The sequence below is a fragment of the Providencia rettgeri genome (assembly GCF_013702265.1).
Lineage (GTDB): Bacteria > Pseudomonadota > Gammaproteobacteria > Enterobacterales > Enterobacteriaceae > Providencia > Providencia zhijiangensis.
On record NZ_CP059348.1, the window covers coordinates 1499457 to 1557127 of the forward strand.

40 protein-coding genes and 1 tRNA gene (2 of these 41 cut by a window edge) are annotated in these 57671 nt (G+C 41.0%); 23 read left to right on the top strand and 18 right to left on the bottom strand.

The window, feature by feature from the left end; genetic code table 11:
• The 8 genes from mukF to H0913_RS06875 all read left to right on the top strand — a co-directional run.
• A protein-coding gene (mukF, locus tag H0913_RS06840) for a chromosome partition protein MukF (protein ID WP_132494492.1) crosses the window boundary here: on the top strand, window positions 1-798 show its 3' portion. 528 nt of this gene lie to the left of the window's left edge; 798 of the gene's 1326 nt are visible here — the last part of the coding sequence; its start codon lies off the left edge, out of view; its stop codon occupies window positions 796-798.
• Window positions 779-1507 carry a chromosome partition protein MukE gene (gene mukE, locus H0913_RS06845; RefSeq protein WP_154639097.1) on the top strand — a complete coding sequence of 243 codons (729 nt, stop codon included), beginning with the start codon at window positions 779-781 and terminating at the stop codon, window positions 1505-1507. The genes mukF and mukE overlap by 20 nt, the downstream gene beginning before the upstream one ends.
• Window positions 1504-5943, top strand: coding sequence for a chromosome partition protein MukB (gene mukB / locus H0913_RS06850; RefSeq protein WP_154639098.1), 4440 nt, complete (start codon window positions 1504-1506; stop codon window positions 5941-5943). Before mukE ends, mukB begins: the two co-directional genes overlap by 4 nt.
• Window positions 5944-6160: 217 nt before the next feature.
• A complete protein-coding gene (gene aphA / locus H0913_RS06855) occupies window positions 6161-6874 on the top strand; it encodes an acid phosphatase AphA (protein WP_154604241.1) in 714 nt (237 codons plus the stop codon).
• Window positions 6875-7240: 366 nt separating this feature from the next.
• Entirely contained in the window at window positions 7241-8968 is a 1728-nt protein-coding gene (ldtD, locus tag H0913_RS06860; RefSeq protein WP_154639099.1) for a L,D-transpeptidase, read from the top strand.
• A gap of 314 nt (window positions 8969-9282) precedes the next feature.
• Window positions 9283-9831 (top strand): YcbK family protein, encoded by a 549-nt coding sequence (locus H0913_RS06865; protein ID WP_154604239.1) that lies wholly within the window; start codon window positions 9283-9285, stop codon window positions 9829-9831.
• Between the two features lie 39 nt (window positions 9832-9870).
• Window positions 9871-10518, top strand: a complete 648-nt coding sequence (locus H0913_RS06870) for an MBL fold metallo-hydrolase (RefSeq protein WP_154639100.1) — start codon at window positions 9871-9873, stop codon at window positions 10516-10518.
• 223 nt (window positions 10519-10741) lie between these two features.
• Window positions 10742-20965 (top strand): anthrax toxin-like adenylyl cyclase domain-containing protein, encoded by a 10224-nt coding sequence (locus H0913_RS06875; protein WP_181478295.1) that lies wholly within the window; start codon window positions 10742-10744, stop codon window positions 20963-20965.
• 67 nt (window positions 20966-21032) lie between these two features.
• On the opposite strand, the gene H0913_RS06880 is transcribed toward H0913_RS06875, so the two are convergent.
• From H0913_RS06880 to pncB, 4 genes are all read right to left on the bottom strand, one after another.
• Window positions 21033-22223, bottom strand: a complete 1191-nt coding sequence (locus tag H0913_RS06880) for an amino acid aminotransferase (protein WP_154604236.1) — start codon at window positions 22221-22223, stop codon at window positions 21033-21035.
• A 326-nt stretch (window positions 22224-22549) separates the two neighbouring features.
• A complete protein-coding gene (locus H0913_RS06885; protein WP_269749705.1) occupies window positions 22550-23635 on the bottom strand; it encodes a porin in 1086 nt (361 codons plus the stop codon).
• 555 nt (window positions 23636-24190) lie between these two features.
• Entirely contained in the window at window positions 24191-25591 is a 1401-nt protein-coding gene (gene asnS, locus H0913_RS06890; protein ID WP_154639102.1) for an asparagine--tRNA ligase, read from the bottom strand.
• 234 nt (window positions 25592-25825) lie between these two features.
• On the bottom strand, window positions 25826-27040 hold the full coding sequence (gene pncB, locus H0913_RS06895) for a nicotinate phosphoribosyltransferase (protein ID WP_154639103.1): 1215 nt from the start codon (window positions 27038-27040) through the stop codon (window positions 25826-25828).
• A 456-nt stretch (window positions 27041-27496) separates the two neighbouring features.
• Here pncB and pepN point away from each other — a divergent pair, with 456 nt between their 5' ends.
• The 3 genes from pepN (at window position 27497) to H0913_RS06910 (ending at window position 32278) form a co-directional block, all read left to right on the top strand.
• Complete coding sequence (pepN, locus tag H0913_RS06900; RefSeq protein ID WP_181478297.1) at window positions 27497-30115, top strand: aminopeptidase N; 2619 nt, start codon at window positions 27497-27499, stop codon at window positions 30113-30115.
• Between the two features lie 305 nt (window positions 30116-30420).
• On the top strand, window positions 30421-31431 hold the full coding sequence (pyrD, locus tag H0913_RS06905; RefSeq protein ID WP_181478299.1) for a quinone-dependent dihydroorotate dehydrogenase: 1011 nt from the start codon (window positions 30421-30423) through the stop codon (window positions 31429-31431).
• A 301-nt stretch (window positions 31432-31732) separates the two neighbouring features.
• Window positions 31733-32278 carry a cell division protein ZapC gene (locus H0913_RS06910; protein ID WP_154604232.1) on the top strand — a complete coding sequence of 182 codons (546 nt, stop codon included), beginning with the start codon at window positions 31733-31735 and terminating at the stop codon, window positions 32276-32278.
• A gap of 196 nt (window positions 32279-32474) precedes the next feature.
• On the opposite strand, the gene H0913_RS06915 is transcribed toward H0913_RS06910, so the two are convergent.
• Window positions 32475-33596 carry a YcbX family protein gene (locus tag H0913_RS06915; protein WP_154604231.1) on the bottom strand — a complete coding sequence of 374 codons (1122 nt, stop codon included), beginning with the start codon at window positions 33594-33596 and terminating at the stop codon, window positions 32475-32477.
• A gap of 98 nt (window positions 33597-33694) precedes the next feature.
• On the opposite strand from H0913_RS06915, the gene rlmKL reads away from it, so the two are divergent.
• The 6 genes from rlmKL (at window position 33695) to rmf (ending at window position 41713) form a co-directional block, all read left to right on the top strand.
• Complete coding sequence (gene rlmKL / locus H0913_RS06920) at window positions 33695-35803, top strand: bifunctional 23S rRNA (guanine(2069)-N(7))-methyltransferase RlmK/23S rRNA (guanine(2445)-N(2))-methyltransferase RlmL (RefSeq protein ID WP_181478301.1); 2109 nt, start codon at window positions 33695-33697, stop codon at window positions 35801-35803.
• Window positions 35804-35815: 12 nt separating this feature from the next.
• Entirely contained in the window at window positions 35816-37723 is a 1908-nt protein-coding gene (locus H0913_RS06925) for an ABC transporter ATP-binding protein (protein ID WP_181478303.1), read from the top strand.
• 34 nt (window positions 37724-37757) lie between these two features.
• Entirely contained in the window at window positions 37758-39032 is a 1275-nt protein-coding gene (gene pqiA, locus H0913_RS06930; protein WP_154604228.1) for a membrane integrity-associated transporter subunit PqiA, read from the top strand.
• Window positions 39029-40678, top strand: coding sequence for an intermembrane transport protein PqiB (gene pqiB, locus H0913_RS06935; protein WP_181478305.1), 1650 nt, complete (start codon window positions 39029-39031; stop codon window positions 40676-40678). The genes pqiA and pqiB overlap by 4 nt, the downstream gene beginning before the upstream one ends.
• On the top strand, window positions 40678-41232 hold the full coding sequence (gene pqiC / locus H0913_RS06940) for a membrane integrity-associated transporter subunit PqiC (RefSeq protein ID WP_154639106.1): 555 nt from the start codon (window positions 40678-40680) through the stop codon (window positions 41230-41232). Before pqiB ends, pqiC begins: the two co-directional genes overlap by 1 nt.
• A 310-nt stretch (window positions 41233-41542) precedes the next feature.
• A complete protein-coding gene (gene rmf / locus H0913_RS06945) occupies window positions 41543-41713 on the top strand; it encodes a ribosome modulation factor (protein WP_036951696.1) in 171 nt (56 codons plus the stop codon).
• Between the two features lie 123 nt (window positions 41714-41836).
• Here rmf and fabA read toward each other — a convergent pair whose 3' ends face one another.
• The 3 genes from fabA to H0913_RS06960 all read right to left on the bottom strand — a co-directional run bounded on the left by fabA (window position 41837) and on the right by H0913_RS06960 (window position 44562).
• Complete coding sequence (gene fabA / locus H0913_RS06950) at window positions 41837-42355, bottom strand: bifunctional 3-hydroxydecanoyl-ACP dehydratase/trans-2-decenoyl-ACP isomerase (protein ID WP_036951692.1); 519 nt, start codon at window positions 42353-42355, stop codon at window positions 41837-41839.
• A gap of 96 nt (window positions 42356-42451) precedes the next feature.
• Window positions 42452-44188: an AAA family ATPase gene (locus H0913_RS06955; RefSeq protein WP_181478307.1), complete on the bottom strand. Its 1737-nt coding sequence runs from the start codon at window positions 44186-44188 to the stop codon at window positions 42452-42454.
• Window positions 44189-44385: 197 nt separating this feature from the next.
• The gene (locus tag H0913_RS06960; protein ID WP_071992149.1) at window positions 44386-44562 is read right to left on the bottom strand and encodes a GhoT/OrtT family toxin; all 177 of its coding nucleotides are present in this window, start codon (window positions 44560-44562) and stop codon (window positions 44386-44388) included.
• A gap of 172 nt (window positions 44563-44734) precedes the next feature.
• Between H0913_RS06960 and matP the strand changes: the two genes are divergently transcribed.
• Window positions 44735-45196, top strand: coding sequence for a macrodomain Ter protein MatP (gene matP, locus H0913_RS06965; protein ID WP_154604226.1), 462 nt, complete (start codon window positions 44735-44737; stop codon window positions 45194-45196).
• 117 nt (window positions 45197-45313) lie between these two features.
• Here the strand turns inward: matP and ompA are convergent, their stop codons facing one another.
• The gene (gene ompA, locus H0913_RS06970) at window positions 45314-46375 is read right to left on the bottom strand and encodes a porin OmpA (RefSeq protein ID WP_154639107.1); all 1062 of its coding nucleotides are present in this window, start codon (window positions 46373-46375) and stop codon (window positions 45314-45316) included.
• A 355-nt stretch (window positions 46376-46730) separates the two neighbouring features.
• Window positions 46731-47297, bottom strand: coding sequence for an SOS-induced cell division inhibitor SulA (gene sulA, locus H0913_RS06975; protein ID WP_181478309.1), 567 nt, complete (start codon window positions 47295-47297; stop codon window positions 46731-46733).
• 268 nt (window positions 47298-47565) lie between these two features.
• On the opposite strand from sulA, the gene H0913_RS06980 reads away from it, so the two are divergent.
• On the top strand, window positions 47566-48168 hold the full coding sequence (locus H0913_RS06980; protein ID WP_181478311.1) for a TfoX/Sxy family DNA transformation protein: 603 nt from the start codon (window positions 47566-47568) through the stop codon (window positions 48166-48168).
• 67 nt (window positions 48169-48235) lie between these two features.
• Here H0913_RS06980 and yccS read toward each other — a convergent pair whose 3' ends face one another.
• Window positions 48236-50386 carry a YccS family putative transporter gene (gene yccS, locus H0913_RS06985; RefSeq protein WP_181478313.1) on the bottom strand — a complete coding sequence of 717 codons (2151 nt, stop codon included), beginning with the start codon at window positions 50384-50386 and terminating at the stop codon, window positions 48236-48238.
• A gap of 123 nt (window positions 50387-50509) precedes the next feature.
• Here yccS and helD point away from each other — a divergent pair, with 123 nt between their 5' ends.
• The gene (gene helD, locus H0913_RS06990) at window positions 50510-52564 is read left to right on the top strand and encodes a DNA helicase IV (protein ID WP_181478315.1); all 2055 of its coding nucleotides are present in this window, start codon (window positions 50510-50512) and stop codon (window positions 52562-52564) included.
• A gap of 103 nt (window positions 52565-52667) precedes the next feature.
• On the opposite strand, the gene H0913_RS06995 is transcribed toward helD, so the two are convergent.
• Window positions 52668-53126: a methylglyoxal synthase gene (locus H0913_RS06995; RefSeq protein WP_132494534.1), complete on the bottom strand. Its 459-nt coding sequence runs from the start codon at window positions 53124-53126 to the stop codon at window positions 52668-52670.
• Window positions 53127-53256: 130 nt separating this feature from the next.
• Here H0913_RS06995 and H0913_RS07000 point away from each other — a divergent pair, with 130 nt between their 5' ends.
• Entirely contained in the window at window positions 53257-53670 is a 414-nt protein-coding gene (locus H0913_RS07000) for a CoA-binding protein (protein ID WP_181478317.1), read from the top strand.
• 75 nt (window positions 53671-53745) lie between these two features.
• Here the strand turns inward: H0913_RS07000 and hspQ are convergent, their stop codons facing one another.
• On the bottom strand, window positions 53746-54066 hold the full coding sequence (gene hspQ / locus H0913_RS07005; protein ID WP_006813539.1) for a heat shock protein HspQ: 321 nt from the start codon (window positions 54064-54066) through the stop codon (window positions 53746-53748).
• 217 nt (window positions 54067-54283) lie between these two features.
• Here hspQ and H0913_RS07010 point away from each other — a divergent pair, with 217 nt between their 5' ends.
• Window positions 54284-54562, top strand: a complete 279-nt coding sequence (locus tag H0913_RS07010; protein WP_230086713.1) for an acylphosphatase — start codon at window positions 54284-54286, stop codon at window positions 54560-54562.
• 7 nt (window positions 54563-54569) lie between these two features.
• On the opposite strand, the gene H0913_RS07015 is transcribed toward H0913_RS07010, so the two are convergent.
• Entirely contained in the window at window positions 54570-54899 is a 330-nt protein-coding gene (locus H0913_RS07015) for a TusE/DsrC/DsvC family sulfur relay protein (RefSeq protein ID WP_036951672.1), read from the bottom strand.
• Between the two features lie 194 nt (window positions 54900-55093).
• Here H0913_RS07015 and H0913_RS07020 point away from each other — a divergent pair.
• Window positions 55094-55181, top strand: a tRNA-Ser gene (locus H0913_RS07020).
• Window positions 55182-55388: 207 nt separating this feature from the next.
• On the opposite strand, the gene H0913_RS07025 is transcribed toward H0913_RS07020, so the two are convergent.
• The 4 genes from H0913_RS07025 to H0913_RS07040 form a co-directional block, all read right to left on the bottom strand.
• A complete protein-coding gene (locus H0913_RS07025; RefSeq protein ID WP_166268050.1) occupies window positions 55389-55751 on the bottom strand; it encodes a hypothetical protein in 363 nt (120 codons plus the stop codon).
• Complete coding sequence (locus H0913_RS07030) at window positions 55748-56140, bottom strand: hypothetical protein (protein ID WP_036967295.1); 393 nt, start codon at window positions 56138-56140, stop codon at window positions 55748-55750. The genes H0913_RS07025 and H0913_RS07030 overlap by 4 nt, the downstream gene beginning before the upstream one ends.
• Window positions 56133-56996 (bottom strand): hypothetical protein, encoded by an 864-nt coding sequence (locus H0913_RS07035; RefSeq protein WP_154639978.1) that lies wholly within the window; start codon window positions 56994-56996, stop codon window positions 56133-56135. The genes H0913_RS07030 and H0913_RS07035 overlap by 8 nt, the downstream gene beginning before the upstream one ends.
• A 143-nt stretch (window positions 56997-57139) precedes the next feature.
• Window positions 57140-57671, bottom strand: partial view of an outer membrane protein gene (locus H0913_RS07040; protein ID WP_166268048.1) — the 3' portion only. Its footprint extends 203 nt past the window's final position; only the last 532 of its 735 coding nucleotides appear in the window; the start codon falls outside the window, past its right edge; its stop codon occupies window positions 57140-57142.

Here is a 57671-nt window from a genome sequence, read left to right on the forward strand (position 1 = left end):
ATTATGGATGAGCAACAAAACAGCGTTAAAGATGATATTGCTGCACTGTTAAACCAAGACTGGCAGGCGGCAATTGCTAACTGTGAGCAGCTACTTTCTGAAACGTCCGGCACATTAAGAGAATTGCAAGATACTTTAGAAGCGGCTGGCGATAAGCTACAGGCAAACTTACTACGTATTCAAGAAGCTAACATGAATGCGCCGCAGTTCTCGGAAATGGTCGACCGACTAATCTTTGATTTGCAAAACAAGCTAGACCGTATTGTGAGCTGGGGGCAGCAGTCCATTGATTTATGGATTGGTTACGACCGACATGTTCACAAATTTATCCGTACAGCAATTGATATGGATAAAAACCGTATATTTTCTCAACGTTTACGTCAATCTGTACAGCAGTACCTCGATAGCCCTTGGGCACTCACCTATGCCAATGCGGATAGGCTTTTTGATATGCGTGATGAGGAGCTGGCACTTCATGATCAAGAGGTGATGGGGGAACTTCCACCTGATCTAGAATTTGAAGAGTTCAGTGAACTTAATGACCAATTAGCGGCGTTAATCGAAGCGCAACTTGCGTTCTATAAAACGGATAACAAACCGCTGGATGTCGGTCACGTATTACAGAGTTATCTGACGCAATACCCGCAGAAACGCCATTTTGACGTTGCGCGTATTATTATCGATCAGGCTGTAAAACTAGGTATCGCAGAGGCTGATCTGGCGGGATTACCGGCAGAATGGCGCGCTATTAATGATCACGGAGCCAAGGTACAGGCACATGTCATCGACAAATATTGAACAATTTATGCCAGTTAAACTGGTTCAAGCACTAGCTAACCCCATTTTTCCTGAGCTCGACAGCCAACTGCGTGCAGGTCGCCATATCAGTATTGATGACCTTGATAATCATGCATTTTTAATGGATTTTCAGGAACCGTTAGAGCAATTTTATGCTCGCTATAATGTTGAGTTGATCCGGGCACCAGAAGGCTTCTTCTATTTGCGTCCCCGTTCTAGCACCTTAATTCCTCGTTCTGTTTTGTCTGAATTGGACATGATGGTGGGTAAAATTCTGTGCTACCTCTATTTGAGTCCTGAGCGTCTAACCAACCAAGGGGTCTTTACCTCTCAAGAGCTGTTTGAAGAATTATTGTCGCTGGCCGACGAAAGCAAATTACTGAAATTTGTTAACCAACGCTCCACAGGTTCAGACCTCGATAAACAAAAATTACAGGAAAAACTAAGAACCTCCTTAAACCGTTTACGTCGTTTAGGTATGGTCTATTTCCTGCAAAATGACTCCAGCAAATTTATTATTAATGAGTCTGTATTCCGCTTTGGTGCGGATGTGCGTAGTGGTGATAATCCACAAGAAGCACAATTACGCATGATCCGTGATGGTGAAGCGGTCTCTCTTGAAGGGGAATTATCGCTAAGAGACAGCGATGAAGACGAAACGGATGAGAGTCAAGATCTGGCTGACAGTGAAGAGGATGAACAAGAATGATTGAACGCGGAAAATTTCGCTCACTGACGCTGGTGAACTGGAACGGCTTTTTTGCTCGTACTTTTGACCTTGATGAATTAGTCACCACCCTGTCTGGGGGTAATGGTGCGGGTAAATCCACCACCATGGCGGCCTTTATTACCGCCATGATCCCTGACTTAACATTACTGCATTTCCGTAATACCACAGAAGCTGGGGCCACTTCAGGCTCCCGTGATAAAGGTCTACACGGAAAATTGCGTCCCGGTGTCTGTTATGCCGTGCTGGATGTCTTAAACTCTAAACATCAACGCGTTATGGTCGGTGTTCGCTTACAGCAAGTAGCGGGACGCGATAAAAAAGTCGATATCAAACCGTTTATGATCCAAGGCGTGCCATTAGCAACAGTACCAACGGAAGTATTAACGGAAGTGTTTGAAGGGCGCCAAGCTAAGGTTATTCCGTTGAATGACCTGAAAGAGCGCGTAGAAAAACAGGAAGGCATCCAATTTAAGCAATTTAACTCGATCACTGATTACCATTCAGTATTATTCGAATTGGGTGTGCTGCCAAAACGTTTACGTTCAGCAGGGGATCGTAGTAAATATTACCGTTTGATTGAAGCTTCCTTATATGGTGGTATTTCCAGTGCGATCACCCGCTCACTGCGTGACTATTTATTACCAGAAAACAGCGGCGTACGTAAAGCATTCCAAGATATGGAAGCGGCATTACGTGAAAACCGTTTAACACTGGAAGCCATCCGCGTTACACAATCTGACCGTGATTTATTCAAACATTTGATCAGCGAAGCCACAGATTATGTATCTGCGGACTATATGCGCCACTCAAATGAACGCCGAATTCACTTAGATGCAGCATTAGCCGCCCGTAACGAACTGTACAGTAATCGCAAACAACTGCGCGTTGAACAAGTTCGTAGTGTGGAAATGGCGCGTGAATTAAATGAACAAAACGAAGCGTCGACAGAAATCGAAGCGGACTACCAAGCGGCAAGTGACCATTTAAATCTGGTGCAAGCTGCATTACGTCATCAAGAAAAAATTGACCGCTACCAAGCCGATATTGAAGAGCTCACTTATCGCCTTGAAGAACAGAGCGAAGTCGTCGCGGAAGCCACAGAAAAACACGAAGAGCTTGATGCTCGTGCGCAAGCCGCTGAATTTGAGGTGGATGAGCTGAAAAACCAGCTGGCAGATTACCAGCAAGCGCTTGATGTACAGCAAACTCGTGCGATTCAATATCAACAAGCACTTCATGCCTTAAACCGTGCTCGCGAGCTCTGCCAACTGCCTGATCTTACCATTGAAAATGTCGATGAATGGCTGGAGACCTTTGAGGCCAAAGAGCAGCAAGCTACTGAAGCCTTACTCGCATTAGAGCAAAAAATGAGCGTGGCGGATGCAGCTCATAGCCAGTTTGAGCAAGCGTATCAGCTAGTTAAAACTATGTTAGGCGACGTAAGCCGTGGGGATGCGTATACACAAGCGCGTTCGTTACTGCGTGACTGGTCATCGCAACAACATTTAGCTGAGCGTGTTCAGCCACTGCGTATGCAATTATCTGAATTGCAACAGCGTTTAGATAGCCAGCGTAATGCCGAAAAATTACTGAGCGAATTCTGTAAACGTTATGGTCAAAGTGTTGAGCCCGATGAGCTTGACGCCTTGATGGCCGAGTTAGAAATTCTGCAAGAAGAGTTAAGTACTGGCGTTAATGAAAGCGGCGAAAAACGCATGCAAATGCGCCAAGAGTTGGAACAAATTCGTCTGCGTATCAGCCAGCTTTCCGCGAAAGCGCCTGCGTGGATTATGGCACAAGAAGCACTAACTCAGCTTAACGAACAATCGGGTGAAACTTTCGAAAATAGCACTGAAGTGACTGAGTTTATGCAGCAACTTCTGGAGCAAGAAAGGGAAATTACGGTTGAGCGTGATGAAGTTGCAGCGCAGCGCCGTGATCTTGATAAGCAAATCGAACGTTTAAGTCAACCAAGTGGTGCCGAAGATGGGCGCATGCTGGCACTGGCGGAGCGTTTTAATGGCGTGCTGTTATCTGAAATCTACGACGATATTACTATTGAAGATGCGGCGTATTTCTCGGCGCTTTATGGCCCAGCCCGTCACGGTATCGTGGTACAAGACTTGGCCGTGGTTCGCGAGCAGCTAGAAAATTTACAAGATTGCCCTGATGATGTGTATTTTATCGAGGGGGATCCATCCTCATTTGATGACAGTGTTTTTGATGCTCAAGAGTTTGAAAATGCAGTATTAGTCCGTTCATCAGAGCGTCAGTGGCGTTATTCTCGCTACCCAGAATTACCGTTATTTGGTCGAGCTGCCCGTGAAAGCCATTTAGAGTCACTGAGTGCTGAGCGTGATGAATTGGCGGAGCGTTATGCGACCTTGTCATTTGACGTGCAAAAAATTCAGCGTGCTCATCAAGCATTTAGCCGATTTATTGGTCAGCATATTTCAGTGGCATTTGAAGCGGATCCTGAAGCTGAAATTCGTACATTAAATCAAAAACGTACTGAATTAGAGCGTGGACTGAACCAATTTGAAGAGCAGACCCAGCAACAGCGCCAACAGTTCGCTCAAGGCAAAGAAAACTTACTGGCATTAAACCGTTTATTGCCGCAAGTGAATTTGTTGATGGATGAAACGCTGGTGGATCGCGTTGAAGAGATCCGCGAAGAACTTTCAGAAGCTGAAGAAGCGGCACATTTCATCAATAAACACGGTAATAATCTGGCGAAGTTAGAGCCGATTGTGACGGTATTACTCAGTGATCCTGAGCAACATGATCAGCTGCGTAAAGAATATGAATTGGCGAAACATACCCAGCAAAATGCGAAGCAACAAGCATTTGCCTTGGTGGAAGTGGCTCAACGTCGCGCGCACTTTAGCTACAGTGATTCGACGGGGATGGTCAATGAAAATGCGGACTTGAATGAAAAACTGCGCCAGCGTTTAGAACATGCAGAAGCAGATAGAACTCGTGCCCGTGAGCTATTACGTCAGCAACAAGCGCAAAGTACTCAATATCATCAAGTTCTGGCATCGCTGCGCAGTTCATTCGACACCAAGCAAGAGATGTTGAAAGAACTTGAAGAAGAAATGCAGGAAATGGGTGTGAAAGCGGATCCTGATGCGCAAGAGCGTGCCAGCATTCGTCGTGATGAATTACATCAATCTGTTATGGCAAACCGTAGCCGCATTAACCAGTTAGAAAAACAACTGACGTTATGTGAAGCGGAAATGGATAACTTGCAAAAACGCCTGCGTAAGCTGGAAAAAGATTATTACCAAATCCGTGAGCAAGTTGTGATGGCGAAAGCGGGTTGGTGTGCGGTGATGCGCTTGGTAAAAGATAATGGCGTTGAGCGTCGTCTGCATCGTCGCGAATTGGCTTATACCGATGGTGATAGTCTACGTTCGATGTCGGATAAGGCGTTAGGAGCGCTGCGTTTAGCGGTGGCAGATAACGAACATCTTCGTGATGTACTGCGTATGTCCGAAGATCCTAAACATCCTGAACGTAAAATTCAGTTCTTTATCGCAGTTTACCAACATCTGCGTGAGCGTATTCGCCAAGATATTATTCGTACCGATGACCCAATCGATGCGATTGAGCAGATGGAAATTGAGTTAGCGCGTCTGACTGAAGAGTTAACTGCCCGTGAGCAAAAACTGGCAATTAGCTCGAAGAGTGTGGCGAATATCATTCGTAAAACTATCCAGCGTGAGCAAAACCGTATTCGTATGCTGAACCAAGGCTTACAGGCGGTGGCATTTGGTCAGGTTAAAGGGGTTAGACTGAATGTGAATATTCGCGAAAGCCACGCCTTATTGTTGAGCGTGTTATCAGAAGAGAGCGAATTACACCAAGACTTGTTTACTAGCCAACGTTTAACCTTCTCTGAAGCGATGGCGAAACTGTATCAACGCCTGAACCCACAGATGGATATGGGGCAGCGCTTGCCGCAAACCATTGGTGAAGAACTGTTGGATTACCGTAACTACTTAGAGTTAGAGGTTGAAGTTAACCGTGGCTCTGATGGTTGGTTAAAAGCGGAAAGCGGTGCGTTGTCAACAGGTGAAGCGATTGGTACGGGGATGTCTATCTTAGTGATGGTTGTTCAGAGCTGGGAAGAAGAAGCCCGCCGACTGCGTGCGAAAGATATCATTCCATGTCGCTTACTGTTCTTGGATGAAGCGGCGCGTTTGGATGCGAAGTCTATCGCCACGTTATTTGAGTTATGTGACAGACTGGAAATGCAGCTTATTATCGCTGCGCCGGAAAACATTAGCCCAGAGAAAGGAACCACCTATAAACTGGTGCGTAAAGTGACCGGCAATACGGAACACGTTCATGTTGTTGGGTTAAAAGGTTTTGGTCAGGATAATCCGGCTCCACAAGCCCTGCCTCAATAATTGATTTTCTAGATAATAAAACCGACATGGGGAACTGTGTCGGTTTTTTATTATTTTTGTGTTTTTAACTTCTTTGTTTTAATTATCTTCATTTCCCTTTAAATCATTAATAGATGACTGCAATGAGATTTGAATCTCATTTTTATGTAATGAAAACTTTTATCATTGCAGCCCGTGAGGAGTTAATCACGAAATAAAACTATTATAAGGATCGAACATGAAGAAAATCACACTAACGTTAAGTGCAATTGCATTAGCGCTGAGCTTTACGGCAACATCTCAAGCCAAAATTCCAATGCCAGAAACAGTCAGTACTGGAGTCACTGTTGCGGAATTAGCGGCACAACAACCAGTTCATTGGGTCTCTGTTGAACAAATTAAACAGAGTTTAGAAGGCAAAGCGCCAATGGCGGTCGGCTTTGATATCGATGATACCGTTTTATTCTCAAGCCCTGGTTTCTACCGTGGAAAACTTGAATTCTCCCCAAATGATTTTAGTTATCTGAAAAACCCTCAATTCTGGGAAAAAATGAATAATGAGTGGGACAAATTCAGTATGCCAAAACAAGTGGGCATCGATTTAGTTAAAATGCACTTAGAGCGTGGTGATAAAGTTTACTTTATTACAGGCCGTACACAGACTAAAACTGAAACTGTGACTCAATATGTGCAAGAAGGCTTAAGAATTCCTGCAGATAAAATGAATCCAGTCATTTTTGCTGGTGATGAACCCGGCAAAAATAATAAAGTAAGCTGGATGCGTGACCATAAATTAACTATCTATTATGGTGATGCAGATGCGGATATTGCTGCGGCTCATGAGTTGGATATTCGTGGGATTCGTATTCTCCGTGCATCAAATTCCTCTTACCAACCGTTGCCAAAAGCGGGTCGCTTTGGTGAGGAAGTGGTTATCAACTCAGAATATTAATATTCGATAACAAGTTAGTTAAAGGCGATTATTCGCCTTTAACTAACAAAATAGTGTTTATTTCTTGATGACGCATTTCAGCGATTTAATATAACTTATATTAAATTAACTCTATTGAAAGAATAAAAACGTCAATATTTGATATGTTATATCGTTTAGCTTTGGTGAAAAACGCAAACAATTCTATTTCTCATACTGTCTTATAAATAGCACTTATTTCGGATCACCTACCTCAATAACTTTTTTCATCAATAAAGACAAAATTAGTCAATTCCTATAACATTCTTCTCAGAGTTAAATATAATCAAATAGTGTCACTATAATAAAAAAATAATGTTATCCATGTAGTAACTTTAAGGTGGATGTATGGCAAAGAGAAGAGTGAAAGCTCTGCAGATCTCAGTATTATGTGGGCTGATGGCGATGCAATTCCCGGCATTTTCCGCAGCAGAAAATACGCAGCAAAGCAGTATGGAAATTCAACAACCTCAATCAGTTGTCGCTGAAGAAGTGAGTAAAGTTACGACAAAAGAGAGCTTGGAAAAGCTTAACGCTTCTTTACCATCAGAAACTAAACTGGTGTTTGCGGAGCAGTTGGCGAAAATTTATGCCGACAGGCAAATGCAATTGTTATGGCAAGATGAAACAGCAATTAGCCAGTTTCAACAGCAATTAGCTGAGCTTGCTTTAGCAGGTTTCCAACCTCAATTTAGCGAATGGTTAGTTTCATTGGAAAATAGCCAGCTGAGCGAAATGGGGCGAGATGCTATTTTATCCGACGCTATGTTGGGTTATTTACAATATCTGTCTTCCGTTGAGTCGACGGGGCAATATTGGCTATACACCAGCCGCCCTTACAAAATTATCGCACCGACCGCGGCACAAATGAAACCATGGTTAGAGGCTGAATCTGAACATCGTTTGGGTGAGTGGGTGAAGGCTCAAGCACCGAAACACGCGATGTATCAACCGATGCGCAAAGAGATGCTAAAACAGCTCGCGTTACCAGAAGATACGTTAGAAATTACGGGTACGAAAGCATTAAAACCGGGTCAAGCCAGCGATGATGTCATTACGCTCCGTGAGATTTTAGTGCGTGATGGATTGTTGGAAGCTGCTGCGGTCGGTGAGGCCGTTGATGCATCAGCTCCGCCTGAAGAAATCAATAAAGTCACCGCTAATGCCCGTGTGTATAGCGATGACTTAGTGGACGCAGTGAAAAAATTTCAGCTTCAATATGGTTTAGAAGCCGATGGTGTGATTGGTAAAGGTACGCGCGTTTGGCTCAATATGCAGCCAAAGCAAAAAGCAGGGCTGATGGCACTGAATATTCAGCGTTTACGGATTGTTCCTGAAAGTAGCGGTACAGGAATCTTGGTGAATATCCCTGCGTACACATTGGATTTTTATCTTAATAACGACATCATTTTGGATTCGAAAGTGATTGTTGGGCGTGCAGATCGTAAAACACCAATTATGAGCAGTGCATTGAATAATGTGGTGATTAACCCACCTTGGAGTGTGCCAACCAGTTTGGCGCGCAAGGATATTGCACCGAAAGGTAAAATGGATCCCAGCTACTTTAGCCGTAAAGGCTATACGGTTTATTCTGGCTGGGGGCAAGATGCCTATGAGATTGACCCTTATTCAATCGACTGGGAAAATATTACACCTGCAAATTTCCCTTATCGCATTCGCCAAGCGCCAGGCTCAAGTAACTCTTTAGGGCGTTATAAGTTTAATATGCCGAGTTCAGACGCGATTTATCTCCATGACACACCAAACCATAGCCTGTTTAATAAAAATGCGCGGGCCATTAGTTCTGGTTGTGTTCGTGTGAATAAAGCGAGCGAGTTAGCAACGATTTTATTAGGTGATGCAGGTTGGGCACAGACTCGTATTGATGGGGCATTAAAAGAAGGTTCAACGCGTTATGTGAATATTCCTGACCGTATTCCTGTATATCTATACTATCAAACCGCGTGGGTTGATAAAGATCAGCAACCGCAATATCGGGCGGATATTTATCAATATGATGGCAGTATTGATAACGCTGAAAAATATCTCCCTGCAATCAAAGCGATTTTAAAATAGTGATTATTAATCGAGGGGCTTAGGCTCCTCGATGCTATTTTCTGCATTAATTCCCAAATCTTCCTAATAATTCCGTTTTAGTTCATTTGTACATCGAATGCATTGTGCTTATATATAATCATCGGCAATGAGTTGGGGCCGTCTTAAGTCGGTGCGTATAAGTGATTTCACTCACCTTTTTGCATAAAAGTGATGAATTTTCCTTAATTTACGCAATTCTTTACATAATTATACATTAAAGCTAAATATCCTTTGCTAGACTGATGAAGTTGAAATGTATATTTACTGAATAATTAATACCTGAGTTATCACCTATGGATATGATTGATCAAAACCGCAGAAAGTGGTTGGGAATTGGTGCAGCCGCAATCGGTCTGGGACTATTACCTAATCATGTATTCGCTGCAATGAGTACGCCACGCCCAAGAATTTTACGTTTTCAGAATTTAAATACGGGTGAATTTTTAAAGACCGAATTTTTCGATGGTCGCCGTTATAATAAATCTGAATTAGCTCGCTTAAATCACCTTTTCCGTGATTATCGCTGCGATAAAGTGAAAACCATTGATCCTAAATTATTTGACCAAATTTATTTGCTGCAGATGATGATGGGAACCAATAAACCTGTTCAGCTGATTTCGGGTTACCGTTCATTAGAAACCAATAATGAATTACGTCGTAAAAGTTCCGGTGTAGCGAAACAGAGCTATCATACCCGTGGGCAAGCGATGGATTTCCATATTGAAGGTTTGCAGCTAAGTAACGTCCGTAAAGCGGCATTAAAAATGAGTGCTGGCGGTGTGGGCTATTATCCGAAAAGCAATTTCATTCATATCGATACAGGTCCAGTGAGAACATGGTAATCTGTGCATAGGTGACACAGATTATGGAGTGATTGTTCGATGAAATATACTATTATCCCAGTAACCCCGTTTATGCAAAACTGCCAGGTTATCTGGGATGAAACCTCAATGAATGCAGTGATTGTTGATCCCGGTGGTGAGGCTGAAAAGCTGATTACCGCTATTGAAAGCCGCGGATTAACATTAACGAAAATCCTGCTTACCCACGGTCATTCTGACCATATTGGCGCCTCAGCCCCCCTTGCAAAACATTTCGGTGTACCGATTTATGGTCCGCAGAAAGAAGATGCTTTCTGGATTGAAAATCTCGCTGAGCAAAATGCGATGTTTTATATCGGTGATTGCCCTGATTTCACACCAGATCATTGGTTAGAAGAGGGGGATAGCATCACGTGTGGAAATATTCAATTTGATGTGCTGCATTGCCCTGGCCATACACCCGGTCACATTGTTTTTGTGAACCATGCTGACAAACTCATCTCTATGGGCGATGTGTTATTTAAAGGTGGTGTCGGGCGCAGTGATTTCCCTCGAGGCAACCATCAAGATCTTATCTCATCGATTAAAAACAAGTTGCTGCCTCTCGGTGACGATTACCACTTTATTCCGGGACACGGTCCGATGTCCACACTAGGCCATGAACGGATTTCTAACCCTTTCTTACAGGATGAATTACCAGTTTGGTGATTATTCCATAGAGGCTTATATTATTTTTTAATAAGGAAACCCCGATAAGGGGTTTTTTTATGTCTATAAAATAGCGTTAATATAAATTGATATTAAAGTCTGTCTTAATTCTATTTATTTCATCTGGTTAATTCTGATGTATTTGATATTTTTAATATGATTTCAATTTTAATAGAAATCATATTATTTAGTAGATAGTTTTTTTATTTCAATAAGGTTAATCATGAAAAAAAATCTCCTTTCGGTTAAATTTATTCAAAAAAATTTTATAGAACATATAAAAGATAATAGAGGTATATGGTCAAAATTCATTTCTAAAAGAAATGATTTAAAAGATTTAAATAAAATGACTACGGTAAATGGAATTAATTATGCTAATTCAGGGGGGTATTGTTATGGGTTTTCTTATGCTTTTCTTACTTATAGTACGATAGATGAAAGCGAACGATATTTTCATCAAATGAATGATTTGTTATCTGTTATCAATAGTGGTTATGAAGGTGAAAATCCGATAAGTAAGGTGAAAAATAAAGCCTTAAAGATGCACTCAATATTATTATTTAACGAATTAATGAGGGATGTCATCTTGACACAAGGTATTGAGATGAACTCAGGAATCGAGGGGGATTTATTGAGTAAAGAATTTTATTATCCTATCGAGAGAGAGTCGTTTTTAGATTACATGAGTAAATCGATAGGAAAAAATAAAATAGCGTATGGAGTTTTTTATCATAAAAATGAAGTCGCTAAAAAGTATATTAATTATATGTATGAGCTGCAAAAAATAAAAATTAATGATTTCTATAATGCACTTAATAAAGAACCTGTATTTTTTGAGAGCGGTAAAGGCGCAGAGCTATTGTCAGATCCTTGGTTTATGTCATTTTATAGAAAATTTCATAGTAAAAAAGATGTGATAGTAAATGACTTTACACTTGATGATGCCAATTTTTTTAGAGAAATGGTGTCTAAGAGTATTCAGTGGGAGAACTATCATCAACAAGAACGATTCAATTCAAATCATGGGATACAGCTTAATAGTTATCATCATAGTTACTTTGATAGATCTAAAGCTAGAACAGAAATAACCGTCACTAAATTTATAGATAAAATAAAAAATCATACTAAGATGAGTAGAGAACAACTATTATTTGAGTTCTCTAGTCCTAATCACACAATGGCAATATCCATTAAATATAATAAGAAAACTCGGTCATGGGATTATATGTTCTTCGATCCTAATATGGGGATAATAAAAAATTATAACCAGAAAAATTTTGGCGAATTTCTTCATCAATATGTTAGTGAAAGAGCAAGATTTTACTTATTTAAAAGTGAAAGTGACGATTTTTTGATTGAATTTAGCCAGTTCGACAATGTTAAATCTATAAAAAAACCCTTAAAAGGAATTAACATTAATGACCTTCATATGACGGAAACTTTACTCCTCACTGAGAATGGGGGGGCGATTTATTTGGATGAAAATAGAGAGAATAAATTAAAATATAAAAAATTATTTTTTGATAGTGAATTTGTTAAGGTTAAACTGAATCTAAAAAATAAATCAAAATATATTTATACCGATATACTTGATGTGACAGAGTTAACTTCAATTATCAATAAAAATTTGGATTCACTATCAGCATTGTCGGGGGATATCGTGATTTCACAAAGTGGTAGTAAAGTTTACTCTGTCGGTGAAAATTTTGATGTAAATAGGTTAAACAGTATTTCACAAAAAGAAAATCATGTAGATTTAGTTAATAAAGACTATGACAGTGTTAATTTACATTTAAAGCCACTTGCAGATACGAAACCTTCGATTATTTCTGGTATTCCCGTATCTCATCAACACTTTATTAATCAAGTTGCGAATGACGAAAATATTATTATTGGTATTCGTCCTGTCGATCTTAAATCAACAAATTTAATTGAATCAGGAAATTACAGTAGCAAAGGTTTAGCTATCAAAGGAAAAAGTTCTGATTGGGGACCTCATTCAGGGTTTATTCCCATCTCTCAACAGTTTGCTAAGAAATCAGCGAGGGAGGATGTTGATAAATACAATCAATATATTCAAAAATCACTTAATAAGGGTGATGCAATTTCGGTTATTCTTGAAATTTCTTCAGATCGAGTGAATGAGCTTTTACAGCATAATGCTATCTCTCTTTCCAGAGAAAACAGCGAATCTGGATACAGTAAAGTCGTCTCCTTACTTGATGGAGAGGAGGTTGTTTTTTATCTGAAAAAATCGGCTTTCGGTGATAAGGATACTTGGCTAGTTTATCATCAAGAAGAGGGAGGAATTAAACCATTCTATGTTGTTGGTGATCCGAAAACCGGAAAAGCGATGACGGCTGATTATGATCTTTTTAGTATTATTTTTCCAATATCAGAACTAGAGCATTATGCCAAAGTGACGGAAATGCCAAGCTGGGCAGAATGGAAAAACAGCGTTAATTATGATGAGCTAACGGTACATCAGAAAGCGTTATACGCAAATGAAGTGGAATATAATAAGCATGAGGGCCGAGATAATGGCATCACAAATAGCAAAATTAAAGAAATAAAAAATAAGCTAAATCGAAAGCTTGGTCGTACAGATGGAATGGAGTTAATTCATCATGGTGCAGATGATGCAAACCCTGCAAGTGTGATGCAAGATAACTTTCCTATTACTTTTTTCCTTCCTGAAAAATTAAAAGGTAGAAACGTATTAACAGGGACATCAGAATCTATTTCTACTTATTTTCAGATGAATGAGCAAGGCGCTATTATCATCAATAATGCAGAGCAACTATCTAATTTTCAACAACTGTTAATCAATCAAGGTTATCGAGTACCTTTAAATAAAAAATGGAGTGAAGGTGATAATGGGCAGTATTTTGATCCTAAAAGAAAAATATCAGAAAGTTTTATTGAGGGGCGCATTGAGATTGCGAGAAAGAAAAGCCTGAATGATAGTTTTGAGGATGGAGGCGTTCGAAAAAGTGACCGCAATTATGATAACGCAATGGAAAATATTCTCGGTAAACCCATCGCTCAACTAGATGAGGGATTCGATGATATCTATTTTGCTGAACTAAAACAGCATAGTGCGTCTTTATTAGCAGGGGAGTCATCTCTAGCCACTGACTCAATTGATACATGGTTAGACCCAATGTTGAAATATCGTCTTACTAGAGCTCAAGATGCTGAAACAACAAGAACCATAAAGCCAACTGAATATAGTTACAATGTGATCATCCAGCTTGAAGGGGATAATGCATCGACAAATGCGACGGCAAATGCATTTTCGAAACACCCAGATGACTCGATGGTTATTCAATTCAATTTGAAAACGAAACAATACAAGATTTTGCACGGTGATGTTTCCAAATTAGATTCTGGGAAAGTGAGATGGATAACGGTGGGTCATGGCGATTATTTTGGGAGTAACCAGCCAACATTATATGCCAAAGTGAATGCGAGGCAGTTTTCTGATTCGATTCATTACTTACAAAAGAAAGTGCTCAATAATACTAAGCCATCCAAACTGGTATTAATGGGGTGTAATTTAGGGCGTGGTGGAATTAATGAAAATTTCGCATTAAGCGCAGCCTCAGCATTATCTGAACATAATTTGAATATGCCAATTACTGCCTATAATCGACTACTTAAAAACATCTATTTAGGAAATAAGTTTGTTAAAGTTGATGGGGATAGTAATGATTCTGTCAGCACGAAAGAGTATAAATTTATTTATCAGTTTAATACTGATACCCAGCAAGTCAGAATAAATAAGAACTCATCAACTTTGTATTTCATCAATGAATTACGTCGTGGCGAAATTACATTATCACAATTGAATAATAATCTTGATCTTGATCCGCTAGGTGCATTTAGAGATGCGGATACACGACAGCTTGATTTTGATTTGATTAAGAAAGTGGCATATAACCCAAAGGCCTATGAGTTATTTGTTAGCGAATTGAAACAGCATCAAGGTGTTTTACCTGACAGCTTTCATCGTCATTTTTCTAAGCGACTCAATGAACTTGGGATGAAATCTATTCCAATATGGAAAATGGTGAATACGACCAAGATACAGCAAATTGCAGCGACTCATGTCGTCACTGAAGATGCTCCATTATCTGTTGTTATTCGTGTAGTCGGTGATCCTAAAGGGCGACAAATAGCAGAACAAATAGCCGCAAAAAATGAGAAAAATACCATTATTTTTCAGATGGATGTCGATAATAAAAAGTGGACTATTGAATATGGTGAGTCAGAGATACCTTCGTTAATTGAAAGCCAAAAGCCCGTAAAATGGACGGTTATAGGTGATGCTGAGGTTATTAGAAAGCCAACACAAAATTTATTAGCAGGGTTGGTTGCGGTAAAACAAAAATACCCAGTGATGTCACCGGAAAGTATTTTCTTCCATTCTATTGGTCCTCACATGCTCACAACAAGTGCTGAACACCATCAGTTTGCAGCAGATTTATCTGCTCATTTAAAGCAGCATGGCGTGAATGCTTCGGTCATAACCCAGTTTACCCGTGAAACCGTTGTCCCAACTAATAATCAGCCCTTTATCAATTCGGATAGCTCAGTGCTTAGCCAAACGAACCATCAAAAGGTGCAATCTTTACTCGAGCGCATTGCGTTAAAAGAAATTGATGTGAATAGAATTCAACTCACTGAGCATCCTTATATGGCGGTGTATTTTGGGGACGAGGCTGGAGGGATAGATGCCAATAAAATTAAAATTGCGATTAATGATCCATTACTCAATGTGCAGATAAATCGTTATCTTTCCCATGAGTTAACAGAGAACAAAGTGGATTTTGATGCGTTATTTTATTGGCCTACGGTCACGACATTGCAGAGGCAAGCCGCTGAACTAAGAATCATTTTGCAAAGTTTACGTCATGATCCAACCATGATTAATCATCTCAGCGAGCGCTCTCTTGTGCAATTGAAAGCGTTGTATCCATCAATATATGGACCTAATCGTAGTGAAATAATGGCATTAGTGACAAACACCAATGCCTACACACGGCTTAATGATGAACTATTAGCGCTCAGTAATCTTCAGGTTGATAACCTTGATAAGGGCGGTTTAAAGAATTTATCCCTCGAGCAGGTATTACAACTTTATCGAGATGGTCAACGGCAAAAACATCAACAATTTAGTAAGCTTATTAATCAAAGAAACCTTCATCCGGATGGAGGACAAATTAATCTAATTAATCATGGATGGATAAGATACGGAGATTATTCTTCTGCATTCGATCAAAAGATAGGACTTATTTTAGGCATAGAACACCAGATATTGGGTGTTGAGCACGCTCGAGATTTAGTTGAGCTACGAGCTGAGCTATTACAAAAACAGCATCAAGGAACGCTTTCTAACAAGGAAACGGAAGCATTACATCAGATTCAGAATTATATTGCTGAAGTCGGAGATCGTTACTCAAATAAAGGTATTTCATTATCGGATCAATCTATTGTAGATACGCTATCAATAAGTAATAACTATTATCATAATGATAGTGATGGGCTGTTGTTTATCAAAGGGAAAAGTACCACGTTTACAATTAGCCAAGTCACAAAAAATGGTATGAAACAGTACAGCCTATTTGACCCTAATGGTTTACAGATCAGCGTGTCACTGAGCGACTCATACGCAGCGAGGAAAAATTTCTTTAAGTTGGTAGGCGATTATTTCAATGAAGATATTATGCTGGCTGACGGTAAGAAAATAACACGTGGGCAGCATGCAGGGTTTAATCAAGATGAGCGAGGCCACTTTAGAGCGGATATAGAGCATGTTGATATTGGTGACAGGAAACTGTTTGGTGATCTATCAGCTCAGAGAAATATCATAGCTCAGCATATTGATACAGCTTTATCATCAAATGGTTGGGTGACGTTCTATGGTGAAAAAATTGCATTAGCAAGGCTACAAAGCTTAGGAGTAACAGTTAATGGTGAACCGATTACTTTAGTACATACTAAACAAACTGGCTGGGAAGCTGATGCTCGGTTTAATGGTAACAAATTATCATTTGAATTGACGACTCTTGAGGGCAGTGAGTCAGACCATTCGTTATTAAAAATAGTTCATCGAGCCAAGCAGGAACATCATCCTCTCATTGATAATGAGATGGATTTTACGACGAGTGGTAGTTACAAAAAACAAATTAAAGTCATTGAGGGTGCACCTGATATTAATAATCCGCAGAGGCTACCTACGCTTATCGTTGATTTAAATAAAGCGGGGCAAAAATTATCCTTATTTCAGCATATCGGATCTCGTGCGGGTCAAGTAATGGGAGCTGCTGGAATGACTCAAGCGTTAATCAGTATCTCCAGCCTATTGAATAAACTCAACAACCCTGATTTAACGGCAGAAGAGTATGCTGAATTAGAAAAACAGCTTTATATCACCTGTGGCTCCGCATTTTTCAATTATGGCGATATGATTTTACAGCCTATTTTACTAAAAATAGCGGGCAATAATGGTGCTTCCGCATTAACTAGAAGTCGAATTGCTTCAGGGGTCGTGGTTGTATTCAACCTAGTTGGTATGGGGATTGATGCTTATCAAGCATATGATAACTTGTCCAAACTCGAGAGTGTGACCGATCCAAAGCAGCGCCAAGATTTGATTGTGAATGCCTCTTTCTCTATTGCGAGTTTTGTTATCAATGGGGTGACTGTTGTTGGTGTGCTGGTCTCTTCATCGACGATTCCTGTTGTTGGTTCGGTGATTGGTGGGCTTTTAATTGTAGGCGGTTGGATTTATAACGGGCGCCGTGCGGTTGAAAATATTAAGGCAGAAATTGATATTAGTTGGGACCGAGAGTTGGAAGAGGGGATTCGAGGGGCATTTGGTTTAGACCCGACTCAGCGAACTCAGCAAGAAATCATTATTAAGCGATACATTGATTCATTTAAGCATGCTGACTGGGAGATGGATCTAAATCATTTTGAGCAATCATTACAGCCAGCAGGTTTTGATCATCATCTTAGTGTTATTGACAAGCCTACTTATGAAAAAATGGATCGTTATTATTTAGTGGATAATGAGGGTAATTATTTCGGAGGAAAACGAGGTTATATAAAAATCGATTTATTTACTAGGAAAGCACACTATACCAAACGAGGGGCTCCATCATATACATTACAAGATGCTAACCTACTATTGAATTCCTATGTATTAACTTATGATGGAATGGCAAGGCGTAAAATAGGGCGTGGACATATTCCTTTGTTTAAAAAGGAACTAAAAGAAACTTTCGAGCTAAAACGTATTGGTAGCGAATCTTCAGATGAGCGATACTCGTTCAATCCCAACTACTCAGATCCATTATTGGCACAATTTAAAAATAGACATCAAATTCAAGATTCAGACCTAATGTTGCCAATAGAAGCGCAATTAGGGACTTCTCATCCTGAACAATTAAGTTTTTTCTCTAAAAAAACTAAATTTGGGCCTTTAGGGCAATCGATCATTTCGGGTAATTATCAGCGCTACAGTGAACACTTAGTGGATGATAAACAAAAAATCAGCTGGTATTTGAATGATAGGGAAAGTCGCGGGAGTAGTTTTAATAGTGCCACAGGAAATGACCTTATTATTGGTTTCCAAAATCGTAAAAATGCATTTCTGATTTTATCAGGAGAAAAATATTTTGCGGGTGGTGATCGCGATGATTATTTTTATTTGAAGGATAACAGTCTTGTATCTTTGCGGTCTCGAGGAAATGAACCCACAAAGCTTTTAGATGGGCTACAAGGTAATGATACGTTAATTATTGATAACGTGCCGGATGAGTATCGTGCCAAGGTTAATTTAAATGAAAGCCGGGTGAGTTATCAACGAGAGGATCACCAAGATATTATTCATGTTGCTCACTTAAAAAGTATTGAGCATGTCGTGGTTCGTGGTAAGACGAATGATGAGATACACGGTGATGAAAACCATAATATTTTGGATGGTGGATTAGGTACAGATACTCTCTATGGTTATGACGGCGATGATAAACTCATTTTAACTCAAGGTTACGCCAATGGTGGGAATGGTAGCGACAGTTATCGAATTAGGCGTTTTGCCTGGTTTCAGCATATTGATGATTTAAATTATAAAAAACATCGCTTTAACTATGAAACAAAAGCCATTGATAAGCGGGATGAGGTAAGACCTAAGTATTTAAAAAATGAGAAACATTTTAACGCGGTGATCACAATTGATGAAACGACGGATTCATCCAGTATTGTGAGTTTAGATTATGCACTAAAAGAGATACATGATGTATATGTTGAAGGAAATCATTTATATATAAAGATCCAATTACCAGCAGAAACGATAGATGGGCATGTTTTCTCGAATATTCACAGTCAGGTGACGCTGGAATTAAAAAATGTTTACCGCTCAACATCAAAGGGCAGAGAGGCGCGACATAATTATCACTTACGCACACATGATGGGTTTATTCTAACGAGTGAATTGCCTCAATTATCCGTAGACACTTCATCTGTTTATCGCGACAAGCTATTCAATATCCATTATTTACAAGTTAATGACCAACTTCACCGTTCCGATAACAAAACTCTTTTGATTGATGAGGTCAAAGGCGAATTAGTTATTGATGGAAAGCATACCTATGTTTCCTCTACATGGGGAACGTTATTACCCTTGGGTGCGGCAAAAAATTTAACTTATAGGGGTAATGAAAAAAATAACATTGTTTCTCATGTTAAGTCGGGTAGCCAAATAAAAGTGAGTCTGGGGCAAGATGCCTATCAAATTAGCCAATTAGACTACGAGCATGGGGATATTATTTTTGATTTCTCAGAAGTTAATCATCAATACACCGATCAGGATAAAGTTATTTTATTGTTGCCGGTTGTGAATGGCTATCAATTAAAAATGGAAGGCTCTCGGTTGGTATTAAAAGATAGATTTTTGCAGACACAACTGGCTATTCAATTTAAGCAGTTTAATGAAAAAACAAGCAATGCAGTTTTAATACAAGATAAACATGGTCATTTATTTACTGTTAATTTATATGATGGGCAGGGAACCATTACACCATTAATAACGGTAGCTGAATCCACTGACGACAATGACAAAATTATTGTCCCTCATGGTTATATTTCTGAACAAAGAGTGATAGACGGTCAGGATGGGGATGATGTGATTATTGACAATAGTGCAATGAGCCATGTCCTGCTGGGTGGTGATGGCGATGATACCCTCAGAGCAGAAAACGGGCACAATGTTCTCTATGGTGGTGCAGGCGTTGATTTCTTGACCGGAGGGACGGGACAAGACTTATTGCTATCGGATCACGGAACGGATGTCTTGATGGGGGGAGCGGGTGATGACCATTATCTTATTGATGGAAACAAAAGCGGCGTCACTTACATCGATGATACTCAGGGGAATAATCAACTATTTTTGCTTAATTTTGATGCTCATTTTCTCACTGAAACTGATGCTGATGGACATACTTATCATATTTATTTTTCGAGTCATGAACATTTTGTACAGATTAAGCAACCTAAAGAGGGCAGTGATGGCTCGGTGAAAGTTCATTTACTCGATGAACCTCCGGAAGCCTTTCAAGCTGCACTCAATAATGGATTTGAGTCATTGGCACAACATTTCGCTAATAAACTCACGACGGCACAAAAATTAGGCCTAGTAGAGGATTGGAAGCCAGCTAATGAGTTATATGTTTTACAGAAAAATATTCCTAAGCCTATTCAGCTAACATCACGTGTCGATATCTTGCATCTCACAAATGAGACTCCTAGAGGCCAATGGTTTATTGATGCGCTAGCGGATAATGATCTCATTAGTGATCAAAGTAAACAGGGCCGTATTGTCAAAGGTGGCGATGGAAATGATGTGCTGCTGATGGCTGATGGAGAAAATGTTTTATGGGGTGGTGAGGGTAATGACATTTTGCAAGGAGGAGAAGGGCAAGATGTTCTGATTTCAACTCGGGGCGACGATAGGCTTATGGGGGGAATGGGAAACGATCTTTATATTATTAATGGTAATGCACAAGGCAGTGTGACAATTGAGGACTACCATGGGGTGAATCAGGTAGTGTTGATTAATTTCAAACAGACGCCGAAGTTTACTAAAGTATCCGATGATATTTCTAAAATGATTTTTGAATCAGAAAATGGACGTAAGGTTTCTATTCTATTCAAAGAAAATCCAATGAATGTTACCAGTATGTTGGATGTGAAACATATTGATAATCACGCGGCTTTTTCTGCTCAAGAGATGGATAACACCTTTGATCTTTTAGTTCAACGACTCGTTGAACAGCGTGTCGAGTATGAACACAATTTTGATTTAGCCGCTTCGCCGGCTCATAGGCAAAATCGTTGGGATGCTGTTTTACATACTCAGCAATTTTTAAATAATTTCTATTAGGTTCGAATATAAAAAAACACCCCGGATTGGGGTGTTTTTCAATGTATATAACTCTAAAAGTGAAATTTTACAGCACTTTTACGATAGCATCACACAGAGGAACCATGTTTTCCAGTGTTAAGCCAGCTACGTTGATACGTCCAGAGCTCACGGCATAGATACCAAATTCGCTACGTAGACGCTCTACCTGCTCTTTAGTCAGTCCACTGAAGGAGAACATACCATTTTGGTTGATGATGAAGCTAAAGTCTTGTTTAGCGCCTTTCTCTTCCAATGTTTTAACCAGCAATTGACGCATGCGTTTGATACGCTCGCGCATTGAAGTCAGTTCTTGGATCCACTCAGCTTTTAATGTTTCATCAGACAGGATAGTGGTAACCACCGCCGCACCGTGTGCTGGTGGGTTAGAGTAGTTAGCACGAATAACGGCTTTTGCTTGGCTAAATGCGCGCTCAGCGTTATCGCTATCTTTTGCGATGATGGTGCATGCACCCACACGCTCATTGTACAGACCGAAGTTTTTCGAGAATGAGCTTGCCACAATCATTTCTGGGTTATTTTTGGTAAAAATGCGTAAGCCTTCCGCATCTTCATCTAAACCTTTCGCAAAACCTTGGTAAGCGAAGTCGAATACAGGTAATAACCCTTTTTCAGCACACAGAGCAGCCAGTTGAGTCCATTGCTCTGGCGTTGGGTCAATACCAGTTGGGTTATGGCAGCAGCCATGGAGAACAATCACATCACCAGCAACTGCAGATGACAGGCTGTTCAGCATGCCAGTAAAGTCCATACCGTGGTTAGCTGCATCGTAGTAATTGTAAGTCAGCACTTCTAAGCCAGCTGCTTCGAAAATATTCTTATGGTTAGGCCACGTTGGGTTGCTGATCCAAACACGCTTTGCGTTAGTTTGTTTAGCAATGAAATCGGCTGCGATACGCAGGGCTCCTGTGCCACCTGGCGCTTGTGCGGTACGAGCACGTTGTGAGCTGATGATTTCATGGTTAGCACCAAACAGCAGCGCTTGAGTGACACGACCAAACTCCGGCATTCCGCTAATCGCGAGGTAGTTTTTGGTATTCTCGTTTTCTAGCAGGAATTTCTCTGCTTTTTTGACGGTGTCTAGAACAGGGGTTTTACCTGATTCGTCTTTGTAGACACCGATACCGAGGTTGATTTTGTTATCGCGAGGATCAGCACGGAAACTATCAGCAAGACCGAGGATAGGGTCAGCTGGGGCAGAAATGATTTTCTCAAACATATTGTCGATTCCAAAACTCTGTGGTTTAGCTGAAAAGAGGTATAACGGAAAATGTCGAGCCATCAGAGTAACTTGGAAGAGGGTTTTTGCCAATTGTTTTACTAAAAATTGGTGTGATCTTGTGAGCTAGATAGCCATTACATCAAATTTAACCAAAAATTGAGTATAGACCAGTGAGTTAATCTAATTAGTGGGATTATTAACAAATAAGAGGGTTAGCAGGTTCGATTATGGGGAATATAAAATACCTGCAATAAAAAAGCAGCGCCGAAGCGCTGCTTTCAAAAACATGATTTACTGTTTTCAGATTATCAGTTAACTGATAATTAGAATTGGTAAACTAAGCCCAGACCAACTACGTTGTCAGTCATCAGACCTTTAGCTTCAGTAAAGTCGTTGTCTTTCAGCAGGTTGATTTTGTAATCAACAACTGCAGACATGTTTTTGTTGAAGTAGTAGTAAGAACCTACAGAGATATATTTAACTAAATCTTGGTTGCCGTAACCTTCTAAGTCTTTACCTTTAGATTGGTTATAACCTAAAGATGGTTTCAGACCGAAGTCGAACAGGTATTGAGCTACTAATTCAACGTTTTGAGTTTTGTTAGCGATGTAGTGTTTATCACCGAAGTGAGTAGTGTTCAGTGCTTCACCGTACATAGCTGCTAAGTATACGTTGTTAGCGTCAAATTTCGCACCAACGTTCCATGCTTGAGCACGTTTACCTTCAGCTTCTGAAGTTTTTTGAGCTTCAGTACGAGCAGAGTTAGAGTAACCACCACCCAGAGTCACGCCCCAACCTAAGTCATAAGCGGTAGATAAACCGTAACCGTCACCGTTGTCTTTGTAACCAACGCCAGTACCTGATTTGTTAGAATCAGTGTTTTTGCCTTGGTATTGCAGCGCGAAGCTCAGGCCATCAACATAACCGAACATGTTGTTGTTACGGTAAGTAGCTAAGTTACGGTTACGTGAAGTCATGAACGTGTCAGTTTGAGCCATAGTGTCGCCGCCCCATAATGGGAAAACGTCGGTCCATGCGTTCGTGTCATAGATAACACCGTAGTTACGGCCGTAGTCGAAAGAACCGAAGTCTTTGAATTTCAGACCAGCGTAAGCTAAACGGTTTTTGTTATCGTTGTTGTTTTCAGTTTTGTTAGTCTTAGTTTCCCACTCGAAACGACCAAAACCAGTCAGTTGGTCAGTGATTTGAGTATCACCTTTAACACCTAAACGAACACGTGAATCGTCGCCGTCTTCGCCGCTTTCTGAGTTAGCGAAGTAGTGACGAACGTCAACTTTACCGTACAGGTCTAATTTGTTGCCGTCTTTGTTGTAGATTTCAGCTGCGTTTGCTGCACCAGCAGCTAACAGAGCTGGGATAACCATTGCAAGAATATTGCGTTTCATCATTATTATTACCCTCATTGGTGTTATTCGGACACCTGCCACTGCCAAAAATAATCCATAAATTTCTTTTGAACTATTTATGAGAGATTAGTGTCGTCTTTAGTCGGCGTCCAGTGTTCCATTGGTAGATAAATTTATCTACCCCCAAAATGCTACAAAAACGAAGATTCTGAAACAAATGGTAACAAGGTGTTTCCAAATGTAAAAAATAGAGCAAAAAATAACCACTCATCCTACCAGTTTAAAAAATTTTACAAAAAAGAGGGAACTTTTTTGAAAGACAAATTGAACTTTTTTCGAACGATATCATTCATTGATGAGGGAAAAGTGTACTGACAAATAAGAATGGTAACACGCTCAAAGCAGATTATTCTTAGTCGGAATAGGAATCGTTAATAAAAAAGCAAAAAATAGGGCAATAAAAGGAAAACTGTGACAGTGATCTCAAAATATTCAGTCAGGGCTAATAGTTAGTAATAAACAGTAGAGATAAAAATATCGGGCCACTTAGTGACCCGATATGAAAAACCATTTAAGCCATATGATGGGCAATTGGCATTAGAATGCCGCGTTTCTTGGGGTACGTGGGAATGGGATCACTTCTCGTACGTTGCTGACGCCAGTGACGTAAGCAATTAAACGCTCAAAACCAAGACCGAAACCGGAATGAGGCACAGTGCCGTAACGGCGCAGATCACGATACCACCAGTAATCTTCTTTATTCATGCCCATTTCTTCTAAACGTGCATCCAGTCTATCTAAACGTTCTTCACGCTGAGAGCCACCGATGATTTCGCCAATACCAGGGGCTAAGACGTCCATCGCGGCAACGGTTTTACCGTCTTCGTTAAGGCGCATATAGAAAGCTTTAATATCTTTCGGGTAGTTTTTAACCACAACTGGCGCTTTAAAGTGTTGCTCAGCTAAGTAACGCTCATGCTCAGAAGACATATCGACCCCCCAGTAAACTGGGTTTTCGAATTTCTGACCGCAGGTTTCGAGGATTTTGATCGCATCGGTATAGTCAACTTGTGCAAAATCAGAATTCACAAAACGTTCCAGACGGTTAATCACGTCTTTATCAACACGCTCAGCAAAGAATTCAAGGTCATCACGACGCTCTGTTAATGCTGCTTTGAATGCATATTTCAGCATTTTTTCAGCCAGACCGGCGATGTCATCTAAGTTAGCAAATGCCACTTCAGGCTCTAACATCCAGAATTCAGCTAAGTGACGGCTGGTGTTGGAGTTTTCAGCGCGGAAAGTTGGACCAAAGGTGTAGATTTTGCTTAATGCGGTGGCATAAGCTTCACCGTTCAACTGACCAGAAACCGTTAAGAAGGCTTCGCGACCGAAGAAATCTTCGCTGAAATCCACTTCGCCTTTGTCATTACGCGGCAAGTTGTTGTAGTCCAGTGTAGAAACACGGAACATTTCACCCGCACCTTCAGTATCTGATGCAGTGATAAGTGGAGTCGATACCCAGAAGAAACCTTGCTCATCAAAGAAACGATGCAGAGCTTGCGCTAATGTGTGGCGAACACGTGCAACAGCACCGATTAAGTTAGTGCGTGGACGCAAGTGAGCGGCTTCACGTAAAAACTCGACGCTGTGGCGTTTTGCTGCCATTGGGTAAGTGTCAGGATCTTCAACCCAACCAACGACTTTTACTGCCGTTGCTTGCAATTCAAAAGATTGGCCTTGACCTTGAGATTCGGTCACGACACCAGTGACTTCCACAGAGCAGCCTGTGGTTAAATGCAGGACTTCGTCATTATAATTAGATAAATTATTATTGATGATAGCCTGTAATGGGTTAAAGCATGAACCGTCATAAACGGCGAGGAAAGAAAAACCAGCTTTTGAATCTCTCCTTGTACGTACCCAGCCTTGAACGGTGACTTCAGAGCCCACCGCCACACGGCCTTGCAGTACATCGACTACAGGCGCAACGATCATAAAAATTACTCTCTTTTAAATAATATTAACGATATGAGATGACGAGTATGCGTTATTGGGGTTGACTGCTTAAGGGTTTACGAAGAAACACTATATAAGAAGAAAACTCACGATAAGAAAAAGCGATAACCCGACATCTTTTCCGAAATCCCATATTTCAGGGGTAATCTGCTATGTTACTTGCCATTTGGCAGGAAACAAGTAAAAAATCGCTATCGGGTTATTAATTTGGTTTTAGCAGGCTTTTTCCATTTTAGGAAGGTCAAAGGCTTTGCGTAGCTGATTCACAAATTCATCATCTTCACAGATGGTTTTTCCGGGGCTATCGGATAATTTAGCAACGGGTTTGCCATTACATTCTACCAGCTTGATCACAATATTCATCGGAACCACATTCGGAATGTTGCAAGTGAGCCTTGTGCCAATGCCAAACACTAAATTGATCCGTTTATGGAAATAGTGGTATAGCTCTAAGGCTTTTTGCAGGTCTAAATTATCGGAGAACACCAGCGTTTTACTCAGTGGGTCAATGCCCAATTTCTGATAATGGGCAATGGCTTTTTCACCCCATTCAATAGGATCCCCAGAATCGTGGCGTAAGCCTTGATAACGATTAGCAAACTCGCGGTCAAAATCACGTAAGAAAGCATCCATCGTAATACAGTCGGTGAGGGCGATACCTAGATGATTTGGGTACTCATCTAGCCAGCTTTGTAGCGCTTCACGTTGGCTATTGGCGAGTTCAGGGCTTATCTGTTGATGAGCTTGGAACCATTCATGCGCTTGAGTACCGACAGGCATTAAGCCCAATTCGCGAGCCAATTTGTAGTTACTGGTTCCCACTAAATAAGGGAATTCTTGCTTGAGCATGCCCACGATAGCCGCTTGCACTTCATAGGAAAAACGGCGGCGAGTACCAAAATCCATCAATTTAAAACCGGATAGATTCAATTGGCGTTCGCTGGCTTCTTGATAAAACAGTCCCAGTAACTTGTGCAGTTGGCTAACGGCATCATCAGCGGTAATGGTAGGGTGTCTGTCACGTTGAACAATTTCACTCACTAACGCTAACAGTGGCACTTCCCACATAATGACTTCGCGCCATGGACCACTGATGCGCATGGCCAGTTGGCCATTATCAGCGATGCTGACAACAACTTGCTTAGGATTAAAGCGGAATGTTTTCAGCCACGAAAGGTAATCTTCGGTGAAAAAGGGCAGAGTACGTAGGTACTGATATTCATCATCCGAAAGAGAAAGCTGTGCCATCAATTGGATCTGTTGTTCAATCTCATTGGCATAGGCACCTAAAATATCACTGCTACGGCAACGAAATTCAGCGACAACGGGAACTTGGTTGTAGCGGTGAAAAACGGCTTGCTGCATATGAAGCTTATAAGCATCGGTATCCAGCAGTGATGTAATAATCGGTGTTACGTCTAAATTCATGCGCGCAGAGTTCCTCGCGGAGCTGACTAATTGCTAAATCGTTAAAGTTGAAAAAGTATACCCGCTTTAACAAAAGATAGAAGTTTTATTCTATTTGTATGTTGTTGGAAGATAATTCAACTTTAATCCACCCAATTAACTGTTGAGTTAAACGCGTTCAACGTGGTCATTATTCTAAGCGAATCTTCATTTACTGTTCGATAACATACTCAGAACAATAATCACCGAATGATACTAACATGTAAATTTAGATTTAATAGATCTATAGCACCAACAGGCAAACCGCTCGCCCACAAAGTTGGATACTACTCTCATAAATTTGATGGGGAATAATAGAAAAACATCGCAATTTGTGATGAAAATGTTTCTCAAGTCGATTCACATTAGTTCATCTTATAGTATTGTATACAGTAGAAAGAGACTATGACACGGATATAACGAATAAAAAGGTTACCTATGACTCAGTTAAGACAAGCGAAATATCGTCAAGATTATCAAGCACCTGATTATACAATTACAGAAATATCCCTTGATTTTGACCTTGATCCCGCCAAAACCAAAGTGACCGCTATCAGTAAGGTAAAACGCCTTAATCCGCAATCTTCTACCTTAGAATTATTTGGTGAAGATTTAACTCTTATTAGCCTTGAAGTCGATGGTAAAGCGTGGACAAACTATAAAGAAGAATCCGGCAAGCTTATCATTGAATCGCTACCAGATGCGTTTACACTGAGTATTGTTAATGAGATTAGCCCTGAGAAAAACAGTGCATTAGAAGGTTTATATGTTTCTGGTGAAGCTTTGTGTACTCAGTGCGAGGCTGAAGGTTTCCGCCACATTACTTATTACCAAGATCGCCCTGATGTTTTAGCGCGTTACACCACCAAAATTACAGCAGACAAATCCCGCTATCCTTATTTACTTTCTAACGGTAACCGCATCGCGGAAGGTGAACTGGATGATGGCCGCCATTGGGTAAAATGGGAAGACCCATTCCCGAAACCAAGTTACTTATTTGCATTGGTCGCAGGGGACTTTGATGTTTTACGTGATGAGTTTGTAACTCGTACTGGCCGTAAAGTTGCCTTAGAGCTGTTTGTTGATAAAGGCAACCTAGACCGTGCGCCATGGGCAATGAAATCCCTGCAAAATGCAATGAAATGGGATGAAGAGCGTTTCGGTTTAGAATATGACCTTGATATCTATATGATTGTTGCTGTTGATTTCTTCAACATGGGCGCAATGGAAAATAAAGGCCTGAACGTATTTAACTCGAAGTACGTTTTAGCAAAAAGCGAAACCGCCACCGATAAAGATTATCTGAATATTGAATCTGTGATTGGTCACGAATATTTCCATAACTGGACAGGCAACCGAATTACTTGCCGTGACTGGTTCCAATTAAGTTTAAAAGAAGGGTTGACCGTATTCCGTGATCAGGAATTTAGCTCTGATTTAGGCTCACGTTCAGTTAACCGTATTAATAATGTCAAAGTGATGCGTGCGGCGCAGTTTGCAGAAGATGCAAGCCCGATGGCTCACCCGATCCGACCTGAAAAAGTGATCGAAATGAACAACTTTTATACACTAACAGTGTATGAAAAAGGATCTGAAGTCATCCGCATGATCCACACTTTGCTTGGAGAAGAGATGTTCCAAGCTGGGATCCAGCTGTATGTTCATCGCCATGATGGCAGCGCAGCAACGTGTGATGATTTCGTACAGGCGATGGAAGATGCATCGAATGTGGATTTATCCCTATTCCGTCGCTGGTATAGCCAATCAGGAACGCCAGTGCTGACCGTTCGTGATGAATACTCGCCAGAGAAGCAACAATATACGCTGCATGTTAGCCAAATGACGCCACCAACTGCCGACCAAGCAGAAAAACAGCCTCTGCATATTCCATTGGATATCGAACTGTATGGTGAAGATGGTGCGGTGATCCCGCTTAAACGTGATGGAAGTTTGGTGAACTCAGTCTTAAACGTCACTCAAGCGTCACAAAGTTTTGTATTTGACCATGTGACTTCTCGCCCAGTGCCTTCTTTATTACGTGAATTTTCTGCGCCAGTAAAACTGGATTATCCATATACGGATGCACAACTGGCATTTTTAATGCAGCATGCGAGCAATGAATTTTCTCGCTGGGATGCAGCGCAGCAACTAATTAATAACTATGCCAAAATTAACGTAGAAAAACTGCATAAAGGGGAAGCGCTAGTTCTGCCTGAGCATGTAGTGGATGCATTCCGCGCTGTATTGCTCAGTGACAATATTGACCCTGCATTAGCGGCTTTAATTTTGACTCTGCCTTCAGAAAATGAAATTGCGGAGCTGTTTACGGTTATTGATCCTGTGGCAATCCATAACGCGATTGATTTTATCCACTCAACGCTAGCGAATGAAATGCACGATGAGTTCTTAACGGTCTATCGCTCGATTAATATTGATGGATATCGTGTTGATCACGGAGATATTGCGCTGCGTTCACTGCGTAATACTTGCTTGCAATATTTAGCGGCAGCGGACGACCGAGAGTTGGCGAATAAGCTGGTAGAAGCGCAATACCGCAGTGCGGATAATATGACGGACTCACTCGCGGCATTAACCGCTGCAAACGAAGCGGGCTTGCCATGTCATGCAACGCTTATGGCAGATTTTGATGATCGCTGGCACCATGATGGCTTGGTGATGGACAAATGGTTTACGCTGCAAGGTACCAATCCAGCTAAAAACACACTGGCAAAAGTCCGTGAATTATTAAATCATCGATCATTTAGCATGACTAACCCGAACCGTGTCCGTGCACTAGTGGGTTCATTTACGGCGGGTAATCCAGTGAACTTCCACGCGGAAGATAGCAGCGGTTATCAATTCCTGTATGAGATCTTAGTGGATCTGAATACCCGTAACCCGCAAGTGGCATCGCGATTAATTGAGCCATTAATCCGTTTTAAACGTTATGATGCGAAGCGCCAAGGTTTAATGCGCGAGGTTCTGGAAAAACTGAAAGGGTTAGAAAATCTCTCTGGGGATCTGTTTGAGAAGATAACCAAAGCGCTAGAAAATTAATTCTTAGGATAGTAGGCCGTTAATTCTTAGAATAAATGCATGTAAGCCCTTAGATTTTCGAGTCTAAGGGCTTTTTTATGGTAGAAGATCAAAACAATTAGCACTTTTAGTGATATTTTCATGGATTATTACCCCACAGTTGGGGTAGCATATGTGCCGTTTTATCAAGCCAATCTCACTTGTATACTCACAAACCCTATTTGGTAAAACAGGTTTGGGGGTATTTTTGCACGCGCTGAGTTTGAGTGTGTCGTGTAGAGAAATGCATATTCAATCGTACTTAGACAGAAAGTAGGTTAATAGCTATGTTATATCACCTTGCCCGAAAGGCACTGTTTCAGCTCGACCCTGAAAAGGCCCATGAATTAACGTTTCGTCAGCTTCAGCGTTTAAACCACTCTCCTCTCCAATTCCTTCTTCGTCAATCCATTGCAACCAAACCCGTTACCTGTATGGGACTCTCCTTTAAAAATCCATTAGGCTTAGCCGCAGGACTCGACAAAAATGGCGAGTGCATTGATGCGTTTGGTGCAATGGGATTTGGTTTTGTCGAAATTGGAACCGTTACACCACGTCCTCAAGATGGAAATGACAAACCAAGATTATTCAGAGTTGTTGAAGCGGAAGGGATTATTAACCGCATGGGTTTCAACAATAAAGGGGTTGATAACCTGGTTGAGAACGTTAAAAAATCAACTTACGGCGGGATTATCGGGATTAATATTGGTAAAAATAAAGATACGCCCGTTGAGCATGGTAAAGACGATTATTTAATTTGTATGGATAAAGTGTATGCCCACGCAGGGTATATCGCGATTAATATTTCATCACCAAACACCCCTGGATTACGCACATTACAATATGGGGAAGCGCTGGATGATTTATTAAGTGGCATTAAAGAGAAGCAATTAGCACTGCAATCACTCCATCAGAAATATGTTCCTGTTGCGGTTAAAATTGCACCGGATTTAACTGAAGAAGAAATTGTGCAAGTTGCTGACAGTTTAGTGAGACATAATATTGATGGCGTTATTGCGACGAACACCACATTGGATCGCTCTTTAGTGCAAGGTTTAAATTACTGTAATGAAGCGGGTGGTTTAAGTGGTCGTCCGGTACAATTAAAAAGCACCCAAGTCATTAAACTTATTTCCCGTGAATTAAATGGAAAGTTACCAATTATTGGTGTTGGCGGTATTGATTCATTAACTGCAGCCAGAGAAAAAATGGATGCAGGGGCATCATTAGTCCAAATTTATTCTGGTTTTATTTACCACGGACCAAAGTTAATAAAGGATATTGTTAATCACATTTAAAAAAATGGTGATTAATTATACAAGGGGGTTTATTTATTCCCCCTTTTATCCTATATTAAGATTGAACATAAATTATATCCATTAAATGACAAGTTATACGTGTAGTTGTGCGGCATATAGTTCACGCTCATCTGATTAATTCGTTATTAAAAAGTCGACATTGATGTTTGCTTATATTGATCAGTCTGTCGTGTATCTTTTTCTTTTAAGCTTTAGGATATAACAGAGATATGTTTAAAGGGATCTTAATAAAGGATCCAAACAAAGCTTATTTGCTTATAACATCGCTAAAGGATCGTTTATGAATATTAAACCTGATGATCATTGGCGTTGGTATTTTGATCGTGACCATGACAGAGTGATGTTAGATCTCGCCAACGGCATGATATTTCGGTCTTGTTTCCCAGCTAAAATGTTGACTGTTTCTGCACAAAATGAAATGCCTTTTAGTATTGAAGATGCAGCAGAGTTTTATTTATTTGATGAGCAAGCCAAGAGATTAAATATTAGTTATGAAGAGAGAGCGGAATTAGTCTTAAATAGCCTAGTTGCTTACCGCTTTTTAAAGCCCCAAATGCCAAAAAGTTGGTATTTTTCCAGTTTCCATTTTATGAGTGCACCAGAACGCGGTCAGTTAATTCAAGTATGCTTAGAAAATAGCAATGTTTATTCAACATTTATTATTGCAGAAGCGGGTCATTCAGCAAGCTTGTGTTTATTAGCAGAAGCATCATTAGAATTACCGGATCGTACTTTGCGATTCTGTGATCCAATTAAGATCATGAACGATCGGATGATGCATTATCAGTCGAAAACCAAGCGCCTATTATATGGAAATGCCATGTAATTGATCACTGATGATCATATTCGTATTTTGATTGCTTTTATACGGAATAAAGTTTTCCATGCAAAATAAATAAAATGAAAAAATAGGCATGATAAAATTTATACGATAAATGTAGCTGAAGAATATGGGAAGAATTTATCTTTAATTAAGAGTCTCAACTAAAAAATTATTTTCTTAGTTGAGGCTTTATTTCTATTTAATCGGCTTGATTAAATGCAAGTTTGAGCGCAGTTTTTGGAATACAGCTACAAGCCAAAATATCCCCATTATCTTTGATAGCGCTTTGCTTTAGTGGAGTGACTTCCCCTTCAAGCAGTGAAATTCGGCAACGTCCACAAATTCCTGCACGGCATGAATAAGGGATTGAAAGCCCGTGAGATTCAAGCTGTTCAAGGATCACATGCTCTGTGTTTCCGATATATTCTATCTCTTCAAAAACCAAATTCACGGCAGTTGGAGTCGGTTTTGTGGTTTGGATAACAGGGGCTTCTCTATCGCGTAATGGATATTGTTTTGGCTGCTTAGTTTCTAATACGGTGAGAGTATCTCCTACGCGGATGATCCCCGTATTTTCAATTAATGCATTTTGCCCAAAATCCACATCACCAGTGTCATCCATACGGAAAGTTTGCAGCGTAGCGAGCGGTTCTGCGTGTGGGTGCTTGATCCCTTTCTCTGGACTGACGGTGGTCAAAATACAGCGGCTACAAGGTTTATCTAAAGTGAAGATCACATCACCAATTTGAATGCGTTTCCAGCTATCTTCTTCGAACGGCTTAGCACCGGTAATAATTAAGTTACCGCGAAATTGTTCGAGTTTTACGCTGGCTGGACAGCGGCGTTGTAGCTCTTGTACTGAGGCTTCATTGATAAGCAAAAATGGGTAGCCATCGGCAAAAGATAAGGGAATGTCTTGGTGCTTTTTGACTCGACGAGATAATTCAGGACTTAGCCATCTCAGTTGGACTGGCTCGTCAAAAAAGCTGCTTAACCAACTATTTATCTCATCGGGTGCAATAAGTGCATGAAAATGATTGCCCCAAACTTCTGTAGGACTCTGTTTCTCATTAAAGTCCTGATACAATACGGTGGCGCTTTCACCATTAGGTGCTTTTAGATAAAGCCCATTATTGAGCATAGCCGGGGTAAATAATAACATCTGCGGATATTTACGCGCAGTGATAAACTTACCTTCTAATGTGGTGACCATAAAGTTACGATCAAACGTCAATCCGCTGATATCAGCGTAACCATGAGATAGACGAATGCCCCTCATTGACTTGACTGGGTGTGTATACAGGCGCGAAAGCGTAATCATTTTTTAATCCTATAATTGTTGTGCAGCAACTTTATGACAAGTGCATGAGATTAGCTATAATGCGCAACAATTTTTCATCGAAATCGGTAATAAATACTATGAATTTTCTGTTTGCCAGCACAGCTCGAGGCCTGGAAGAACTACTGAAAACTGAATTGGAAGCGCTAGGCGCTAGCCAGTGCAAAGTGGCACAAGGGGGCGTCTATTTTCAGGCTGATGACCGTGTGATGTATCAAAGTCTGCTGTGGAGTCGACTGGCATCCCGTATTTTATTACCGCTGAATGATTTTGATGTCTATAGTGACCTTGATTTATATCTGGGTGTCCAAGCGATTGATTGGTCTGAAATCTTCGATGTGAATGACACATTTGTAGTGCATTTCACGGGAACCAACGAAGAGATCCGTAATAGCCAATACGGTGCATTAAAAGTGAAAGATGCCATCGTCGACAGCTTTGTGCGTAAGTTAGACCAACGCCCGAATGTTGCTCGCCAAGAAGCCGATATTCGCATTAACGTTTACCTAAATAAAGAACGCGCAAGCGTGGCACTGGACTTGAGTGGTGATTCACTGCACATTCGTGGCTATCGCGATTTAGCGGGTCAAGCACCACTAAAAGAGACATTAGCGGCAGCAATTATTGGCCGTTCGGGCTGGCAGAAAAATACCCCGATGGTCGACCCTATGTGTGGTTCAGGGACTCTATTAATTGAAGCGGCAATGATTGCAGCGGATAGAGCGCCGGGCTTGTATCGCCAGCATTGGGGATTCAATGCATGGTTGAAACATAACCCTGAATTATGGCGTGAAGTTGTTACTGAAGCTCAGGTACGTTTCCGTCAAGGCTTGAAAGATACCACTTCCCGCTTCTATGGTTTTGATATTGATAAGCGTGTGCTGGATATGGCGCGTGCCAATGCTCGTCGTGCAGGATTGCAAGATTTAATCACTTTCAATCATGGTGATGCTGCGGCGCTGGAAAACCCAGTCAAAACGGATATCAAGGGAACCATTATCAGTAACCCGCCATACGGCGAACGTCTAGAAAGTGAACCGGCATTAATCGCATTACATAGCCAATTTGGTCGTATTGTTAAAGCACGTTTCCCAGGCTGGCGTTTATCGATTTTCAGCGCATCTCCTGAATTATTAAGTTGCTTACAATTACGTTCTGAACGTGAATTTAAAGCGAAAAATGGTCCATTAGATTGCGTACAGAAAAACTATCAGTTAGCGGAAACGCCATCAGAAACCATTGCGGAGATTTCCCCAGATTTTGCTAACCGTTTACGTAAAAATCAGAAGAAATTGGCGAAATGGGCGAAGCAGCAAGGTGTCGATTGCTACCGTCTGTATGATGCGGATTTACCTGAATACAATGTGGCCGTGGATATTTATGGCGACAAAGTGGTTATTCAAGAATATGCACCGCCAAAAACCGTTGATGAGCGAAAAGCGCGTCAGCGCTTGTTCGATGTGATCACCGCGACAATGAATGTCCTTGAGTTAACGTCGAATCAATTAGTACTGAAAACCCGTCAGCGTCAAAAGGGTAAACAACAGTACGAAAAATTAGCGCAGAAAGATGATTTCTTCTTAGTGAATGAATATAACGCTAAATTGTTAGTTAACTTAACTGACTATCTGGATACTGGGTTATTCCTCGACCACCGTATTGCTCGCCGCATGTTAGGTGAAATGAGCCGTGGTAAGGACTTCCTAAACCTCTTTTGCTACACCGGTACTGCCACCGTCCATGCAGGGCTTGGTGGTGCGAAGAGCACAACCTCTGTAGATATGTCTCGTACCTATTTAGAGTGGGCAGAGAAGAACCTGCAAGCCAACCAGCTTACAGGTCGTCAGCACCGTCTAATGCAAGCGGATTGTTTGAATTGGTTAGCCAATACCGATGAGCAATTTGACTTGATTTTCATCGATCCACCGACGTTCTCAAACTCGAAACGCATGGATGGAACCTTTGACGTTCAACGTGACCATGTGCAATTAATCACCCATTTGAAACGCATGCTGCGTCGTGGTGGAACCGTGATGTTCTCCAACAACAAGCGCGGATTCAAAATGGATCTCGAAGCACTGACTGAACTTGGTTTAAAAGCACAAGAAATCACCGTTAAGACACTGTCAGAAGACTTCGCACGTAACCGTCAAATTCACAACTGCTGGTTAATTAGCCACGCAGAGTAAGGAACAGAATTAATGGCTTTAATTAATTTATCGGGCGCATACCTCGCGTTTAGTGATGCGCCGCTGTTAGACAATACTGAAATTCATATTGAAGATAATGAACGTGTCTGTTTAGTGGGTCGCAACGGGGCAGGGAAATCGACCTTGATGCGTGTCTTGACGAAAGAGCAGCCACTGGATGATGGTTCATTAACTTATGAACAAGATTTGATTGTTGCTCGCTTACAGCAAGATCCGCCGCGTAATGTAGAAGGCACTATTTTTGACTTTGTGGCAGAAGGTGTTGCTGAACAAGCACAATATTTAAAAGATTATCACCACGTTGCTAAGCTAGTGGAATCTGATCCAAGCGAGAAAAACTTAAATAAGCTGGCAGATCTTCAAGAAGTTCTGGATAACTTAAATCTCTGGTTATTAGACTCGCGTATTAACGATGTCCTGAAGAAACTGGGCTTACCAGCAGATGCAGAGTTATCTTCATTATCTGGTGGTTGGTTACGTAAAGCGGCATTAGGACGTGCTTTGGTCAGCAATCCTCGCGTGCTGTTCTTAGATGAGCCGACGAACCACTTGGATATTGAAACCATTTTATGGTTAGAAACCTTTTTGAAAGATTTCCAAGGTAGCATCGTCTTTATTTCCCATGACCGTTCTTTCATTCGTAATATGGCGACCCGTATTATCGATTTAGACCGCGGTCAGCTCGCTTCTTGGCCGGGTAATTATGATGATTATCTGATCAATAAAGAAGAAGCGCTGCGTGTTGAAGAGATGCAAAATGCGGAGTTTGATCGCAAATTAGCACAGGAAGAAGCCTGGATCCGACAAGGGATCAAAGCGCGCCGTACCCGTAATGAAGGGCGTGTTCGTGCGCTGAAAGCATTACGAGTAGAACGCTCAGAGCGTCGTGAAGTGATGGGTACTGCTCGTATGCAAGTGGGCGAAGCCGCGCGTTCCGGCAAAATTGTATTTGAGTTAGAAAACGTTAATTATCAAGTTGATAATAAAGTTTTAGTGAAGGATTTCTCTGCGCAAGTGATGCGTGGCGATAAAATTGCATTGGTGGGACCTAACGGTTGTGGTAAAACCACACTGTTACGTTTAATGCTCGGTGATTTGCAAGCAGATAGTGGACGCGTTCACTGTGGGACTAAACTTGAAGTTGCATATTTCGACCAGCACCGCGCTGCACTTGACCCAGACAAAACCGTGATGGATAACCTTGCGGAAGGTAAGCAAGAGGTCATGGTTAATGGTAAACCTCGTCATGTACTGGGTTACCTGCAAGACTTCATGTTCCCGCCAAAACGCGCGATGACGCCTGTAAGAGCGTTATCCGGTGGTGAACGTAACCGCTTATTATTGGCGCGTTTGTTCTTAAAACCAAGTAACTTACTGATCCTCGATGAACCAACCAACGACCTCGATGTTGAAACATTGGAGTTACTGGAAGAGCTGGTGGATGGGTATCAAGGTACCGTTTTACTAGTTAGCCATGATAGGGAATTTGTGGATAACAGCGTAACAGAATGCTGGATTTTCGAAGGTAACGGCGAAATTAACCGCTTTGTAGGTGGCTATAAAGATGCTCAGCAGCAAAGAGCACAAACCGTACGTCTGAAATCGGAGCAAACCAGTAAAGTAGCTGCGTCAGAAAAAGAGGCTAAGCCAAAAGAAGCCCCTAAACGTGCAAATAAACTTAGCTATAATTTATTGCGTGAATTAGAGCAATTACCGGCGAAATTAGAGCAACTTGAAGGGGAAATTGAAACTCTTCAAACACAAATTGGCGATGCAGATTTCTTTAATCAGCCACATGATGTGACTGAGCAAGCATTGACTGCACTTGCCGTTAAAGAACAAGAGTTAGAACAGGCGTTTGATCGTTGGCAGGAGCTAGAGCTGTTGAAAAACGGTTGATATGACGGCTTGAATCAAAAGGAGAGAAAACACCTTGTGTTCTCATGAGCCCCATGAACATGTGCTCTGTCCACAGTGCGACATGATGGTTGCTGTTCCTGAATTGGAACAAGGTAGTAAAGCCACATGTCCGCGTTGTGAAACAACACTCATATCCAAATGGCGTTATCCTTACAGGCAACCCGCAGCATATGCATTTAGTGCATTGATTATGTTGGTGATTGCCTGTCTTTTCCCATTTGTAAAAATGAGTGCAGCAGGCATTGAAAATGAAATCTCCATGTTTCAAATCATCGAGATTATTATGGGGACGCGTTACAGCGGCTTAGCGCTGTTTTTTCTCCTCTTTTCTTTGATTATCCCCGCGTTTTGCATGGTGACTATCATCTTGTTAGGACTACGGGTTCACCTTCCCAAATCAATAAAAGTGCTTATAACCCGAATTCTCTTTCAGATGAAATCGTGGTGTATGGCGGAGATTTTTTTGGCGGGGGTATTAGTTAGTTTTGTTAAGTTAATTGCTTATGGTGATATTGGCATTGGGATGAGTTTTCTCCCTTATTGTGCATTTTGTATGATGCAAGTGCGAGCGTTTCAGTGCCTAGATCGACATTGGTTATGGAACCGAATTGAAGAGGCGCCCAAACTCAATAAGTCGCTGATTGTTGGGCAAACAGGGATTAGCCAAGATGTGCGTTTATGTTTAGTTTGTACGGCAATTTTGCCAGCAGACCAACATGAATGTCCGCGTTGCCATGCCCATGGTAGCGTACGTAAAAAGCAAAGTTTGCAGTGGACTTTGGCATTATTGTTAACTTCTATTTTGCTTTATATTCCCGCAAACGTTCTGCCAGTGATGACAACAAATGCGATAGGCAGTGAGCTACCATCAACAATTATGGATGGGGTTATTCTTCTCTGGGAAGATGGTTCATTCCCTGTCGCTATGATTATTTTTATTGCCAGTATTATGGTGCCTTCCTTAAAAATGATTGGTATAGCGTGGCTATGCCTCGACTCTAAAGGGTTTGGTAACCGTGATCCTCATCGAATGCATTTTATTTATGAGCTGGTGGAGTATGTTGGTCGCTGGTCAATGATCGACGTGTTTGTGATTACCATTTTGACTGCACTGGTTCAAATGGGGCAACTGATGAGCATCGTACCGGCTCAAGGGGTGATATTCTTCGGTGTAGTGGTGATTTTAACGATGTTTGCCGCTATGACATTTGATCCTCGCTTAACATGGGATCGTTGTGAAAAGAGAGATGCAGTTAAGACTGTTGAACAAGAAGGAGCCGCAGGGTGACAGATCAAGAAACACCACAGGCCAATGCTAAAGTGAGTAAGTTAAAGAGCTGGTCACCGGTTTGGGTGATCCCGATTGTGACTCTACTCATCGGTGCTTGGATCATGTTTTACCATTTCAGCCATCAAGGCCCAGAAGTGACGCTAATCACTTACAGTGCGGAAGGGGTTGAAGCAGGTAAAACCAAAATTAAAAGTCGTAGCGTGGATATTGGGGTGGTTGAAAGCGTCACCCTCGATGCTAATTTTAGCCGCGTGATTATTAAAGCGCGCTTGAATCCTGAAATGGAAGGCTTACTACGCTCGGATTCTGCCTTTTGGATAGTGAAACCCACGATTGGCCGTGATGGGGTAACAGGGCTAGGTACTCTGTTATCCGGGGCTTATATTGAATTACAACCGGGCGTGGCTAAAAAAGAACACTTTGAATTCACGCTATTAGATACTCCACCTTTAGCCTCGCCAGATGCCAAAGGTAAACGCATTATTTTAACCAGTGACAAAGCTGGGCAGTTAAATGCTGGCGACCCTGTATTATTCCGTGGTTATCGTGTTGGCTCCGTTGAAACCAGTAATTTTGATATGGATAAACGCGATATGCGTTATCAGCTATTTATTAACGCGCCATATGACAAGCTGATCAGCACAAATGTGCGTTTCTGGAAAGATAGCGGTATTGCATTTGATATGTCCTCTCAAGGCGTCCACGTTTCCATGGGGTCAGTGGCGACATTATTGACTGGCGGTGTGAGTTTTGATGTCCCTGAGGGCTGGGTACCAGGTGAAGGTGTAAAAGAGAATGCAGAATTTGAACTTTTTGATAATCCTACCAGCATTCAAGATTCTCTATATACCAAATATCAAGATTTTGTGCTGTTCTTCTCTGACTCTGTGCGCGGTTTACAGCCGGGGGCACCAGTCGAATTCCGCGGCATTCGCTTAGGTACAGTGGCACAAGTGCCATTCTATACAGCGGGTCTGGATCAATCACTGGATAATAACTTCCGCATTCCTGTTCTTATTCATATCGAACCAGAGCGTTTTTCTAAGGATGTCGGTAAAGACTTTAACTTGAAAAATGAACTGAATCTGGCGATGAAAAATGGGTTAAGAGCCTCGTTAAAATCCGGTAATTTATTAACGGGTGCACTGTATATCGACCTCGACTTTATTCCAGATGTACCAGAGTATAAAGGCCCTTATGTGATTGCAGGCTATAAAATTATTCCAACACACAGTGGTGGTTTAGCGCAGATCCAACAGAAAGTGATCGCCGTGCTGGATAAAATCAACAATATGCCAATTGAGCCTATGTTAAAGCAAACAACTCAAACATTGGCTGAAGGTCAAAAACTGGTTCAAGAAGCGAATGTGATGTTCACGCAGTTGAATAAGTTGTTGTCGAGCAAAGAGTTCCAAAACTTGCCGACTGATATGCAAAAATCACTGCAAGAGATGAACAAAACCATGCAAGGCTTCCAACCGGGCTCACCAGCTTATAATAAGATGGTTGATGATATGCAGCGTTTAGATCAAGTACTGCGTGAAGTACAACCACTACTGCGTACGCTGAATAATAAGAGCAATGCACTTGTATTTGAAGCTGAGCCAAGTAAGGACGTTGTGCCTAAAGGAGTGAAAAAATAATGAGATATCTATTAGCCATAGGCGTTTTTTTACTGGCGGCTTGTAGTAGCAGCCCAGAGAAAATGTACTATCAATTACCTATGAAGGCCCCTGAAGTTCAATCTGTGGCCGTGATGGATAAAGGCCAAATCTGGCTGCAGCGTATTACGCTGGCGGATGTGCTGACATCAAACGGGATCACTTATCAAACGTCCGATGTGGCTTATTCAAACGCAAGTGCGCATTTATGGGCTAGTCCGTTAGAGCAGCAATTGGGGCAATCAATGGTGCGTGAGCTATCTTCTGCGTTGCCAGATAGATTTATCTCTTTACAACCTTTGCAGAACTCACCTGAAACGTTAGATATCACTCTAACGGCATTTAACGGTCGTTATGATGGGAAAGTGTTAGTGCAGGGATTTTGGACATTGATGCGTGGCGACAAAGTTGTACGCCGCAACTTTGATATCCAATTAGAACAGCAAGAAGATGGTTATCCTGAATTAGTCAGAACATTAGCGAGTGGTTGGCAAAAAGTGGCGGCAGATATTGCCCAAGAGATAAGCAAACCATAATTTGATAATGATTTTGTTGTGAAATGAATGCACTACCGTAAAACGTAGTGCATTTTTTTGTTATTTTACAATTCAAAAAGAGGATATTAAAAAACTTAATTAACTGATAAATAATGAATTTATTTTTAATCATTTGAATATCAGTAGGTTGTGATTATCTCGAAATGTAGGTCACATTTATCATAATTATGACAATAATATGAAATTCTTTACTTGCATTTCTTATGGACGGGCGTTATTTGTATAGTGTATCTATTAACAAAAATAGATGCTGTTTTCTTTTCCATTTAAATGATGAGGGAAGTAAGGCATGAAAAGACAGAAGCGAGACCGTTTAGAAAGAGCGTTATCCAGAGGTTATCAAGCAGGTTTAACTGGACGTTCCAAAGAGTTATGTCCTTATCAGGCTGTAGATGCCCGTTCGCATTGGCTAGGTGGTTGGCGAAAAGCGATGGAGGACAGAGCGGCAGTAGCCGTTTAATTGGTCATTCACGAGGATAATTAGATTAACTAGCGGAAATTATTCAACGCATAATTTAATATAATCCCCAAAAAATTAGAAACCTCCGCATTTGCGGAGGTTTGCATTTAAGGCAAGCCGCGATTAGAACGCGCTTGTATCCTTAAATAAGCCGACTTTCAGGTCTGTTGCAGCATAAATCAGTTTGCCGTCTACCAGTACTTCACCATCCGCTAATCCCATAATTAACTTACGGTTAATCACGCGCTTAAAATTAATACGGTAAGTGACTTTTTTTGCAGTCGGTAATACTTGTCCAGTGAATTTCACTTCACCAACACCTAACGCTCGACCTTTACCTTCGCCGCCTAACCAGCCGAGGTAAAAACCAACCAGTTGCCACATAGCATCAAGGCCTAAGCAACCAGGCATAACAGGGTCATTCGTGAAGTGGCAACCAAAGAACCATAAATCTGGATTGATATCCAGTTCAGCTTCAACGTAGCCTTTATCAAATGTACCGCCATCTTCGGTCATTTTGATGATGCGATCCATCATCAACATATTACCTGATGGCAATGGAGGACCATTTTCCCCAAATAATTCGCCTCTTCCAGAAGCCTCTAAATCTTCTTTCGTATAGGATTCGCGTTTATCAACCATGATCTTCAGATAGCCTTTATTATGTGTAGGTCAACAGAATAGCTTACACTTGTACGCTGAACAACTCCGATCAGCAAATATTTACTCAATCTTTACTTAGCCCATCCACTTTAAAAACCAAGGTAATCTAGACTTATCCGGTGAATTTGCTTGGTTTATGCGTTCTTGAATTAAAGCTAACAAGTGTACGTTATCACCTTCTACTTGTTGTTCAAAGTAAGGTTGTTTCGTTAGGATAGAAATTGCTTGAGCAACGTGTTCGACAGGCCAAATATGGAATTTCTCTTCTTTGACTGCCTCGATAACTTCTTGTTTCAAACATAGATGGCGCACATTAGACATTGGGATGATGACACCTTGATTACCTGTGAGCTCACGCTTATCGCAGATATCAAAAAATCCTTCAATCTTTTCGTTAACGCCGCCAATAGGTTGAACATAGCCAAATTGGTCAACAGCGCCAGTGACGGCAATTTGTTGGTCGATAGGCTGCAATGATAATGCGCTAATTAAGGCACACAGTTCAGCTAATGATGCGCTATCACCATCAACTTCACCATAAGACTGTTCAAATACAATAGAGGCAGAGAAGGGCTGCGGCTGCTCTAATTTTAATTCATAGTTAAGGTAGGCTTGCATAATCATCATGCCTTTTGCATGAATATTGCCACCTAATTCTGCCTTGCGCTCGACGTCAGTAAACTCACCATCGCCCAGATGTGCTACGCAGGTGATCCGTGATGGTTCACCAATTGCGTCAGGGTAGCCAGGATACTGTAAGACGGATAGCCCGTTAATTTGCCCGACAACTTCCCCTTCAGTTTTAATCAAAACTTGCTCTTGCAGAATGTCGTCTTGATTACGCTCAACAAGGAAAGAATGGCGCCATAAACGATTTTCTTCGGCTTGAGAGAATGATTCTGCCGTTAAATGACCTTCGTTAGCGTATTGAGCTGCATTGCTTAATTTGCGAGTTAACCAATTAATATCAAGAGGTAAATTGTATTTATCTTCGCAACAACGTGTCGCTTGCAAAATAAACTCAGGCCAGCCGTCCGCCGCAATTTCTGGTAGCTGATTACTGTTAACAATGAATTTAATGAAATTCATCCATAAGCTTAATTGTTCTTCGTCTTCGAAAAACATGAGAGGCTCATATTCTGCATATATTGAACAATCAAACAGCTCAGGAGCTGCAAATTCAAATTCTTCTAATATGAGTCTATCACCGACAACAATCACTTTAAGTTCAAGCGGCTGAGGCTCAATTTCAATTGGTAGTGTTTGATTTTCACTATGTGGCAGCCACTCTAATTGACGGCGAGTCACCATATTTTTTAGACGTGTCCACATTAATGGCTGAGTGACCAACGCAGTTGCAGAAATAATGAGGACTCCACCGTTAATTTGGTGTAGTAAACCTGGGACTAAATTTTGATTTGGCGTGATATAGCCAAACAGCTGTTCGGGTTCAATCCAGTGGCGGTAAGCAATTTTTTCATGTGAGGAAAAACGACCGGTAACATCGTTTTGCCACTGATATCGTTGCTTATCTTCAGATAATTGATAATCACCATTGATAGATTGGGTTTTATCCAATAGCGGGGTGATAGTGTCAGTAAATAGCTTGAGATACTCTTCACTTTCGTCAGACTTGATGAACATAAAGCGCGTTTGAGCATATTCACGAATGAAATGCTGCATCCCATCGAATAATCTTGGTTGAATATCAGCCAGTGTTGATGGAGTCAACGTCGCTGAAGAGACAAATTTTGTCTGAAAAGACGATAAGTTAGGAGTTAGGCCTTGCCATGTTAATTCTTGACTGATCACTATAATTATCTGCTATTAGTATGGTTATCAATAAATGCCTGCCAATCAGCAGGTCGCATGTGCCTGAGTTTATTTCTGTACCGTCTGTTTTATATACAATTTCAGGCTAATTTATTACCTTAAAATATCTTCGGCTTAAGAGTGTTATATTAGCCTCTGAGCGCTAATCTTGCAGCAATATTTGTCGAAATATCGAGTTAGAATAAAGAAAACATGAGGGCAACGGGTAAACTCAGTGGCCATGTAAAGCCAATCAGAAGCGCGCTCAATAATCTCATGCAAAAACTAGGATCTTTGGTTACTAGCAGGGCGAATAACGCTGAACATACTCCTCCAATCCCATAGATAAGAAGTATGTGTTCAAAAGTGGACATGCGATTTTAGTGGTTTGTTAACGTGTGGATGCGAATTGTACACTATTTTTTTATTTACTGTTATTTTCTTTGTGTTAATCAATAGATAATCGATTAAATAAAATCCACCTTGAGCATTTTTCCTATATTATTGCTAATATAATGATAGGTACGATTTTCTTCGGGAAAAAATATGAAATATCAGCAACTTGAAAATCTTGAATGTGGCTGGAAATGGGAATATCTAGTCAATAAAGCGAGAAGCGGGGAGCCTATTACCCGATATATAGAAAGAAGTGCGGAGCAAGAGGCAATTGAGCAGTTGTTAAAGCTGGAAAATACGCCAGTGGATGTATTGAAGTGGATTGCAGATCATATGTCCCCTCAATTGGATAACCGTATGAAACAGAGTATTCGTGCGCGTCGCAAACGACACTTTAATGCTGAGCATCCACATACTCGGAAAAAGTCGATCGATTTAAATTATTCGGTTTGGCAACGACTATCTAATTTGGCAGTAAAACGGAATAAAACTTTATCAGAGACAATTATTCAGCTAATTGAAGATGCGGAACATAAAGATAAGTATGAGAGCCAAATGAGCTTATTGAAGCATGATCTTCAAGCGATCTTAGGTAAGTCGGAGAAAGAGTAACGATCTTTAGTTGACCAAATAGAAGATTGTGACGATCTTTCTTTCTGAGGATGAAAAAAAGCCCCAATAAATTGGGGCTTTTTATGTTCAGTTCGAAATTCAAACTAGGGCTATAAATTAAGCGCCTGGTTGAGTTACAACTTCAGTTGTACCTTGGATTTCGATTTCAACGCGACGGTCTGGCGCTAAACACTCGATCAGAGCTGCACGGCCTTTAACTGCGTCACATTTGTTACCAGTTACTGGATCTTCTTTACCACGACCTTCAGCAGCGATTGCGCTTGCTGGAACGCCTTTAGATACTAAGTAGTCTACTACTGACTGAGCACGTTTTTGTGACAGTGGCAGGTTGTAGTTTTGTGAACCGATACGGTCTGTGAAACCAACTACCAGCACGCGACCTTGAGTTGGGTCGATATTGCTCAGTTCGTTGTACAGTTCGTTCAGTGCTTGCTGACCTTCTGGTTTCAGAGTTGCTTTGTTGAAGTTAAACAGAACGTCTGAACGCAGAGTGAAGCGTTTGTTTTCAACAACTGGAGCTGCTGGCTCAGCAACTACTGCTGGAGCAACAACTGGAGCTGCTTCTTGACCGAAACGGTATGCAAGACCAACGCTCAGCATGCCGTTGTCTGGGCTAACACCGATGTTGTCTTTGTCACCCATGCGGCTAACCCACTGGTAGTCTAAACGAGTAGCTAATTCTGGAGTGATAGCATACTCAAGACCCAGTGCGTAAACTGGAGAAACGCCAGTGTCAGTTTCTTTACCAAGAGCGTTAACTTTAGCTTCTGTACGGTAAACCATACCACCCAGACGAGTATAAACGTCTAAGTCTTCCATGATTGGATAGCTCAGTTTAGTAGTCAGAGAAACACCCATTGAAGAAACGCTACCTGGGTTTTCACCTTTGTACTTCATTTTACCAAACCAGTCGTAGCCCATTTCGAAGCCCATGTACTGGTTGTATTGGTAACCTGCGTACAGACCCGCACCTAATTGGTCACGAGTTTTTTTGCCAGTACCAACGGTCTCATCGTTGCTATCAGTAAATTTAGCGTGCTCGTAGTGAGACCAACCTAATTTACCACCAGTGTACCAAGTGTTATCTTTTGGAGCTGCTTGTGCAACAGTTGCAAACGCTGCCACTGCTACTGCTACCGCGATAGCTGTCTTTTTCATTTTTACGCCTCGTTATCATCCAATATTGGCTTGGCTTCGTGAGCCTTATTATTTGCCATTGGTTCAATTTAATTGCTAGGTTCAGCTGACATTATCCACAAAAATTTACGAAAAGTAAAAAAATAATGTCATAAGCTTAACAGGCTAAAGTCTACAACGAACTCCAAAAGATACAAGTATGGTAAGCAATAAAGGTTAAAAAAAGTCTTTTTTTGCTGTTGAAATCAGAGAGATAAATATATTACTCATTTTGTTGTTAATAAAGGTATCCAATTGATTTTAAAGTGTTTAAGTGTTTTTTATTTATAATTATCTTTATGAATGTAAAATTTCGTAAGAAAAATCTTATTATTGTTTAGTGAATGTTATTGGAGCGAATCTTTAAAAGGTTTTGATGTCTAATATCCGCTGAGCTTGTATTATATGTTTTTTCTGGCCTCATAATGAATCCCATCGAATGACCTGCTTCTGCTGCATTTTGTAAAAGAACAAAATCTTGCTCGTTTATTTCTGGCAACCATCCTAATACGACACTGTAATTACCACTTCTTAATGCTTTTTCCATAGCATCAATGGTCGTAATTGAATTAACTTGGTTAAGTTGCATAATTTTATTAACGGGTAAACCGGCTTGTTCTAACCAGTGTTTACTCAGTTTTTTATCTGGGCTCAGCCATAATAACCAGCGTGATTGAATACCGAATTGGCGCAACATGGGTAGCAAGATGTAATCCATAATTGGATGTTGTTCGTTATAAACTAACTCACTCACCATACCTTGCTGCATTAAGCTATTTGCAAAACTCATCGTTGGGGTTGCATCGCTTAAATTGCGATGCGTAAGACGGTCATGCGTGAAGCTATCATTAGTAAAATGATTAAGAGAATGTGTTGTTGCGCTATTCCAAGTAGAAATACTCATAATTCACCTCGCTACAATTTTACATGTAGAACAATGTTTCATGGAGACAAGTGCTGTATGAACATACAGTAACTGTATATTTATACAATATCAAGGCTATTTTTACAAAGCGCTTCGCAACTTTGTGGTTTTTATGCGAGTTATACTTGGCATTTTTAACTGAAACTTTAAAATCAATTAAGCATAATTATATGTAAAAACAGTTGTTTTTTTATTGCTTGAGCTTCAAGGACGATTGTATTTTTTTTATTCATAAGGAGATGGAAAAGTGTCATTACAAAATGAAAGAAGTTCCCTTTTACAGCAAATTTTGGGTCAGTTTGGTGCACTGAAAAAGAAAAACCACTTTGGTGGATATTGCTTGTGTATTGATAATGCACTTGTGGGACTGGTACTGGATGGGCAATTTTATGTTCGTGGATGCCTATTTTCTCGTAGTTATTTTGAATCAGTTGGGTTTGAGCGGTTGGTATACAGTAAAAGAGGCATCCCGTTAGAGATGCGCTACTACCAACTTCCGGAAGAGGCTTGGTGTGACCCATTAATATTGAGTCACATCATTGAATTAGCGTACCGTTCAGCCATGGAAGAAACTCAACAAAGAGAGTCGGCGGCGGTACGCATCAAGGACTTGCCAAATATGAATATGGCAATGGAGAGGGCACTTGGGAAGATTGGAATTTTCCATGCAGAAGATCTCATTATGATAGGTGCTAAAGCGTGCTTCTTGAAACTAAAACAGCATGGGAAGCTGATACCAAGTGTAAAACAGTTGATTGGATTGGCTGCGGCTATCGAGGGTTGCCATAGTGAAGTATTACCTTCTCGAACTCGGCAGGAGCTCATTAACTGGTTTAACAGTATGAATTAATTTTTTATTCTTTCAAATCAGCGGGCATGGCCATTTATAGGTTTTAATGCCCGCTCATCAGTTTATTTTATGACAAGCTAATTTGTTTAATCATTGATTTTATTTCAGGAATTAATTCAATCAGCAATTTAGTCTGTTCCATGATCAGTACGGTTTTCTCATCGTCATCGCTGGAGGCATGGTCAATGCGGTTCAGTAGGCTCACCCTTAGGCGCTCTGATTTTTCGTCAATCATTGCGGGATCTAAAGATGTGATTTGAATAGACGATTCGATATAGCAGATTGCATCATTTAATAAGGCAAGATTAGCTTCGTTTTGCATCTGCTCTCTATGGGCGCCGAGGGCTGAAATATAGCTCAGTAATGTATGGTTTAAACATAGTAAGCGGAACGCTTGTTCCTGCGTGATTTGGTATGACTTAGGATCCGATGCCATATTTGAAACAATTGATGCGAATTCTGCGTCATTATTGTGGGCGTCACGCCTCGCAACACGGTACTCCAAGCTATTATCTTTACCTTGATAATATTGCTGTAAAATAGCATCCAAATAACGGCAGTTGCTATCCATCGTTTTCTGTACCACTTGCGGTAATTGTCGAAACTTCCAGTCAGGCCAAATAAAACTGACCGCCAGTAATGCGATAAAACAGCCAATGAGAGTGTCGATAATTCGAGGTAGTGCAACTTCGAAGCCTTCACCGAGTAAATTGAAGCAAAATAGCACTAGCAATGTAATAAACAGTGTTGCTTGGGCATATTGACTGCTACGGAACATGAAGAACAGGAGCCCGGTGATCACGATCAGCGTGAGTTGTCCCTCAATGGATGGCACGATATTGAGTAAAGGTAAGCCGATGGCGATCCCTAACAAAGTGCCTGTAATACGCAATGCTAGGCGGCGCTTAGTCGCATTATAGTTGGGTTGGCAAACAAATAAGCTCGTGAGTAATATCCAATAACCGCGTTCCAAATCAAACAGTTGAATAATCAAATACCCAGTACAAAGCAAGGCTGACATTCTCACTGCATGGCGAAACAGCGAGGATTTTGGGGTTAAATGATGTTTGAATCGAGCAAATACATCGCGAATACTAGAGACGGATTCATCAGATAACTGTTCAATTTGCTTATTATTCTGCTGCCAAGAGGCTTGACCGAGGCTCAAGCCTTTGAGTTGCACATCAATCCCTTTGAGATTTTTTAGCAAGTTTCGTAATGCTTTGATTTCATGTAATTCAGGAGATTGTTGCTGGAGTAGCTGCAAGGAGTTTTCAATATACGTAAATGTGCGCTCAAAGCGCGGATTATGTTGATATTGTTTGCGCCATAAGACGGATTGAGCGACCTGCTGGCAGGCTCTGGCTTGCATGGTTAATAAGCGTTGAAAGCGAAATAAAATATCACAATGACGTAAACGACGGCTAAGCTGTTGATATTGAATATGTGATGAACTAGCTCGTTCATGAATGTCTTGAGCGACAAAGTAATATTGTAATGTATTACGCGTGCCCCGTTGGCCTCTGTCGCCTTTCAATCGGCTGAGTAGCGAAATTTTTGCCTGATTCATCGTACTGACTAACGTACTGTTCACTAAGGCTAAATCATAGACTGACTGCTGATAGTCATCTTCGAGGTCAGGGTCAAATAAGTTTGCCTTTGCATCAAGATAAGCTGAAAGCTGCTGATAACATTGCGTAATGGCATCTTGTAGTGGGCGAACAGGGAAAAGGATATGCCCGATGAGAGTGAGAATGTTGTACCAAATGGCACCAGTTAATAAGAGCGCAGGTTGGATGTACCAAGTATCAAAAATAGGTACGCCAAGCATGGTGTATATTGCAATTAGCAGAGCACCGAAAGCGATAGTGGCATAACGTTGCCCTAATGCGCCAAGTAAGATAAAACCGCAGGTTGAGAATGCTAACCCAAAAAAGAATAAAACAGGGTAAGGAAAAAGTAATTCAATAGAGACTGAGGCAATTAAAAAACAGAATAAAGTGATAATTAAATTTTTTATTCTGCCAGTCAATCTATCATCTAAGTCAGTGAGTGCGGCAGCGACAACGCCTAGAGTTAAAGGGATCGTGACTTTAGGCTCTAAGCCTAAAAGCCATGGAACCAAGGTTGTGCCTGTCAGCGCAATTAAGATTCGGATATAATATAAAATATGGCTGTTATAGAGCACACGACGATAACTGGTTAGCAGCGTTAGCACAAAGTACCTCAGTGGTAAGACAAATCCTTATCTATATAGAATAACGTGTTTACGTAGAATAAAAAACTATTAGCAATTATGCTTTGATTATTTTCACGAATGATTCACACAGGTGCAGAACGTATGGAACTGAAATCGACACAGATTGGACAGCGCCTGGCTCAGCATCCCTATAATCGGGTTCGCTTACTTAATGCAGGCATCGAAGTTAGTGGTGAAAACCATCAATATCTTATTCCCTTCAATGAGCTAGTCGATATTCGCTGTAAGCGTGGGATCGTCTGGGGAGAATTGGAATTTGAAATTTTAGATGAACAAGTCGTTCGTTTGCACGGTACAGAGTGGAAACAAACTCAGCGTTTCTACCATTTTTTGAATGAAAAATGGCAGCAATGGAGCGTTGAAATGAGCGAGGTCAGTGCTCAAGTATTGACGTCTTTAACTCAGTCGATTTTACAACAAACTCAGCAAGATGCATGGTTAAGTTTACGTAGCTTGCAATCGATAAAAGAAAGGATCACTCAGCAGTTTTCATCACTTCCTTTACCCCTCGTTCGAATGCCTTTATTTGAAAACTGTGCCGCACATTACCAATTTTGCAGGCAGTGGCTAACGAATAGCGAACAATGTCGCAAACAAAATAACCAGAATTGGTGTCAGTCAGTTCTAACGCGCTACGATGATTTTTTCCAACATATTGAATCCTCTCCATTAAATTATTCTCAATCATTATCCGTCATTAATGGTGAAGATAATGTTTTAGTTTTAGCGGGAGCGGGTAGCGGAAAAACATCGGTGCTGGTTGCAAGGGCAGGATGGCTTCTATTAAGAGAGCTGGCTAAACCTGAGCAAATCTTATTATTGGCATTTGGGCGTAAAGCTGCGGAAGAGATGAATGAGCGGATTCAATCTCGTTTACAACAAAAAGAGATTGAGGCGAAGACATTTCACGCACTTGCATTGCAGATTATCCGCGAAGGTAGCAATAAGTCACCAATAATTAGTGCGCTAGAATCGGATACCGAAAAGCGCCAATCTCTCTTGTTGAATGAATGGCGAGAGCAGTGCTCCAGTAAAAAAGCCCAAGCGAAAGGTTGGCGAGAGTGGCTGTCAGAAGAATTGCAATGGGATATTCCTGATGGTGAATTTTGGAATGATGAAAAAATTAGTCGCAAAGTAGTCGTTCGACTAGAGCGCTGGTTGAGTTTGATCCGCTCTCATGGCGGTAGCCAAAAAGAGATGATTGACAATACACGGGAAGAAATTCGTGCGCTATTCCAAAAACGAATTCGTTTAATGGCTCCGCTATTGAAAGCTTGGAAGAGTGCTCTCAAAGATGAAGGCGCGATTGATTTCTCCGGCCTCATCCATCAAGCGGTCAACATTATTGAAAAAGGGCGCTTTATTAGCCCGTGGAAACATATTTTAGTTGATGAATTCCAAGATATTTCACCACTGAGAGCCAAATTATTACATGCATTACGCCAACAAAATAAGCAAACCTGTTTATTTGCAGTCGGTGATGATTGGCAGGCAATTTATCGCTTTAGTGGCGCTGAATTGGATTTGACTACGTCATTTAAAACGCATTTTGGTGAAGGGGATTTATGCGCATTAGATACAACATACCGGTTTAATGAGCGTATTGGTGATATTGCGAATCGCTTTGTATTACAGAACCCAAGTCAGTTAGATAAGCCATTAAATAGCCTGATAAAAGGTAATAAAAAATCTGTCGTTTTATTGTATGAAGATGCGCTAGAGCGTTTGCTGGATAAAATGAGCGGTTATGTTTTAGATGATGAAAATATCTTAATTTTGGCTCGTTACCACTATTTAAAGCCGGAAATTCTAAAGAAAGCGGAAACACGCTGGCCAAAATTGAAAATTCAATTTATGACCATGCATGCATCGAAGGGCCAGCAGGCGGATCATGTCATTATTTGTGGTTTAAATGGTGGCAAAGAGGGATTCCCAGCGCCTGCTCGGGAGTCGATTATTGAAGACGCTTTATTGCCACAACCTGAACATTTTGAACATGCGGAAGAACGACGACTATTTTATGTGGCGTTGACGAGAGCGAAGCAGCAAGCATGGTTATTGTATAACCCTGATAATCCGTCTGAATTTGTTGAAGAGCTAAAGCAAATGGGTGTACCTAGGCAGAAAAAGCCTTAAAACTCGCGTATTAAAATTCAATTCATTAAAAATGAAAACTGCGCCATTGAGTATACCGATGGCGCAGTTTTTTATTCATTTACGGCTATTTTTCGGCGTACTATTAATTAGTGCGTTTATTTAAATAGCTTTGATAATCAGGGATCACAATATCAATTTCCCCATCAAAGAAAGGGGAGGTAATCAGAAAATCAGCGGTGGCAGGGTTGGTGGCCACAGGGATATTCCAAACAGTGGCTAATCGCAGAAGCGCCTTGACATCAGGATCGTGAGGAACGGCATTTAACGGATCCCAAAAGAAAATGAGTAGGTCGATTTTCTGCTCTGCAATCATGGCGCCAATTTGTTGGTCACCACCCATTGGGCCGCTCAACATACCGGTAACAGGTAAACCCGTTTCTTTATTAACCAAGCTCCCAGTGGTACCTGTTGCAAACAGTTTGTGTGAGCTTAATTTCGTTTTATTTTTGGTTACCCAACCGAGTAAGGATGATTTACAGTGGTCATGGGCAACTAAAGCAATATTTTTTGAAGCTGCGATTTTTCGGGTGGTAGATTCCATGAGGTTCCCTTAAACAAGATTGGCATCACAAATAGATAGCTGTCACGCATCTTAAAAATTGAGTGAACAAAGATGTACAACATATATCATAATGCATATGAATAGTTTACTGATTTTGGGAGATATTTTGATGAGAGATCAAGAAATTGCTGAAATTCTAACAAGCGTTAAGACAATTGCATTAGTTGGCGCGAGTGACCGTACAGACCGCCCAAGCTATGAAGTCATGGAATACCTCTTACATCAAGGGTATCAGGTTATTCCGGTGAGTCCGAAGCTCGCGGGGCAAACATTATTAGGGCAGCGAGTTTATGCCCAACTGAGTGAAATCCCTAACCCTGTTGATATGGTTGATGTTTTTAGAAATGCTGATGCTGCAGTCGGTGTTGCTCATGAGGCCGTCGCTATTAAAGCTAAAGTCTTATGGCTGCAAAAAGGGGTTATTAGTGAAGAGGCGCAAAGAATTGCTGTGAATGCGGGGTTACAGTGCGTGATGGATAAATGCCCTAAACAAGAAATTCCAGCGTTAGGTTTGGAAAAATAAGTATCGCGTGTTCATCGACGGTAATGTAAAAAAATAAAGCAGCTGGTGGGCTGCTTTACTGGATTGCGTTCATGATCAGTTACGTAGACGCGGAGCTTGTAGTTGGGATCTTATCGATTCTGCTAACTCATCCATAGAAGGTTGTTCCGGATGGTCATCAGTCATCTCATAAGTAATCTGTGCTTCTGCTAAATAAGTATGAACCGCTTCCCCATTATCATCTTCCATGACGACATGATACCAAGGCAGATCGCGTAATGTACTGTTGGATGCAATGTCATCATCATGTGGTTGGTCGAGCGAATATTCAGGGTCAACATCAACAACTACCCCAAGGTAGCCGAGAAGTTTGTGTCTGACTTGTTGCCCGATTCCATATTTACTGGTGATCATCATAGCGACCTCCTTAAAAGCCTTGCTTGTGCTGTAAACTACATGTGGGCAGTGCTGTGCGTTTTCAAGCCAATGTGTGGACAATTACTCATAACGCAATACACTGTCTTTAAGTAATAACGAAAAGCAGTGCCTCAATAATCAGATTATCTGCTGAATGAATAAAAAACAACTGCGCCAGAGGGTTTTAATTGATTAAGTAATGACATCGGAGGCTTATATGGCAGCAACAGGTCGTTATTTCTATATTTATGGACGAGTCCAAGGTGTTGGGTTTCGGTACCAAACCTATCATTGGGCGAATCAAAATGGGATCAAAGGTTTTGTTTATAACCGGGATGATGGCAGTGTGAAACTGGCTATTTATGGTTCCGAGCAGGATATTGAATTTGTCGATGACTGGCTGAAAGCGGGCGGGCCTCCAGGGGCTAAAATCGACCACTACTTTAGTGAAAATTGGCATACGGAACCAATAGCGGATTTTTCCGTCCGCTATTAATGTGTTCTTAAATGCATTTCACCGGTTTAGGAAGACCTGCAAGTTTTGTCGCTTGCTTCGCAGGACCTTGAGGAAACAGTCGATATAAATAACGGCTGTTGCCTTTTTCTTCCCCAAACTGCTGAGAAACCGCTTTAACTAACATTCTGATCGCTGGTGATGTATTAAATTCTAAATAGAACGCACGAACGAAACGGATAATTTCGAGATGCTCATCAGTGAGTTCAATTTCTTCTTGCGCAGCGAGTAGCGGAATAAGATCTTCGCTCCATTGTTGGCTATCAAGTAGGTAGCCTTGCGAGTCTGTTTCAATTTCTTGATTATTAAAAACCAACATACTTAATTTCTATCCAAACAAAAGTAGACCGCAAATTTAGCAAAAAACCAGCAATAACCCAAGTAAACCCTGTTGGAATAGGAAAAAATGTTGATAATTTCATCCATTGAATCAATGTGCGTCTATTTTTAAAGCGAACGAACAAATTAGGGGTTTACATTGAAAGCGCAGATGATTATAGTGCTCGTCATTGCGGAGGGGTGGCCGAGCGGCTGAAGGCAGCGGTCTTGAAAACCGCCGATGGGAAACCATCCGAGAGTTCGAATCTCTCCTCCTCCGCCAAAATTTGATGCCATGCTATTGATTAGCATGGCATTTTTCTTTTTGGGGTTTTATTGGTATACCATCCAGTATGCCATTTTATTTTGGCTTCCCTCCTATTGCATTAGTGAGTATTGGACGCAATACAGGTATATAGTGAACTCTAATTAAGATGGACAATAATGAAGGTGAGGTTACCCACCTTCAATTATTATTTTATCATGAGTGCTAATTCTTAGTCATGCACTCAAATATCCCCAATGTGTTTATGTTCGTGGTACTAACCCATCCGAGTTTAGCTGATTCAGGTAAATCATCAAAAAGTGTTATGGCATGGTAGAGTTGTACCCATTGTTCATCAGCTGTTCGTTTAGCGACCCAGAATTGTTCTTTTCCTGATGTGGGCTGATAGTTGATAGACTTGGAAGCTCTATCGGGTTGATCATAAACCTGAAGCGTACTGACAGGAAATGGGCTGAACTCAACACAATCTCGATAGGTTGGCTTAGGTTGTTTGCCGAAATAAATCCCCAATATGACGACTGCGATAATTCCCACAAAAGGAAGGCTATTTAATGTGCGATTTTTCATTGAAAGATAACCTCCACATGGTCAATGTGTTTTCCTTGACTGTAAGCATCCAGCCACACTTTTTTGTTAATACGGGATAAGCGGTAATAGGTATCGAGAGGGCCGTCTTCACAATCGCCAGTTGATGTACTAAATAGTTGGTTGGTTTGACTATCAATCACTTCGGCAATTACGAAGGCACATTTAGCGCCCAGATTTACTGTGCTCGTGACGACATAACGTCCCTCTAGGTAATCGTCAACACGACAATCCTTATCGGCAATCGCTTGGTTATTACACATTGGTGTAAAACCACTTTTATCGATGGCGGTATCAAATACATTCGTGTTAAAGGCGCTCGCGGTAAAATTGAGGCAAAACACCATGAAAATAAATACGTATTTAGTCATGATTTATCCTCATTGTTGAACCGTCTTTCTGATGGTTGTTTTTCTGATAGGTGAGTCGACCTAATGTGATTGCAATAGCCAGTTCGATAAAAAATAGCAGGAATAATCCGAACATATTTAATCGGTTAGGCAATAGAACGTTAAGGAGTGCCAGTAGCGCTAAGATAACAAGGGAAATGATTGTTGACAGGGTTATCCTGAGTTTCCGAGAACGCGTTGCCGTGTATTGTTGTAGGAAGCCATACCCCCAATACCCCACATAACCTGCGATAGTACCCGCTAGAATCACCATGATATTGAGATTGATTTGGTTGCCAATGCCTATCGCTAAGGCATTCATAATGACAAGGTATAGCGCTAAGAATGTCATTAAACGGAAAATAGGATGCGGGTATTGAAATGGATGGGATACATTTTTAACGGTATGGATATAGACAATAACGCCAGCGCTCAGTCCGATAAGGCAGGCGAAAAGGAGGAAAATAAAAAAGTATTCATAAAGTATAAAAATTAAAGCATGGTCAAAAACCATAAAAGGAATAATCCCGATGAGCAATAAGTAGATAACACATAAAGAGGCGATGAAAGCGAAGACGAATGCCAAAATTTTTCGCGTTAGCATTAAACGGAAAGGGATACCCTTAAACCCATAAATGACCCACAACAATATTTGAGAAATCAAGAGTGGAGCTAACATCGCGATAAGGTAATACAGTAGATACATTAAGGGCTTACCAATAAATGAGTCGATACTATAGTGATTGGCGATGATGACTGTAAAACCGAATACTAGCACTAAGCTAATGATGAAAAAAATTCGTTCAACACCTAAACGAATATGATTAATTGAATTCATTTTTACCTCTTTTTATTACAATTTTTTTGTGGTTAAAATTTAACCGTGGTTATTTTTTTTGTTTAACCAATAAAATAGCCAACATCAAAAAGGCATGTTGGCTAGGTAAGTTGAGGGTAATCTTTAAGGCTGAATGCCAGAGATTAGAATCGGTAAGTTAAACCAAGCATGATATCGTTGGCCTTCACTTTGATTTTTGAGGTGTTTTCCCCATCGCCTACCGCTGTCGTGATGTCGGCTTTTCCAGCATCTAAATAGCGATAACTCAGCCCCATATCCCAATCGTCATTGATGGCATAGTTCACCCCCGCACCGACACTCCAGGCAAAGTTATTGGCGGTATGCGTGTGAGTATCATGCAGAGAGAGTCCTGGAGTATAAGCATCAGCGCGGGTAGTTTTAAAATCCACGGCCGCATAGCCTAGCCCGACAGAGATATACGGCGTGAAATTTGAGCTATTTTTAATGTCGTAGTACCCATTGACCATTAACGTATTGAGTTTGATTTGGTTTTTAATATCACGAGTTTGATGTACGCCATTACGCACACGGTCGAGGATATTGTAGGTTGAATTCGCTTTATCACGCGCCATAAATTCCAATTCAGCGCGAACAGGGATATCAAACTGATTGGAAAAGTCATAACCTAACGCAAGTCCACCGCCAAATACGCCA

Coding starts and splice junctions, on each gene's coding strand:
- mukE (WP_154639097.1), top strand. CDS start 779: ATGTCATCGACAAATATTGAACAATTTATGCCAGTTAAACTGGTTCAA.
- mukB (WP_154639098.1), top strand. CDS start 1,504: ATGATTGAACGCGGAAAATTTCGCTCACTGACGCTGGTGAACTGGAAC.
- aphA (WP_154604241.1), top strand. CDS start 6,161: ATGAAGAAAATCACACTAACGTTAAGTGCAATTGCATTAGCGCTGAGC.
- ldtD (WP_154639099.1), top strand. CDS start 7,241: ATGGCAAAGAGAAGAGTGAAAGCTCTGCAGATCTCAGTATTATGTGGG.
- H0913_RS06865 (WP_154604239.1), top strand. CDS start 9,283: ATGGATATGATTGATCAAAACCGCAGAAAGTGGTTGGGAATTGGTGCA.
- H0913_RS06870 (WP_154639100.1), top strand. CDS start 9,871: ATGAAATATACTATTATCCCAGTAACCCCGTTTATGCAAAACTGCCAG.
- H0913_RS06875 (WP_181478295.1), top strand. CDS start 10,742: ATGAAAAAAAATCTCCTTTCGGTTAAATTTATTCAAAAAAATTTTATA.
- H0913_RS06880 (WP_154604236.1), bottom strand. CDS start 22,223: ATGTTTGAGAAAATCATTTCTGCCCCAGCTGACCCTATCCTCGGTCTT.
- H0913_RS06885 (WP_269749705.1), bottom strand. CDS start 23,635: ATGATGAAACGCAATATTCTTGCAATGGTTATCCCAGCTCTGTTAGCT.
- asnS (WP_154639102.1), bottom strand. CDS start 25,591: ATGATCGTTGCGCCTGTAGTCGATGTACTGCAAGGCCGTGTGGCGGTG.
- pncB (WP_154639103.1), bottom strand. CDS start 27,040: ATGAATTTAGACGTAACACCGATTATTACATCACTGCTGGATACCGAT.
- pepN (WP_181478297.1), top strand. CDS start 27,497: ATGACTCAGTTAAGACAAGCGAAATATCGTCAAGATTATCAAGCACCT.
- pyrD (WP_181478299.1), top strand. CDS start 30,421: ATGTTATATCACCTTGCCCGAAAGGCACTGTTTCAGCTCGACCCTGAA.
- H0913_RS06910 (WP_154604232.1), top strand. CDS start 31,733: ATGAATATTAAACCTGATGATCATTGGCGTTGGTATTTTGATCGTGAC.
- H0913_RS06915 (WP_154604231.1), bottom strand. CDS start 33,596: ATGATTACGCTTTCGCGCCTGTATACACACCCAGTCAAGTCAATGAGG.
- rlmKL (WP_181478301.1), top strand. CDS start 33,695: ATGAATTTTCTGTTTGCCAGCACAGCTCGAGGCCTGGAAGAACTACTG.
- H0913_RS06925 (WP_181478303.1), top strand. CDS start 35,816: ATGGCTTTAATTAATTTATCGGGCGCATACCTCGCGTTTAGTGATGCG.
- pqiC (WP_154639106.1), top strand. CDS start 40,678: ATGAGATATCTATTAGCCATAGGCGTTTTTTTACTGGCGGCTTGTAGT.
- rmf (WP_036951696.1), top strand. CDS start 41,543: ATGAAAAGACAGAAGCGAGACCGTTTAGAAAGAGCGTTATCCAGAGGT.
- fabA (WP_036951692.1), bottom strand. CDS start 42,355: ATGGTTGATAAACGCGAATCCTATACGAAAGAAGATTTAGAGGCTTCT.
- H0913_RS06960 (WP_071992149.1), bottom strand. CDS start 44,562: ATGTCCACTTTTGAACACATACTTCTTATCTATGGGATTGGAGGAGTA.
- matP (WP_154604226.1), top strand. CDS start 44,735: ATGAAATATCAGCAACTTGAAAATCTTGAATGTGGCTGGAAATGGGAA.
- ompA (WP_154639107.1), bottom strand. CDS start 46,375: ATGAAAAAGACAGCTATCGCGGTAGCAGTAGCAGTGGCAGCGTTTGCA.
- sulA (WP_181478309.1), bottom strand. CDS start 47,297: ATGAGTATTTCTACTTGGAATAGCGCAACAACACATTCTCTTAATCAT.
- helD (WP_181478315.1), top strand. CDS start 50,510: ATGGAACTGAAATCGACACAGATTGGACAGCGCCTGGCTCAGCATCCC.
- H0913_RS06995 (WP_132494534.1), bottom strand. CDS start 53,126: ATGGAATCTACCACCCGAAAAATCGCAGCTTCAAAAAATATTGCTTTA.
- H0913_RS07000 (WP_181478317.1), top strand. CDS start 53,257: ATGAGAGATCAAGAAATTGCTGAAATTCTAACAAGCGTTAAGACAATT.
- hspQ (WP_006813539.1), bottom strand. CDS start 54,066: ATGATGATCACCAGTAAATATGGAATCGGGCAACAAGTCAGACACAAA.
- H0913_RS07010 (WP_230086713.1), top strand. CDS start 54,284: ATGGCAGCAACAGGTCGTTATTTCTATATTTATGGACGAGTCCAAGGT.
- H0913_RS07015 (WP_036951672.1), bottom strand. CDS start 54,899: ATGTTGGTTTTTAATAATCAAGAAATTGAAACAGACTCGCAAGGCTAC.
- H0913_RS07025 (WP_166268050.1), bottom strand. CDS start 55,751: ATGAAAAATCGCACATTAAATAGCCTTCCTTTTGTGGGAATTATCGCA.
- H0913_RS07030 (WP_036967295.1), bottom strand. CDS start 56,140: ATGACTAAATACGTATTTATTTTCATGGTGTTTTGCCTCAATTTTACC.
- H0913_RS07035 (WP_154639978.1), bottom strand. CDS start 56,996: ATGAATTCAATTAATCATATTCGTTTAGGTGTTGAACGAATTTTTTTC.